This is a genomic window from Kluyvera huaxiensis, from assembly GCF_040149365.1.
Lineage (GTDB): Bacteria > Pseudomonadota > Gammaproteobacteria > Enterobacterales > Enterobacteriaceae > Kluyvera > Kluyvera intermedia_A.
This window is the reverse complement of the sequence record NZ_JBEFLV010000023.1, coordinates 1-57,671: the sequence shown is the minus strand read 5'-3', so window position 1 is coordinate 57,671 and position 57,671 is coordinate 1. Positions and strand designations below refer to the sequence as shown.

General features: G+C 55.0%; 52 protein-coding genes (1 of these 52 running past the window's edge). 23 read left to right on the top strand and 29 right to left on the bottom strand.

All coding sequences use genetic code 11. From position 1 onward, the window contains the following. The 4 genes in view from ABOC97_RS20015 to mdcA are tightly spaced (at most 9 nt apart) and all read right to left on the bottom strand, a layout consistent with a single transcriptional unit that may run on beyond the window. Positions 1-707: the 5' portion of a biotin-independent malonate decarboxylase subunit beta gene (locus ABOC97_RS20015; protein WP_349601160.1), read on the bottom strand. Its footprint begins 127 nt before the window's first position; the window shows 707 of its 834 coding nt (coding positions 1-707); it begins with the start codon at positions 705-707; the stop codon falls past the left edge of the window. Next, on the bottom strand, positions 700-999 hold the full coding sequence (gene mdcC / locus ABOC97_RS20010; protein WP_349601158.1) for a malonate decarboxylase acyl carrier protein: 300 nt from the start codon (positions 997-999) through the stop codon (positions 700-702). Before mdcC ends, ABOC97_RS20015 begins: the two co-directional genes overlap by 8 nt. A 9-nt stretch (positions 1,000-1,008) precedes the next feature. After that, on the bottom strand, positions 1,009-1,866 hold the full coding sequence (locus tag ABOC97_RS20005; RefSeq protein ID WP_349601156.1) for a triphosphoribosyl-dephospho-CoA synthase: 858 nt from the start codon (positions 1,864-1,866) through the stop codon (positions 1,009-1,011). After that, positions 1,866-3,521 (bottom strand): malonate decarboxylase subunit alpha, encoded by a 1,656-nt coding sequence (gene mdcA / locus ABOC97_RS20000; RefSeq protein WP_052282802.1) that lies wholly within the window; start codon positions 3,519-3,521, stop codon positions 1,866-1,868. Before mdcA ends, ABOC97_RS20005 begins: the two co-directional genes overlap by 1 nt. Positions 3,522-3,770: 249 nt before the next feature. On the opposite strand from mdcA, the gene ABOC97_RS19995 reads away from it, so the two are divergent. Genes ABOC97_RS19995 through ABOC97_RS19985 form a run of 3 tightly spaced genes read left to right on the top strand, consistent with a single transcriptional unit; the run spans position 3,771 to position 5,928 of the window. After that, the gene (locus ABOC97_RS19995) at positions 3,771-4,793 is read left to right on the top strand and encodes a hydrolase (protein WP_349601154.1); all 1,023 of its coding nucleotides are present in this window, start codon (positions 3,771-3,773) and stop codon (positions 4,791-4,793) included. Beyond that, the gene (locus ABOC97_RS19990; protein ID WP_166515476.1) at positions 4,790-5,008 is read left to right on the top strand and encodes a YheU family protein; all 219 of its coding nucleotides are present in this window, start codon (positions 4,790-4,792) and stop codon (positions 5,006-5,008) included. The genes ABOC97_RS19995 and ABOC97_RS19990 overlap by 4 nt, the downstream gene beginning before the upstream one ends. A gap of 56 nt (positions 5,009-5,064) precedes the next feature. Next, a complete protein-coding gene (locus ABOC97_RS19985) occupies positions 5,065-5,928 on the top strand; it encodes a phosphoribulokinase (RefSeq protein ID WP_349601151.1) in 864 nt (287 codons plus the stop codon). Between the two features lie 11 nt (positions 5,929-5,939). On the opposite strand, the gene ABOC97_RS19980 is transcribed toward ABOC97_RS19985, so the two are convergent. Continuing rightward, positions 5,940-6,344, bottom strand: coding sequence for an OsmC family protein (locus ABOC97_RS19980; RefSeq protein ID WP_052282806.1), 405 nt, complete (start codon positions 6,342-6,344; stop codon positions 5,940-5,942). 303 nt (positions 6,345-6,647) lie between these two features. Here ABOC97_RS19980 and crp point away from each other — a divergent pair, with 303 nt between their 5' ends. Both crp and ABOC97_RS19970 read left to right on the top strand, forming a co-directional pair. Next, complete coding sequence (gene crp, locus ABOC97_RS19975) at positions 6,648-7,280, top strand: cAMP-activated global transcriptional regulator CRP (RefSeq protein ID WP_039332728.1); 633 nt, start codon at positions 6,648-6,650, stop codon at positions 7,278-7,280. A 54-nt stretch (positions 7,281-7,334) separates the two neighbouring features. Further along, positions 7,335-9,410, top strand: a complete 2,076-nt coding sequence (locus ABOC97_RS19970) for a YccS/YhfK family putative transporter (protein WP_349601148.1) — start codon at positions 7,335-7,337, stop codon at positions 9,408-9,410. Here the strand turns inward: ABOC97_RS19970 and argD are convergent. The 3 genes from argD to ppiA form a co-directional block, all read right to left on the bottom strand. Then, complete coding sequence (gene argD, locus ABOC97_RS19965) at positions 9,403-10,620, bottom strand: bifunctional acetylornithine/succinyldiaminopimelate transaminase (RefSeq protein ID WP_349601146.1); 1,218 nt, start codon at positions 10,618-10,620, stop codon at positions 9,403-9,405. The two genes, ABOC97_RS19970 and argD, sit on opposite strands and share 8 nt — an antisense overlap. Positions 10,621-10,704: 84 nt before the next feature. Beyond that, positions 10,705-11,268, bottom strand: coding sequence for an aminodeoxychorismate synthase component 2 (gene pabA, locus ABOC97_RS19960; RefSeq protein WP_349601144.1), 564 nt, complete (start codon positions 11,266-11,268; stop codon positions 10,705-10,707). A gap of 95 nt (positions 11,269-11,363) precedes the next feature. Beyond that, positions 11,364-11,936 (bottom strand): peptidylprolyl isomerase A, encoded by a 573-nt coding sequence (gene ppiA / locus ABOC97_RS19955; RefSeq protein ID WP_349601142.1) that lies wholly within the window; start codon positions 11,934-11,936, stop codon positions 11,364-11,366. A gap of 278 nt (positions 11,937-12,214) precedes the next feature. Between ppiA and tsgA the strand changes: the two genes are divergently transcribed. The 4 genes from tsgA to cysG all read left to right on the top strand — a co-directional run bounded on the left by tsgA (position 12,215) and on the right by cysG (position 18,045). Beyond that, positions 12,215-13,396: an MFS transporter TsgA gene (gene tsgA / locus ABOC97_RS19950; RefSeq protein WP_349601140.1), complete on the top strand. Its 1,182-nt coding sequence runs from the start codon at positions 12,215-12,217 to the stop codon at positions 13,394-13,396. Between the two features lie 260 nt (positions 13,397-13,656). Further along, complete coding sequence (gene nirB / locus ABOC97_RS19945; RefSeq protein ID WP_349601138.1) at positions 13,657-16,200, top strand: nitrite reductase large subunit NirB; 2,544 nt, start codon at positions 13,657-13,659, stop codon at positions 16,198-16,200. After that, positions 16,197-16,523 carry a nitrite reductase small subunit NirD gene (gene nirD, locus ABOC97_RS19940; protein WP_349601136.1) on the top strand — a complete coding sequence of 109 codons (327 nt, stop codon included), beginning with the start codon at positions 16,197-16,199 and terminating at the stop codon, positions 16,521-16,523. The genes nirB and nirD overlap by 4 nt, the downstream gene beginning before the upstream one ends. A gap of 148 nt (positions 16,524-16,671) precedes the next feature. Next, positions 16,672-18,045 carry a siroheme synthase CysG gene (gene cysG / locus ABOC97_RS19935; protein ID WP_349601134.1) on the top strand — a complete coding sequence of 458 codons (1,374 nt, stop codon included), beginning with the start codon at positions 16,672-16,674 and terminating at the stop codon, positions 18,043-18,045. A gap of 77 nt (positions 18,046-18,122) precedes the next feature. Here the strand turns inward: cysG and trpS are convergent, their stop codons facing one another. From trpS to ABOC97_RS19875, 12 genes are all read right to left on the bottom strand, one after another. Then, the gene (gene trpS, locus ABOC97_RS19930; protein ID WP_349601132.1) at positions 18,123-19,127 is read right to left on the bottom strand and encodes a tryptophan--tRNA ligase; all 1,005 of its coding nucleotides are present in this window, start codon (positions 19,125-19,127) and stop codon (positions 18,123-18,125) included. After that, on the bottom strand, positions 19,120-19,881 hold the full coding sequence (gene gph / locus ABOC97_RS19925; protein ID WP_349601130.1) for a phosphoglycolate phosphatase: 762 nt from the start codon (positions 19,879-19,881) through the stop codon (positions 19,120-19,122). Before gph ends, trpS begins: the two co-directional genes overlap by 8 nt. Next, positions 19,874-20,551 (bottom strand): ribulose-phosphate 3-epimerase, encoded by a 678-nt coding sequence (rpe, locus tag ABOC97_RS19920; RefSeq protein WP_349601128.1) that lies wholly within the window; start codon positions 20,549-20,551, stop codon positions 19,874-19,876. The genes gph and rpe overlap by 8 nt, the downstream gene beginning before the upstream one ends. Positions 20,552-20,584: 33 nt before the next feature. After that, positions 20,585-21,418 carry an adenine-specific DNA-methyltransferase gene (gene dam / locus ABOC97_RS19915; protein WP_349601126.1) on the bottom strand — a complete coding sequence of 278 codons (834 nt, stop codon included), beginning with the start codon at positions 21,416-21,418 and terminating at the stop codon, positions 20,585-20,587. 124 nt (positions 21,419-21,542) lie between these two features. Further along, entirely contained in the window at positions 21,543-22,826 is a 1,284-nt protein-coding gene (damX, locus tag ABOC97_RS19910; protein WP_349601124.1) for a cell division protein DamX, read from the bottom strand. A gap of 83 nt (positions 22,827-22,909) precedes the next feature. Continuing rightward, positions 22,910-24,004, bottom strand: coding sequence for a 3-dehydroquinate synthase (aroB, locus tag ABOC97_RS19905; RefSeq protein WP_349601122.1), 1,095 nt, complete (start codon positions 24,002-24,004; stop codon positions 22,910-22,912). A 58-nt stretch (positions 24,005-24,062) separates the two neighbouring features. Further along, entirely contained in the window at positions 24,063-24,584 is a 522-nt protein-coding gene (gene aroK / locus ABOC97_RS19900; protein WP_035892101.1) for a shikimate kinase AroK, read from the bottom strand. 279 nt (positions 24,585-24,863) lie between these two features. After that, a complete protein-coding gene (gene hofQ, locus ABOC97_RS19895; RefSeq protein ID WP_349601119.1) occupies positions 24,864-26,096 on the bottom strand; it encodes a DNA uptake porin HofQ in 1,233 nt (410 codons plus the stop codon). Continuing rightward, positions 26,017-26,358, bottom strand: coding sequence for a HofP DNA utilization family protein (locus ABOC97_RS19890; protein ID WP_349601117.1), 342 nt, complete (start codon positions 26,356-26,358; stop codon positions 26,017-26,019). Before ABOC97_RS19890 ends, hofQ begins: the two co-directional genes overlap by 80 nt. 43 nt (positions 26,359-26,401) lie before the next feature. Then, positions 26,402-26,869 (bottom strand): HofO family protein, encoded by a 468-nt coding sequence (locus ABOC97_RS19885; protein WP_349601115.1) that lies wholly within the window; start codon positions 26,867-26,869, stop codon positions 26,402-26,404. Next, positions 26,853-27,245 (bottom strand): PilN domain-containing protein, encoded by a 393-nt coding sequence (locus ABOC97_RS19880; RefSeq protein ID WP_349601113.1) that lies wholly within the window; start codon positions 27,243-27,245, stop codon positions 26,853-26,855. The genes ABOC97_RS19885 and ABOC97_RS19880 overlap by 17 nt, the downstream gene beginning before the upstream one ends. Before the next feature lie 146 nt (positions 27,246-27,391). After that, on the bottom strand, positions 27,392-28,177 hold the full coding sequence (locus tag ABOC97_RS19875; RefSeq protein ID WP_349601111.1) for a pilus assembly protein: 786 nt from the start codon (positions 28,175-28,177) through the stop codon (positions 27,392-27,394). 120 nt (positions 28,178-28,297) lie between these two features. Between ABOC97_RS19875 and mrcA the strand changes: the two genes are divergently transcribed. Continuing rightward, positions 28,298-30,850: a peptidoglycan glycosyltransferase/peptidoglycan DD-transpeptidase MrcA gene (gene mrcA, locus ABOC97_RS19870; RefSeq protein WP_349601109.1), complete on the top strand. Its 2,553-nt coding sequence runs from the start codon at positions 28,298-28,300 to the stop codon at positions 30,848-30,850. Positions 30,851-30,962: 112 nt separating this feature from the next. Here the strand turns inward: mrcA and nudE are convergent, their stop codons facing one another. Further along, positions 30,963-31,523, bottom strand: a complete 561-nt coding sequence (gene nudE, locus ABOC97_RS19865; protein ID WP_349601107.1) for an ADP compounds hydrolase NudE — start codon at positions 31,521-31,523, stop codon at positions 30,963-30,965. A 307-nt stretch (positions 31,524-31,830) separates the two neighbouring features. On the opposite strand from nudE, the gene ABOC97_RS19860 reads away from it, so the two are divergent. The 4 genes from ABOC97_RS19860 (at position 31,831) to hslO (ending at position 36,028) form a co-directional block, all read left to right on the top strand. Further along, the gene (locus ABOC97_RS19860) at positions 31,831-33,978 is read left to right on the top strand and encodes an intracellular growth attenuator family protein (RefSeq protein ID WP_349601105.1); all 2,148 of its coding nucleotides are present in this window, start codon (positions 31,831-31,833) and stop codon (positions 33,976-33,978) included. A gap of 66 nt (positions 33,979-34,044) precedes the next feature. Continuing rightward, on the top strand, positions 34,045-34,722 hold the full coding sequence (gene yrfG, locus ABOC97_RS19855) for a GMP/IMP nucleotidase (protein ID WP_349601103.1): 678 nt from the start codon (positions 34,045-34,047) through the stop codon (positions 34,720-34,722). Positions 34,723-34,724: 2 nt separating this feature from the next. Continuing rightward, positions 34,725-35,126, top strand: a complete 402-nt coding sequence (gene hslR, locus ABOC97_RS19850; RefSeq protein WP_349601101.1) for a ribosome-associated heat shock protein Hsp15 — start codon at positions 34,725-34,727, stop codon at positions 35,124-35,126. Between the two features lie 23 nt (positions 35,127-35,149). Continuing rightward, complete coding sequence (gene hslO, locus ABOC97_RS19845; RefSeq protein WP_349601099.1) at positions 35,150-36,028, top strand: Hsp33 family molecular chaperone HslO; 879 nt, start codon at positions 35,150-35,152, stop codon at positions 36,026-36,028. 88 nt (positions 36,029-36,116) lie between these two features. On the opposite strand, the gene ABOC97_RS19840 is transcribed toward hslO, so the two are convergent. Further along, positions 36,117-37,832 (bottom strand): DUF4153 domain-containing protein, encoded by a 1,716-nt coding sequence (locus ABOC97_RS19840; protein ID WP_349601097.1) that lies wholly within the window; start codon positions 37,830-37,832, stop codon positions 36,117-36,119. Between the two features lie 368 nt (positions 37,833-38,200). Here ABOC97_RS19840 and pckA point away from each other — a divergent pair, with 368 nt between their 5' ends. Continuing rightward, positions 38,201-39,817, top strand: coding sequence for a phosphoenolpyruvate carboxykinase (ATP) (pckA, locus tag ABOC97_RS19835; RefSeq protein ID WP_349601095.1), 1,617 nt, complete (start codon positions 38,201-38,203; stop codon positions 39,815-39,817). A gap of 93 nt (positions 39,818-39,910) precedes the next feature. On the opposite strand, the gene envZ is transcribed toward pckA, so the two are convergent. Together envZ and ompR are read right to left on the bottom strand one after the other, a co-directional pair. Beyond that, a complete protein-coding gene (envZ, locus tag ABOC97_RS19830; RefSeq protein ID WP_349601093.1) occupies positions 39,911-41,263 on the bottom strand; it encodes a two-component system sensor histidine kinase EnvZ in 1,353 nt (450 codons plus the stop codon). Beyond that, on the bottom strand, positions 41,260-41,979 hold the full coding sequence (gene ompR, locus ABOC97_RS19825) for an osmolarity response regulator transcription factor OmpR (protein ID WP_001157751.1): 720 nt from the start codon (positions 41,977-41,979) through the stop codon (positions 41,260-41,262). The genes envZ and ompR overlap by 4 nt, the downstream gene beginning before the upstream one ends. A 231-nt stretch (positions 41,980-42,210) precedes the next feature. On the opposite strand from ompR, the gene greB reads away from it, so the two are divergent. The 5 genes from greB (at position 42,211) to feoC (ending at position 48,394) form a co-directional block, all read left to right on the top strand. Beyond that, on the top strand, positions 42,211-42,684 hold the full coding sequence (greB, locus tag ABOC97_RS19820) for a transcription elongation factor GreB (RefSeq protein ID WP_234502651.1): 474 nt from the start codon (positions 42,211-42,213) through the stop codon (positions 42,682-42,684). A gap of 98 nt (positions 42,685-42,782) precedes the next feature. Next, the gene (locus ABOC97_RS19815; RefSeq protein ID WP_349601090.1) at positions 42,783-45,116 is read left to right on the top strand and encodes a Tex family protein; all 2,334 of its coding nucleotides are present in this window, start codon (positions 42,783-42,785) and stop codon (positions 45,114-45,116) included. 458 nt (positions 45,117-45,574) lie between these two features. Next, the gene (feoA, locus tag ABOC97_RS19810) at positions 45,575-45,802 is read left to right on the top strand and encodes a ferrous iron transporter A (RefSeq protein ID WP_052282977.1); all 228 of its coding nucleotides are present in this window, start codon (positions 45,575-45,577) and stop codon (positions 45,800-45,802) included. A gap of 28 nt (positions 45,803-45,830) precedes the next feature. Then, the gene (feoB, locus tag ABOC97_RS19805) at positions 45,831-48,149 is read left to right on the top strand and encodes a Fe(2+) transporter permease subunit FeoB (RefSeq protein ID WP_349601088.1); all 2,319 of its coding nucleotides are present in this window, start codon (positions 45,831-45,833) and stop codon (positions 48,147-48,149) included. A gap of 8 nt (positions 48,150-48,157) precedes the next feature. Then, on the top strand, positions 48,158-48,394 hold the full coding sequence (gene feoC / locus ABOC97_RS19800) for a [Fe-S]-dependent transcriptional repressor FeoC (protein ID WP_052282836.1): 237 nt from the start codon (positions 48,158-48,160) through the stop codon (positions 48,392-48,394). Between the two features lie 48 nt (positions 48,395-48,442). Here the strand turns inward: feoC and ABOC97_RS19795 are convergent, their stop codons facing one another. Together ABOC97_RS19795 and bioH are read right to left on the bottom strand one after the other, a co-directional pair. Beyond that, a complete protein-coding gene (locus tag ABOC97_RS19795) occupies positions 48,443-48,712 on the bottom strand; it encodes a YdgH/BhsA/McbA-like domain containing protein (RefSeq protein WP_234502644.1) in 270 nt (89 codons plus the stop codon). Positions 48,713-48,827: 115 nt separating this feature from the next. After that, positions 48,828-49,604, bottom strand: a complete 777-nt coding sequence (gene bioH, locus ABOC97_RS19790; protein ID WP_349601085.1) for a pimeloyl-ACP methyl ester esterase BioH — start codon at positions 49,602-49,604, stop codon at positions 48,828-48,830. A gap of 38 nt (positions 49,605-49,642) precedes the next feature. On the opposite strand from bioH, the gene gntX reads away from it, so the two are divergent. The 3 genes from gntX (at position 49,643) to gntT (ending at position 52,681) form a co-directional block, all read left to right on the top strand. Continuing rightward, the gene (gene gntX, locus ABOC97_RS19785; RefSeq protein WP_349601083.1) at positions 49,643-50,317 is read left to right on the top strand and encodes a DNA utilization protein GntX; all 675 of its coding nucleotides are present in this window, start codon (positions 49,643-49,645) and stop codon (positions 50,315-50,317) included. Between the two features lie 58 nt (positions 50,318-50,375). Continuing rightward, complete coding sequence (nfuA, locus tag ABOC97_RS19780) at positions 50,376-50,951, top strand: Fe-S biogenesis protein NfuA (protein ID WP_234502639.1); 576 nt, start codon at positions 50,376-50,378, stop codon at positions 50,949-50,951. Between the two features lie 413 nt (positions 50,952-51,364). Then, positions 51,365-52,681: a gluconate transporter gene (gene gntT / locus ABOC97_RS19775; RefSeq protein WP_052282841.1), complete on the top strand. Its 1,317-nt coding sequence runs from the start codon at positions 51,365-51,367 to the stop codon at positions 52,679-52,681. A gap of 53 nt (positions 52,682-52,734) precedes the next feature. On the opposite strand, the gene malQ is transcribed toward gntT, so the two are convergent. The 3 genes from malQ to ABOC97_RS19760 all read right to left on the bottom strand — a co-directional run. Next, on the bottom strand, positions 52,735-54,819 hold the full coding sequence (gene malQ / locus ABOC97_RS19770) for a 4-alpha-glucanotransferase (protein ID WP_349601080.1): 2,085 nt from the start codon (positions 54,817-54,819) through the stop codon (positions 52,735-52,737). A 9-nt stretch (positions 54,820-54,828) separates the two neighbouring features. Then, entirely contained in the window at positions 54,829-57,219 is a 2,391-nt protein-coding gene (gene malP, locus ABOC97_RS19765; RefSeq protein ID WP_349601078.1) for a maltodextrin phosphorylase, read from the bottom strand. A gap of 373 nt (positions 57,220-57,592) precedes the next feature. Further along, positions 57,593-57,671: IS1 family transposase (locus ABOC97_RS19760; RefSeq protein ID WP_001401901.1), on the bottom strand; the 79-nt coding region annotated here is incomplete at its 5' end.

Genomic DNA, 57,671 nt, shown 5'->3' with positions numbered 1-57,671 from the left:
TTGGCTAGCGCGTCGTTCATCGCGGCTTTCACCGCATTCACGCCGTCACCTACCAGCGCTTCTACCAGCCCGCTTTGATAGCGAATTTCGCCACCGGTCATGCTCCAGATAAACGGACGGTCGCGGGAGTCATACTCTTCAATCCCAGCTTCCTGTTCGATTACCTGCGGGCCGTTCAGACCCAGACGCGCTTCACGGGTGACAATCAGGTAGCTACACAGCGCCGCCGCGATGGACATCCCACCGAAACAGCCGACGGTACCGGCAACGATGCCGACCACCGGGGTATAGCGACGCAGATCGACAATCGCCGCGTGAATATCGGCAATCGCCGCAAGGCCAAGGTTAGCCTCTTGTAAACGCACGCCACCGGTTTCCAGGCTCAGAACGGCCTGGGTTGGGATGCCGTTACGGTTATCTTCTGCCGCCAGCTCCAGCGCCGCCGCCATTTTGGCACCGGACACTTCGCCCATACTACCGCCCTGGAATGCGCCTTCAATCGCCACCACAACCGCGGGTTTGCCGTTGATGGTGCCTTTGGCGACAACCATGCCGTCATCGGCCTGCGGCACGATGCCCTGTGCGCCCAGCCACGGCGACATCACGCCTTCAAACGGGTCGAGCAGTTCGCGGTAGCTGCCTTCGTCAAGCAGCGCATGGGCGCGCTGACGCGCTTTTAATTCGATAAAACTGCGGTCATCACGCATAGCTCACCTCTTCAAAGACCTGTTCGATACGAATGCGTGCCACGCCGGGCGTCGCGCCGAAGTCGTGGATCGTCAGTTTCCCAGCCGGCAGACTGCTGACCGTTTGCAAACGGTTGAACAGCGCTTCCCAGCGGCTACGGCTGTTATCGACGGAAGTGGTGATATCAATGGTTAATGTCTGGCTCTGGTCGGCGGTGAATAACACCTCCATATCCCCGGAGCCCACAACGCCTGCCAGCGCTTTACCGCTTAAGGTGCGGCTGGCCGGTACGGTTAACGTAATGTGTTCCATAACATCCTCTTAATGCTTTAAATAAGGCGATTCGATGCGGTCGAGAAACAGGGTGGCGGCGAGTAAATCTGCCGCGCCGCCCGGCGAAGCGTTCAACGCCAGCATTTGCTCGTCGAGCATCGCCAGCGCCGCCTGACCGGCCGGATGAGCACATCCGCCTGCGCGGAGCACAGCGCGAGCACCATCCTGCATGGCATCAAGCCCTTCCAGCCCCGCGCGGGACAGCACGCAGGTATCGGTCAGCGAGGTCATGATCGCCATCAGCGCGTCGAGCCTCGCCTGCGTTTCGCTGCTGCCGTTCAATCGGCTTAATCGCAGCTGCGGTAACGCGCGCTGCATCACATGTGGAAACGCCTGCTGTGCCTCTTCGCGCGCGCCCGGCACCTGATAACGGTGGGTGGCGCGCAGCCCTTTACTGAAGACCCTGGGTGCCGCGGCATCCGGCAGCTTCGCCAGCTCTGCGGCGGTCGCCGCAACCTGCTGCGCGCTGCCCGTGCCGCCGTGCATCGCCACGGCGCTGACCAACAGCCCCAGCGCCCAAATGGCACCGCGGTGGGTATTCACGCCGTCGGTGGCGGTCATCATTTGTTTCTCGCCTTCACGGCCGAGTCGCCCTACGGTTTGTCTGAGCGCAATATCCGCTGGACGCTGCCAGCTTTGCTGCGCCAGCGCCTGAAACGTGGAGGTCAGGCTGTGCGCCGAGCGCTCCATGAGCGCCAGAGTAAGATCGTGGTGCGCGCCGTTCCCCCGACTGTCCACCAGACCCGGTTTTGGGCTTAATCGTGCTTCGTCAATCAGACATTGCGTGGCGGTTCGCGCCAGCCATTCGGCACCGCCTTCAACGTGAATCTGGGGCAGAAGTTTCATTACCAGCTCCGGAATTTCGCAGGTGGGTTGTAAAGACCGCCGGACCATTCAACCAGGTCAGACACGCTACCGGCCGCCAGCAGAGAACGGGTGGCGTCGGTACGACGGATGCCCATATCTTCTGGATAAACGACCTTGCCGCTCTGGCGCAGTGCGGCAACGCGTTTCGCGTCAACACCCAGACCGATGTCGGTAATCCCGGCAACCGCCGCGACCATCGCACGACGCTCTTCCAGACTTTCGGCACGATAGAGGTAAGCAATCCCCTCTTCGGTCAGCACATGGGTCACGTCGTCGCCGTAGATCATCACCGGAGCCAGAGGCATACCGGAGCTTTTCGCCACTTCAACCGCATCGAGTTTTTCTACAAACGTTGGTTTCACACCGGCCTGGAAGGTTTCAACCATCTGCACGACGAGTTTTTTACCGCGCTGCATCGGGTCTGGTTCGGTAATCATGTTGAGCCAGGCTGGCGTTGCATGGCGGCGACCGTGCGGGTCGTGGCCCATATTTGGCGCACCGCCGAAACCAGAAAGACGGCCGCGAGTTACCGTTGAGGAGTTGGCATAACCATCCACCTGGAGGGTAGAACCAATGAACATGTCGACCGCGTACTGACCTGCCAACTGGCAGAACGCGCGGTTAGAACGCATGGAACCATCGGCACCGGTGAAGAAGATGTCTGGACGAGCACGGATATACTCCTCCATCCCCAGTTCGCCGCCGAAGCAGTGCACGCTCTCAACCCAGCCGCTTTCAATCGCCGGAATCAGCGTCGGATGCGGGTTCAGGGTCCAGTGTTTACAGATTTTGCCTTTCAGGCCGAGCTGTTCGCCGTAGGTTGGCAGCAGCAGTTCAATCGCCGCGGTGTTAAAACCGATACCGTGGTTGAGCGACTGTACCTGGTGCTCCGCATAGATCCCTTTGATGGCCATCATCGCCATCAGGATATGTTCCTGTTTGATCAGGCGCGGATCGCGGGTAAACAGCGGTTCGATGAAGAACGGTTTGTCGGCCACAACCACATAGTCAATCCACGATCCCGGGATATCGACGCGCGGCAGATCGCACTCATCGTCCACCAGTTCGTTAACCTGGGCGATGACGATACCGTCATGGAACGCAGCGGCTTCCACCAGCGCGGGGGTATCTTCAGTACTTGCCCCGGTGTAGAGGTTGCCTTTACGGTCAGCTTTGAAACCGGCAATCAGCGCCACGTTTGGTGAGAGATCGACATACAGACGGGAATAAAGCTCGATGTAGGTGTGGATAGCACCGATTTCCAGCAGGCCATCTTCCAGCAGCTGTGAGATGCGCAGACTTTGCGTACCGGAGAAGGAGAAATCCAGCTTGCGGGCGATGCCTTTTTCAAAGATATCCAGATGCTCACTGCGCCCGACGCTTGGCATAATCATATGCAAATCATGCACGATCTGCGGGTTAACCTCAGCCAGCATGCGGGACAGGAAATCTGCCTGCTTTTGGTTATTGCCTTCTAATACCACGCGATCACCCGGCGCGATCAGTTTTTCCAGCATGGCGGTCAGGTCTGCGGTCGGCAGGACCTTGCCCTGCACCGGAATGGAAGCCAGACGCCGCTGTTTTTCAGTGCGACGTGTGTTCCAGACGCGTGCTGGTGTTTGCCCAGATAACATTATTAACCTCCTGATTCAGCTAATCATTTTGATTGCTTAACACTGGAAAGAGTGTGCACCCTGGTGAGAAAGTCATCAATTAAGCGTAGGCACCAATCATTAGCCTGAGAGTAATAATTGAAGTAACAATTTGTGATTAGGATCAGATTCAGCAGGGGCAAAAAAGGCTACTGATGCCTCATTTTCATAAACACAATGGCAAAGTGGCGGTATAGTAGGCGCCAGATTTTAAGTAAACATCGCCGAGTTATGACTGAAACAACCCACCACGACCTCAATATCGACACCTCAAGCAGCGCGGACTTTGTGCCGATGCGCGGCGTCAGCAATCGTCATCTCCAGACGATGTTGCCACGGCTTATCCGCCGCAAGCTGCAGTTCACGCCATGCTGGCAGCGCCTTGAACTGCCCGATGGCGATTTTGTCGATTTAGCGTGGAGCGAAGATCCCGAGGCCGCGCGGCATAAACCGCGGCTGGTGGTGTTTCATGGTCTGGAAGGCAGCCTGCATAGCCCTTACGCCCACGGCCTGATTAATGCCGCAAAACAGCAGGGTTGGCTGGGCGTGGTGATGCATTTTCGTGGCTGCAGCGGCGAACCTAACCGCCTGAACCGTATTTACCATTCCGGTGAAACGGAAGACGGTAGCTGGTTCTTACGCTGGCTGGCGCGTGAGTTTGGCCCCGCGCCAACCGCCGCAGTCGGTTATTCACTCGGCGGTAATATGCTGGCCTGCCTGCTAGCAAAAGAAGGTGATGAGGTCCCGATTGATGCGGCGGTGATCGTCTCCGCGCCGTTTATGCTCGAAGCCTGTAGCTACCATATGGATAAAGGCTTCTCGCGCGTCTATCAGCGCTATTTGCTGAACCTGCTCAAAGGCAATGCGGCACGTAAACTCAAAGCCTACCCTGGCTCGCTGCCGGTTGACTTGCGCCAGTTGAAGAGCATGCGTCGCATCCGTGAATTTGATGATTCGATCACCTCGAAGATCCACGGTTTCGCCGATGCTATCGACTATTACCGCCAGTGCAGCGCGATGCCGACGTTAAGCAAAATCACCAAGCCGACGCTTATCATCCATTCCAAAGACGATCCGTTTATGGATCACCACTCTATTCCCGCCCAGGAAGAGCTGCCGGATAACGTGGAGTACCAGTTAACCGAGCATGGCGGCCACGTCGGATTTATCGGCGGCACCCTTCGCCACCCGGAAATGTGGCTGGAGAAACGCATCCCCGCCTGGCTAATGGCCTGGCTTGGGACGAAAGCATGATGATTCCCTGGCAGGACCTCGACCCGGAAACGCTGGATAGATTGATTGAAAGCTTTGTCTTGCGCGAAGGCACTGATTATGGTGAATATGAGCGTTCACTTGCGCAAAAGGTCGCCGACGTAAAACACCAGCTACAAACAGGCGAAGCGGTGCTGGTGTGGTCTGAACTTCACGAGACCGTCAACATCATGCCCCGTAACCAATTTCGCGGTTAACTATACTTATCGGAAGCACGCCCCGCTTCCGATAGCCTGTTCAGGGAGTTATTCGCATGTCTGCCAAACATCCAGTTATCGCCGTCACCGGCTCCAGCGGAGCGGGAACCACCACCACCAGCCTGGCATTTCGTAAAATCTTCGCTCAACTCAATCTGCGAGCTGCAGAAGTTGAAGGGGATAGCTTCCACCGTTATACCCGTCCTGAAATGGATATGGCGATTCGTAAAGCCCGCGATCTGGGCCGCCATATCAGCTACTTCGGCCCGGACGCCAATGATTTCGGCCTGCTGGAACAAACCTTTCGCGACTACGGCGTGAACGGTAAGGGGCAATCACGCAAATACCTACACACTTACGATGAAGCGGTACCGTGGAATCAGGTGCCGGGGACATTTACCCCGTGGCAGCCGCTGCCGGAACCGACCGATGTGCTGTTTTATGAAGGGCTGCACGGCGGCGTCGTCACGCCGCAGCACGACGTCGCGCGCCATGTCGATCTGCTGGTGGGCGTAGTGCCTATCGTTAACCTAGAGTGGATCCAGAAAATGATCCGTGACACCAGCGAGCGCGGCCATTCCCGCGAGGCGGTGATGGACTCCGTCGTGCGCTCAATGGAAGATTACATCAACTTCATTACGCCGCAGTTTTCTCGCACCCATATCAACTTCCAGCGCGTACCCACGGTAGACACCTCAAACCCGTTCGCCGCGAAAAGTATTCCGTCGCTTGATGAGAGTTTTGTGGTGATTCATTTCCGCAATCTGGAAGGGATCGATTACCCATGGCTATTAGCCATGCTGCAGGGGTCATTCATCTCACATATGAACACGCTGGTGGTGCCCGGCGGGAAGATGGTGCTGGCGATGGAACTCATCATGACGCCGCTGGTGCAGCGTCTGATGGAAGGTCGAAATTAACGTCGAGGGGATTACCCCTCGATAACTTCGTAAGAGTGGGTGATATTGACCGCTTTCTCCAGCATCAGCGCCACGGAGCAGTACTTCTCGGCAGAGAGATCGACCGCACGCGATACCGCCGCGTCTTTGAGCTCTTTGCCAGTCACGATGAAGTGCAGATTGATATGGGTAAACAGGCGCGGAGCCTCTTCACGGCGTTCGGAAGTCAGCTTCACTTCACAGTCGGTCACGTTGTAGCGACCTTTTTGCAAAATAGAAACCACGTCAATGGCGCTACAGCCACCCGCGGCCATCAGCACCACTTCCATAGGGCTTGGCGCTTTATCACCAGAATTGCCGTCCATCAGAATTTGGTGTCCTGAAGCAGACTCACCGAGGAAGGTTAACCCCTCAACCCATTTCACACGTGCTTGCATAATTTTTAACTCCCAGGTTGCAATTTTCTTCTCAGATTACGCGCACATAACAATTCTCGCAACGGAAGGCGATCCCCGTCATGCTGAAGCGAGACACCAGGAGACACGCGGCTAAAGCTATGCTAAAACAGTCGGGATGCTACGGTAATACATAAACGTACTGCATGTATGCAGAGGACATCACATTACAGGCTGCGGCGCTATTCGACAGCCGACTTCCCAGGTAACGGGAAGGATACTATTGCAACCAGTGGCTGCAAGGTTTTGCCGCTGGGAAGAGCTTATAACAGAGGATAACCGCGCATGGTGCTTGGCAAACCGCAAACAGACCCGACTCTCGAATGGTTCTTGTCTCATTGCCATATTCATAAGTACCCATCGAAGAGCACGCTGATTCACCAGGGTGAAAAGGCAGAGACGCTGTATTACATCGTAAAAGGCTCAGTGGCTGTACTCATCAAGGATGAAGAAGGCAAAGAGATGATCCTCTCTTACCTCAACCAGGGCGATTTCATCGGTGAGTTAGGCCTGTTTGAAGAAGGCCAGGAACGCAGCGCATGGGTAAGAGCAAAAACCGCTTGTGAAGTTGCTGAAATCTCTTATAAAAAATTCCGTCAGCTGATTCAGGTTAACCCAGACATCCTGATGCGCCTGTCTTCGCAAATGGCACGTCGTCTGCAGATTACTTCTGAAAAAGTGGGTAACCTGGCATTCCTGGATGTGACCGGGCGTATCGCTCAGACTCTGCTGAATCTGGCCAAACAGCCTGACGCCATGACCCACCCAGACGGTATGCAGATCAAGATTACCCGTCAGGAAATCGGTCAGATCGTCGGTTGTTCCCGCGAAACCGTGGGCCGTATTCTGAAAATGCTGGAAGATCAAAACCTGATCTCCGCACACGGCAAGACCATTGTCGTTTACGGTACCCGCTGATCCCGCTAAAACGGCATATTGTCTAAACAATATGCCGTTTTTACTTATCCCCTTATGTGGCGCAGGCTGATTTACCATCCGGAAGTCAACTATGCACTGCGGCAAACGCTGGTGTTATGTTTGCCGGTTGCCATCGGCCTGATTCTCGGCCACCTTCAGCAAGGCCTCCTGTTTTCACTGGTTCCCGCCTGCTGCAATATCGCCGGTCTTGATACACCGCATAAACGTTTTTTTAAACGTCTGACTATCGGTGGCTGCCTGTTTGCCGGATGCAGTCTTGCCGTACAGTTGCTGTTGGAGCATGAAATCCCGCTGCCGTTAATACTGACCGGGCTTGCGCTGATTCTCGGCGTGACGGCGGAGATCAGCGCGCTGCACGGGCGTCTGCTGCCGGCATCGCTTATTGCCTCTATTTTCACCCTCAGCCTCGCCGGCAATATGCCTATCTGGCAGCCGTTGCTGCTCTACGCTCTGGGTACACTGTGGTTCGGTTTATTCAACTGGTGGTGGTTCTGGATGTGGCGGGAACAGCCGCTGCGCGAATCGCTAAGTCTGCTCTATCGTCAACTTGCCGACTATTGTGAAGCAAAGTACAGCCTGTTGACCCAGCATACCGATCCCAGCACCGCGCTGCCCCCGCTGTTAAACCGTCAGCAGAAGGTGGTGGATTTAATCTCCCAGTGCTACCAGCAGCTGCATATGCTGGCGGCCAATCAGCACAACGATTACAAGCGTCTGCTGCGGGCGTTTCAGGTTGGGCTGGATTTACAAGAGCACATTTCCGTTAGCCTGCATCAACCGGAAGAGGTGCAAAAACTGGTTGAACGTAGCCACGCCGAAGCCGTGATCCGCTGGAACGCCCAGACCGTCGCCGCCCGCCTGCGCGTACTGGCAGACGATATTCTCTACCATCGCTACCCCAGCCGCTTCACGATGGAAAAGCAGATTGGCGCGCTGGAAAAAATTGCCCACCAGCACCCGGATAACCCCGTTGGCCAATTCTGCGCCTGGCACTTTAGCCGCATCGCCAAAGTGCTGCGCGCGCAGCGCCCGCTGTATCCACGCAATCTGATGGCTGACAAAGAGCGCCGACTGCCATTTTTCCCGGCGCTGAAAAGCTATCTGTCGCTGAAATCCCCGGCGCTGCGTAACGCCGCGCGGCTAAGCGTGATGCTGAGTATTGCCAGCCTGATGGGCACAGCCCTGCATTTACCCAAGCCGTACTGGATCCTGATGACGGTACTGCTGGTGACGCAAAACGGCTATGGGGCAACTCGGGTACGTATCTTCCACCGAGCGGCGGGAACCCTGGCAGGCCTGGTGATCGCCGCCTTCGCCCTGCACTTCCATACGCCGCAGGGGCTGGCACTCTCCGGGATGCTGCTTATCACGCTTGGCAGCTATCTGATTATTCGCCGCAACTACGGCTGGGCGACGGTCGGGTTCACCGTCACCGCGGTATACACGCTGCAAATACTAACGCTCAACGGCGAGCAATTTATCGTTGCCCGCTTTATCGACACCATCATCGGCTGCCTGATTGCCTTCGGCGGCATGCTCTGGCTGTGGCCCCAGTGGCAAAGCGGCCAGCTACGGCAGAACGCTCAGGCCGCGCTGGAGGCCGATCAGGAAGCTATCCGCCTGATTTTAAGCCCCGATCCGCAGGCACCTAAACTGGCGTATCTGCGTATGCGCGTAAACCAGGCGCATAACACGCTGTTTAACACCCTCAATCAGGCGATGCAGGAACCGGGCTTTAACTCGCGCTATCTGGAAGATATGAAGCTGTGGGTCACCCACAGTCAGTTTATCGTCGAACATATCAACGCCATGACCACGCTGGCGCGCGAGCATGAGATGCTGACGCCTAATCTGGCGCAACAGTATCTGGAGTCGAGTGAAATTGCGCTCCAGCGCTGTCAGCAGCGTCTGGAATACGATGAAGCGGGAAGCAGCGGTGAGGTCAACATTATGGAGTCGCCGGATGCACTGTCCCATGGGCCATTGAGCACCATGGAACAGCATCTCCAGCGTATTCTGGGGCATCTGAACACCATGCACACCATCTCTTCGGTGGCCTGGCGACAGAGACCACGGCAAGGCGGCTGGTTAAAACGACGGACTAGCTAACGATCTTCGCCACGGCCTGGGCGAAACGCTGCATACCTTCGTCAATATCCACCTCTTCCACCACCAGCGACGGTGCAAAACGCATCACATCTGGGCCTGCATTCAGCACCATCACGCCAACGTCTGCCGCCGCGTAGAGGAAATCACGCGCCCGGCCTTTGTACTTCGCATTCAGCTCAGCGCCAATCAGCAAGCCCATACCGCGTACATCGCTGAAGACGTCGTACTTCGCGTTAATCTGCTGCAGGTGCTGCACGAAGCGTTCGCGTTTCGCGTTCACACCGTTCAGCACTTCCGGAGTGTTGATGATATCGAATGCCGCACCGGCCACCGCACAGGCCAGCGGGTTACCGCCATAGGTTGAACCGTGGGAACCGACGTGGAATGCGCTGGCGATATCCTCGGTCGTTAGCATCGCGCTCACCGGGAAACCGCCGCCCAGCGCTTTGGCGCTGGTCAGAATGTCCGGCGTCACGCCATAGTGCATATAGGCAAACAGTGAACCGGTACGGCCCATCCCACTCTGCACTTCATCAAATACCAGCAGCGCCTGATGTTTATCACACAGCGCACGCAGGCCCTGGAGGAATTCCGGCGTTGCCGCCAGCACGCCGCCTTCGCCCTGAATCGGCTCCACCACGATGGCGCAGGTGTGATCGTCCATCACCGCTTCGACCGCATGCAGATCGTTAAACGGGACGTGGATAATATCAGCCGGTTTTGGGCCAAAACCGTCGGAATATTTCGGCTGACCGCCCACGGAGACGGTAAACAACGAACGCCCGTGGAAAGCATTGTGGAAGGCAATAATCTTGGTTTTGTAAGGGCTATGACGGGTTGAAGCGTAGTAACGTGCCAGCTTGAAAGCGGTTTCGTTTGCTTCGGTGCCCGAGTTCATAAACACCACGCGCTCAGCGAAGGTAGCATCCACCAGCTTTTGGCCCAGGCGTAGCGCAGGCTCGTTGGTAAACACGTTGCTGGTATGCCACAGCATTTCACCCTGGCTTTTCAACGCCTCAACCAGCGCTGGGTGGCAGTGGCCCAGCGCCGTCACCGCAATACCACCCGCAAAATCGACGTACTCTTTGCCTTGCTGATCCCACACGCGGCTGCCTTTGCCCTTCACCGGAATAAATTCCGCCGGTGCATAGATTGGCAAAATGACCTGATCGAAGGTCGCGCGGGTAATTGCAGGTTGTTTGGTTACCATGTCATGCCCTTTTTCAAACGATGCAGCAATGATTGTGAAATTATATCCATAAAATATGCATAAAAAATCACACCATAGCAACTACTATCGATTGAGAAAATTGGCCAACAGTTGGTGTCCCTGCTCGCTAAGAATGCTCTCCGGGTGGAACTGTACGCCTTCCAGATCCCATTCACGATGGCGGATCCCCATGATTTCACCCGCTTCGCTGCGCGCGGTGACTTCAAAGCAGTCGGCCAGAGTATCCGGGTCAATCAACAATGAATGATAGCGGGTCACGGTCAGCGGATTATTCAGGCCGCGAAACACGCCCTGCTGCTGATGGGTAATTGGTGAGGTTTTGCCGTGCATGACTTTCTGCGCACGAACAATACGCGCCCCGAATGCCTGAGCAATAGCCTGGTGGCCTAAGCAGACGCCGAGCAGCGGTACTTTACCGGCATAGTGGAGAATCACATCGAGGGAGATACCGGCTTCATCCGGCGTGCAGGGGCCGGGTGAGATAACGATTTTGTCCGGCGCGAGCTGAGCTATTTCATCAAGGGTGATGTCGTCATTTCGCCTGACCGTTACGCTGGCTCCCAACTCACAGAAATACTGGTAGAGGTTCCAGGTAAAAGAATCGTAGTTATCAATCAGCAGAATCATGGCGGCTCCGGTCGTTTATCTGCCGCCATTCTACCGGGTGCTTACTGCTTTAGCGATAAGGGCGGCAGCCTCATGCCGATGCCGCCCCGTATCCTTTATGGCAGTACTTTTGCAGACAGGATGACGATAGGCTTGGATGGCACATTCTGGTACGGCCCAACGTTGTGGCTCGGCACCTGGGAGATTTTATCCGCCACATCCATACCCTTCACAACTTTGCCGAATACCGCATAACCAAAATCACGTTGGCCGTGATCCAGGAAAGCATTATCCGCTACGTTGATGAAGAACTGGCTGGTTGCGCTATCTTTATCAGCAGTACGCGCCATGGCGATAGTGCCACGGGTGTTACGCAGGCCGTTATCGGCTTCGTTTTTAATCGGTGGATTCGGCTGCTTCTGCTGCATCTGCTCGTTAAAGCCGCCGCCCTGAACCATAAAGCCCGGGATCACGCGGTGGAACGTGGTGTTATTGTAAAAACCGCTGTTGACGTATTTCAGGAAGTTTTCAACCGATACTGGCGCTTTCTGGCTATCCAGCTGCAGCTCGATGTTACCGGCCGAAGTGGTCAGCAGCACATGCGGATTGTTGGCCGCCGCTAACGCCGCAGGCGCCATGGAGGAAAGAGCAAACACAGCCGCCACGGCCGCCAGAGTTGATTTGAGCATGAGAATTCCTTTAACGAGTGCAGTAGAGAAAGCAAGTGGCTTGATTCTAAAGAGGCTTAGCCCCACAGGCCAGTGCTTTACCAAAGTTTACGCGGATGTAACGCTTATAATGATCAGGGTAAGAAATGGTGAATTGATTTTTGTGATCTTGATCACATTGAACCATGTAATACGTCATCGTTTGCGTAATAAAACTATGAATACATCACTGCAGTGAATAAAATCTGCACGCTCAGCGCAGAGTCAATGCGCTTTACACAACTATTCACAGGCCAGTCATGACTAACAGCAACCGTATCAAGCTCACATGGATCAGCTTCTTCTCCTACGCCCTCACCGGCGCGTTGGTGATCGTCACCGGGATGGTGATGGGAAATATTGCCGATTACTTTAATCTGCCCGTTTCCAGCATGAGTAACACTTTCACCTTTCTGAACGCAGGGATCCTGATCTCCATCTTCCTCAATGCCTGGCTGATGGAAATCGTGCCGCTGAAAACACAGCTGCGCTTTGGTTTTATTCTGATGCTACTGGCGGTTGCAGGGCTAATGACCAGCCATAGCCTGGCGCTGTTCTCCGCCGCGATGTTCGTTCTGGGCCTGGTCAGCGGGATTACCATGTCTATCGGTACTTTCCTTATCACCCACATGTACGAAGGTCGTCAGCGCGGTGCACGCCTGCTGTTTACCGACTCCTTCTTCAGCATGGCGGGGATGATCTTCCCGATGGTCGCCGCTGTTCTCCTGGCACGCAGCATTGAGTGGTACTGGGTATATGCCTGCATTGGTCTGGTTTACGTGGCGATCTTTATCCTGACCTTCGGCTGCGACTTCCCGGTTCTGGGCAAGAAAGCGCAGCAGGAAGATCAGCCGGTGGCGAAAGAAAAATGGGGCATCGGCGTACTGTTCCTGTCGATTGCTGCGCTGTGCTATATCCTCGGCCAATTGGGCTTCATCTCCTGGGTTCCGGAATACGCCAAAGGTCTGGGCATGAGCCTGAACGACGCCGGTAAACTGGTCAGCGATTTCTGGATGTCTTACATGCTCGGCATGTGGGCCTTCAGCTTCATCCTGCGCTTCTTCGACCTGCAGCGTATCCTGACCGTGCTGGCTGGCATTGCTACGGTAATGATGTACCTGTTCAACCACGGCGAGCCGCAGCATCTGGCGTGGTTTATTCTGACCCTGGGCTTCTTCTCCAGCGCCATCTACACCTCCATCATTACGCTGGGTTCCCTGCAGACCAAAGTTGCCTCCCCAAAACTGGTTAACTTTGTCCTGACCTGCGGCACCATCGGCACCATGCTGACCTTCGTTGTTACCGGCCCAATTGTGGCCAGCAGTGGCCCGCTAGCAGCGCTGACCACCGCTAACGCGCTGTATGCCGTAGTCTTCGTGATGTGTATTGTCCTCGGCTTCGTGAGCCGTCATCGCCAGCACGCGACGACAGCCTCTCACTAATCCGCCCCGCCCCTTTTCGCTAAGAAAAGGGGCGCTTCGATTTATCCCTCGCACCGTTCCCGCCCCTGCCGTTTATTTGCTCATTTTGTACAAAAAACAAACACAGAATAAAGTTGAGTATTTTCCGCAACTTACAAAACCACTTTAAAATCATCACCCTACTCATTAAGGAGTAGGTAAAGGCTAAATTGATTTGAATCAATAATCGCAATAGCTGAATCGTTAAGGTAGGCAGTATTAGAATAGAAATCGAGGCAAAAATGAGCAAAGTCAGACTCGCAATTATCGGTAATGGCATGGTCGGCCACCGTTTTATTGAGGATATTCTCGATAAAGCCGACGCAAGCCAGTTCGATATTACCGTCTTCTGTGAAGAACCCCGCATCGCCTACGACCGTGTCCACCTCTCGTCTTACTTCTCTCACCACACGGCAGAAGAGCTGTCGCTGGTACGCGAAGGCTTCTATGAGAAGCACGGTGTGAAGGTTCTGGTCGGCGAACGCGCTATCACCATCAACCGTAAAGAGAAGGTGATTCACTCCAGCGCAGGCCGTACCGTCTTTTATGACAAGCTGATTATGGCCACCGGTTCATATCCATGGATCCCGCCAATCAAAGGTTCTGAAACTCAGGATTGCTTCGTCTATCGTACGATTGAAGATCTGAATGCCATTGAGAACTGCGCGCGCCGAAGCAAACGCGGCGCGGTGGTCGGCGGCGGCCTGCTTGGCCTTGAAGCCGCCGGTGCGCTGAAAAACCTCGGCGTTGAAACCCACGTTATCGAATTTGCTCCAATGCTGATGGCTGAGCAGCTCGATCAGATGGGCGGCGAGCAGCTGAAGCGCAAAATCGAAAGCATGGGTGTGAAAGTTCACACCAATAAGAACACCAAAGAGATCGTTCAGGAAGGCGAGAACGCACGTAAAACCATGCGCTTTGCCGACGGCAGCCAGCTGGAAGTCGACTTTATCGTCTTCTCCACCGGTATCCGCCCACGCGACAAACTGGCGACCCAGTGCGGTCTCGAGGTCGCCCAACGCGGCGGCATCATGATTAACGACAGCTGCCAAACCTCTGACCCGGATATCTACGCCATCGGCGAATGCGCCAGCTGGAAAAACCGCGTATACGGCCTGGTTGCTCCGGGCTACAAAATGGCGCAGGTTGCCGTTGACCATATCCTCGGCAGCGAAAACAGCTTCCAGGGTGCAGACATGAGCGCCAAGCTGAAACTGCTGGGCGTCGATGTCGGTGGGATTGGCGATGCGCATGGCCGCACGCCGGGCGCACGCAGCTACGTTTACCTCGATGAAAATAAAGAGGTCTACAAACGCCTGATCGTCAGCCCAGATAACAAAACGCTGCTCGGTGCGGTACTGGTCGGCGACACCAGCGACTTCGGCAACCTGCTACAGTTGGCGCTGAACGCCATTGAACTGCCGGAAAATCCGGACTCGCTGATTCTGCCGGCGCATGCCAGCGGCGGTAAACCGTCTATCGGCGTCGACAAGCTGCCGGACAGCGCGCAGATCTGTTCTTGCTTCGACGTCACCAAAGGTGCGCTGATTTCCGCCATCAACAAAGGTTGCCACACCGTTGCAGCGCTGAAAGCGGAAACTAAAGCCGGTACCGGCTGCGGCGGCTGTATTCCACTGGTAACTCAAGTACTCAACGCCGAACTGGCGAAGCAGGGCATTGAGGTCAACCATAGCCTGTGTGAACACTTCGCCTTTACCCGTCAGGAGCTCTATCACCTGATTCGCGTCGAAGGCATCAAAACCTTTGATGAGCTGCTGGCGAAATACGGCAAAGGCTACGGCTGTGAAGTCTGTAAACCTACCGTCGGTTCCCTGCTGGCCTCCTGCTGGAATGAGTTCATCCTCAAACCACAGCACACGCCGCTGCAGGATACCAACGACAACTTCCTGGCTAATATCCAGAAAGACGGTACCTACTCCGTGATCCCGCGCTCCGCAGGCGGTGAAATCACGCCGGAAGGGCTGGTCGCTGTCGGTCAGATCGCCCGTGAGTTTAACCTGTACACCAAAATCACCGGTTCTCAGCGCATCGGCCTGTTCGGCGCGCAGAAAGATGACCTGCCGGAAATCTGGCGTCAGCTGATTGAAGCCGGCTTCGAAACCGGTCATGCCTATGCCAAAGCGCTGCGTATGGCGAAAACCTGCGTAGGCAGCACCTGGTGCCGTTACGGCGTGGGCGACAGCGTAGGCTTCGGCGTCGAGCTAGAAAACCGCTACAAGGGCATTCGTACCCCGCATAAGATGAAGTTCGGCGTCTCCGGCTGTACCCGTGAATGTGCGGAAGCACAGGGCAAGGACGTTGGGATTATCGCCACTGAAAAAGGCTGGAACCTCTATGTCTGCGGTAACGGCGGCATGAAACCACGTCACGCAGATCTGCTGGCGGCTGACCTCGACCGCGACACGCTGATTAAATACCTCGACCGCTTCATGATGTTCTACATCCGTACCGCCGATAAACTGACGCGTACCGCACCGTGGCTGGACAACATGGAGGGCGGTATCGACTACCTGCGTTCCGTGATCGTCGACGATAAACTGGGCCTGAACGAGCATCTGGAAGAAGAGATCGCCCGCCTGCGCGCCATGTTTGCCTGCGAATGGACTGAAACGGTTAACGATCCTGCCGCTCAGGTTCGTTTCAAACACTTTATCAACAGCGAACAGCGTGACCCGAATGTGCAGGTGGTTGCCGAGCGTGCACAGCACCGTCCGGCTACGCCTTACGAACGCATCCCGGTCACTCTGGTGGAGGAAAACGCATGAGCCAGTGGGTAAATATCTGCAAGATAGACGCTATCCTGCCAGCAACGGGCGTTTGTGCACTGCTGGGTGACAAACAGGTCGCCGTGTTCCGCCCTTACGCCGACAACCAGGTGTTCGCCATCAGCAACATCGACCCGTTCTTCGAGTCCAGCGTGCTCTCTCGTGGACTGATTGTTGAACATCAAGGTGAACTGTGGGTTGCCAGTCCATTGAAAAAACAGCGTTTCCGTCTGAGTGATGGCCTGTGTATGGAAGATGAAAACCATTCCATCGCCCACTATGAAGCACGCGTCAAAGACGGCCAGGTACAGCTAAAAGCCTGAGCGTTTTAAGCATAAGTAATAGCTAAAACTTATGACCTTAAAGGGGTAACAGCAGCAAAAATCGTGTATCCCATACGATGTCTGCTGTTATCCTTATCCGCATTATTCATCTCGTGTATTTCCTTTGCTAATTCCGTGAGGTTACCCCGTGGATCACTTACCCATCTTTTGCCAACTGCGCAATCGCGACTGCTTGCTGGTCGGCGGCGGTGATGTTGCTGAACGTAAAGCACGCTTGCTGCTCGACGCGGGCGCGCGTCTGACGGTAAATGCCCGGGATTACGTCCCACAGTTTCACGTCTGGGCCGACGCGGGAATGCTCACGCTGGCAACCGGCGACTTTCAGCCCGCTCTGCTGGATACCTGCTGGCTGGCGATTGCCGCCACCGACGATGACGCCGTCAATCAACAGGTGAGCGATGAAGCAGAAGCTCGCCGCATCTTCTGCAACGTGGTGGATGCGCCGAAAGCGGCAAGCTTCATTATGCCTTCGATTATCGACCGCTCGCCGCTGATGGTCGCCGTCTCCTCTGGCGGTACTTCGCCGGTACTGGCACGTCTGCTGCGCGAGAAGCTGGAAGCCATCCTGCCGCAGCATCTGGGCCAGGTTGCGCTTTACGCCGGACAGCTGCGCGCACGCGTGAAGCAACAGTTTGCCACCATGGGCGAGCGCCGCCGCTTCTGGGAAAAGCTGTTTATGAATGACCGCCTGGCACAGTCGTTGGCGAATCAGGATAAACAGGCAATTGCTGATACCACCGAGCATCTGCTCAATACGCCGCTGGATCATCGTGGCGAAGTGGTACTGGTCGGCGCGGGCCCAGGCGATGCCGGTTTGCTGACGCTGAAAGGGCTACAACAAATTCAACAGGCGGACGTGGTGGTCTACGACCGTCTGGTTTCCGACGATATTATGGATCTGGTGCGTCGCGACGCCGACCGCATCTTTGTCGGCAAACGCGCGGGCTATCACTGCGTACCGCAGGACGAAATTAACCAGATCCTGCTGCGTGAAGCGCAACAAGGGAAACGGGTGGTACGTCTGAAAGGCGGCGACCCGTTCATCTTCGGGCGCGGCGGCGAAGAGCTGGAAACACTGTGTGACGCCGGAATCCCCTTCTCGGTGGTTCCAGGCATTACCGCTGCCTCTGGCTGCTCCGCCTATTCCGGTATTCCGCTAACCCATCGTGACTACGCGCAGAGCGTACGTCTCGTTACCGGGCACCTGAAGACCGGTGGCGAGCTGGATTGGGAAAACCTCGCGGCAGAAAAGCAAACGCTGGTGTTTTATATGGGGCTTAACCAGGCTGCCACTATCCAGCAGAAACTGATTGAACACGGTATGCAGGCCGATATGCCGGTAGCTATCGTCGAGAACGGCACCGCGATTACCCAGCGCGTGATTGACGGCCAACTGACACAGCTGGGCGAACTGGCACAGCAAATGGCCAGCCCGGCGTTGATTATCGTCGGCCGCGTGGTGGGACTTCGCGACAAACTCAACTGGTTCTCTAACCACTAGAGACAAAAAAACCGGGATAATCCCGGTTTTTTTATTCGCTGCTAATCTGGCCAGCAAGGCCAGATTAGGCATTCGGCTTATGGCTTGGCCACAAAGCCAATCGCTTCGTATACCGCTTTCAGCGTCTGCGCTGCACGTGCACTCGCTTTATCCGATCCGTCTTTCATCACCTTCTGTAGGAAGGCTTCGTCGTTACGGTAACGGTGATAGCGTTCCTGCAGCTCGGTCAGCATGCCGGAAACCGCTTCGGCCACTTCACCCTTCAGGTGACCATACATTTTCCCTTCGAAGTGCTGCTCAAGCTCAGAAATACTCTGGCCGGTAACGCCGGAGAGAATGTCCAGCAGGTTAGAAACGCCCGCTTTGTTCTGCACGTCGTAGCGCACAACTGGCGGCTCATCGCCGTCGGTCATTGCACGTTTGATCTTCTTGACCACCGATTTCGGATCTTCCAGCAGACCAATCACGTTATTGCGGTTGTCATCCGACTTCGACATTTTCTTGGTCGGCTCCAGCAGGGACATCACGCGCGCACCGGACTTAGGAATGAACGGCTCAGGAACTTTGAACACATCACCATAAATCGCGTTGAAGCGCTGGGCGATATCGCGGCTCAGCTCCAGGTGCTGTTTCTGGTCTTCACCAACCGGAACCTGGTTAGTCTGGTACAGCAGGATATCGGCCGCCATCAGTACCGGGTAGTCAAACAGACCGGCGTTGATGTTTTCCGCGTAGCGCGCAGATTTATCTTTGAACTGGGTCATACGGCTCAGTTCGCCGAAATAGGTGTAGCAGTTCAACGCCCAACCCAGCTGTGCGTGCTCCGGTACGTGTGACTGCACGAAGATGGTGCTCTTTTCCGGGTCAATACCGCAGGCCAGATACAGCGCCAGGGTGTCGAGCGTCGCTTTACGCAGCGCCTGAGGGTCCTGACGAACGGTGATGGCGTGCTGGTCAACGATGCAATAGATGCAGTGGTAGTCATCCTGCATGTTAACCCACTGACGCAGCGCACCCATGTAGTTACCGATGGTCAGTTCACCTGACGGCTGTGCGCCGCTAAATACGATGGGCTTAGTCATGTTCTGATTCCTGAGGTTCAAGATTAGGCAGCCCGAGAGCGGGCAAAAGTTCATTGAAATGGTCGAAGATAACATCCGGTTCGCTGTGCGCGATGGCTTCGCCATAGTTATAGCCGTAGGTCAGGCCGACGGATGGGCAACCTGCCGCTTTGGCAGCCTGAATATCGTTACGGGAATCGCCAACAAACAGTAGCGCTTCCGCCGCCAGCCCCAGCTTCTCCGCTACTTTCAGCAGCGGCTCTGGATGCGGCTTTTTGTTCTTTACGTCGTCGCCGCCAATCACCACCGTGAAATAGCGGGCGATACCCAGCGTTTCCAGAATCGGTGCCACAAACGGCGTCGGCTTATTGGTGACGAGCGCCAGCGGCAGGCCGCTGTCATGCAACGCTGCCAGAGTCTGCTCAACGTGCGGGAACAGGAAGCTGCCCTCTTCGGCAAATTCCGCATAGTAGCGGTCGAACAGCCGACGCAGCACACGAAGCTGCTCATCCTGCGGGATATCGTGGCTATCGACGGAAGGTTTGCCCTGCGAGGCGCGCAGCGTTGCACGCTCCTGGCGAGCCCAGTTCAGCGCCCGCTCCATCAGCACATCGGCACCGTTGCCGATCCAGGTGATAACTCGTTCTTCGCCAGCGACCGGCAGTTCAAGCGCGTACAGCGCGCTATCTACCGCCGCAGCTAATCCCGGCGCGCTGTCAACCAGCGTGCCGTCGAGGTCAAACGCGACGCCGCGAATGGTCTGTAATTTATCCATGACTTACCTTTGCCAGTTCACTGCGCATTTCATCAATGACTTTTTTGTAGTCTGGTTGGTCGAAAATCGCCGAACCGGCGACAAACATGTCGGCACCGGCAGCGGCGATTTCACTAATATTGTTGACCTTCACGCCGCCATCCACTTCCAGGCGAATGTCGTAGCCGGATTCATCAATGCGGCGACGCACTTCACGCAGCTTTTCCAGGGTGTGAGGAATGAAAGATTGGCCGCCAAAGCCGGGGTTTACCGACATCAGCAAAATCACGTCCAGCTTATCCATCACGTAGTCGAGATAGCTCAGCGGGGTTGCTGGGTTAAACACCAGGCCCGCCTTACAGCCATTCTCTTTGATAAGCTGCAAAGTACGGTCAATGTGTTCGGAAGCTTCCGGATGGAAGGTGATGATACTGGCGCCAGCGGCGGCAAAGTCAGGAACCAGGCGGTCGACTGGCTTCACCATCAGGTGCACGTCAATAGGTGCGGTGATGCCGTAATTACGGAGCGATTTGAGCACCATCGGTCCGATGGTCAGGTTCGGCACGTAATGGTTATCCATAACATCGAAATGAACCACATCTGCCCCGGCGGCCAGCACACGGGCAGTGTCCTCCCCCAAACGGGCAAAATCAGCCGACAAAATTGAAGGGGCAATAAGGTACTGTTTCATCCGCATCTCCTCAAAGCCTATCCCATTAGGCTATTAACGTTGTTTTTTGCCAGGTGGCCGGTAGAGCGCGAGCAGCTCTTCCACCTTTTTACGCGTGCCGCCATTGCGGCTGATACTGCGTCGAACTTTTACGGTATGGGTATCCGTCGCGTTTTTGTACCAGTCCAGCGTCAGCGGCGTTCGGTGATTGGAAATCAACACCGGGATCCGCTTTGCCATCAGTTCCTCAGCCTTCTTTGCCAGAATTTCTTGCTGCTCGAGGCTGAAGCTGTTGGTGTGATAGGCGGTAAAATTCGCCGTCGCCGAGAGCGGCGCATACGGTGGATCGCAATAAACGACCGCATCCTTCCCAGCTCGCTTCATGCACTCTTCATAAGATTCGCAGTAAAACTCAGCATTTTGGGCTTTCTCGGCAAAGTGACGCAGTTCGGCTTCCGGGAAGTAAGGTTTTTTATAACGCCCAAACGGGACGTTAAACTCACCGCGCAGGTTATAGCGGCACAGGCCGTTGTAGCCATGACGGTTGAGGTATAAAAACAGCACCGCGCGACGGAACAGATCGGTGCTACGGTTAAACTCTTCGCGCAGTTGGTAATAGCATTCGGCATCGTTGGTTTCAGGCACAAACAGAGCCTGCGCCTGCGTAATGTACTCATCGGCACGTGTTTTAACGATTTTGTAGAGCTCGATAAGGTCGCTGTTGATATCAGCCAGAATATAACGCGAAAAATCGGTATTCAAGAATACCGATCCAGCACCAACGAAGGGTTCAACCAGACAATCGCCAGTCGGCAGATGATGTCTTATATCGTCGAGTAGAGGGTACTTGCCCCCCGCCCATTTAAGAAAAGCGCGATTTTTTTTCATGCGGCCTGACTAATTACACTTTCTCCGGCTGTGGAGAAAGGCTCCGACAGCATCCTGCGCTTCTACGTTCCTTCATGTGCCGTAAGGGCCACACGAAGGAACGGTGTCGATATTAAAACGACGCTTATTTCAGGTCGGTCTGAACCTGACGCAGCGGTTTCGCCCACGGGTTCTTCGCCTGAACATCGGCAGGCAGCGTGGTTACAGCATTTTTTGCATCATCCTTAGACGCATAAATACCGCTCACCAGCACATACCACGGCTGGCCGTTACGGGAGGTTTCATACACAACGTAGTTTTTCAGATTCTCTTTCTTCGCCCAACCGTTCAGGTTGTCGTAGTTGGAAGAGGAGCTGAGCTGCAGGGTGTAATGCGAACCCGAAGCGGACTTCAGCGCGTTAACGTCACCCGCAGATTTACCGGTTGCCGCTGCGGCAGGCGCCGTAGTGGCAGCCGTTGCAGTTGCCGCTGGTGCGGTGGTCGCTGCTGGTTTAGCCGTTTCAGTCGTCGTTGCTGGCGCTTTCACCGGTGTGGTGGTCGTTGCCGTCGCCTTAGGCGCGGTAGTCACCGGCTTCGCTTCGACAACAGGCTTGCTTTGCGCAGGCGTGGTCGACGTTTTCGCCGTGGCCACTGGCTGAGGTTTCGCTTCGATAACCGCATGTTTACGCTCAGGACGCGGCGTTACTGCCGTGGTCTGGCGCGGGGTTTCCGGAGCAGTCACCGCTGGACGCGCGCCGTTACGAATCGGTGCAACGGTAGCAGGTTCAGTCGGCAGCGTAGAGTTCACGACAGCGTTATCAATCTGGCCCTGCTGTTGGGTCAGCGCATTGTTCAGATCGCCCTGCACTTCCACACGCTGCTGACCATCTGGCGCAGTCGCTTCCTGGCCCTGAGTCGGCGTGGAGGAAATTGGCGGCAGAGAAACATCCTGCTGCGGGTTAGTTTCCTGAGCAGATGGCGTAGTCGTTGCCGCAGTTTGCGAGGCACTATCACCGGAAAGAGAGACGCTCTTTTCAGTTGATGCGCTTTGATCGCTGGACGATGAAGGTGCTTTCAATGCCGAACCGATGCCAACAATCAGCACCAGCAGCACGACAATACCCAGACCCATCATAATGTACTGACGGGAAGCCGGTTTATGCGGTGCCGCATTTTTACGTTTCCGCGGACGACGCTCTACCGCTTCATCTGCGCTATCTTCATCATCAGATTCATCGTATTCGTCTTCCGGCTCAGCTTCTTCACGTGCTTTGCGGCTACGGGACGGACGACGCTCGTCGGCATCGAGTTCCACATCATCAAAATTGATCTGTGGCTCGCTGTCACGATCGGAAGACTGACGAGAGCGACCAGTACGACGATCGCTGGGATCGGGTTTCAGCTCGTCTTCTGGTTTAAATTCATCCATTTCACACCCCACTAAAAGGCTTATGCTACGACTCTTGCATATCGCCTGAAGTTAAAACACCGCAAAACGCGGCTAGACCTTTCTTATATTTGCGCCCGCTGAGTATCAGCGATAGCGCCAAGAACCACATCGTGGGATACGCCACCGCGTACCTCACTCTTCCCGATGGCCAGCGGCAACACTAACCGCATCTCGCCCGCCAGGACTTTTTTATCTCGCATCATATGAGGCAGATAGGCCTCTGCTGACATTTCCTGAGGCCCGGCAATCGGCAGACCCGCACGCTTAAGCAGAGTGATAATGCGCTGCGTATCTTTGGCAGCAAATTGCCCCAGACGTTCGGAGGCATGCGCCGCCATCACCATACCGGCAGCAACCGCTTCACCGTGCAGCCAATTACCGTAACCCATCTCAGCTTCGATCGCATGACCGAATGTATGTCCAAGATTGAGTAAAGCACGTAACCCGGTTTCGCGCTCGTCGGCAGCGACAACATCGGCTTTCAGCTCACAGCAACGGCGAATACAGTACGCCATCGCTTTTTCATCGAGCACCATCAGCGCATCGATATTCTCTTCCAGCCAGTCGAAGAACGGTGCATCAAGAATGATGCCGTATTTAATCACTTCAGCAAGGCCGGATGATAACTCACGTTTCGGCAACGTTTTCAGGCAATTAAGGTCAACCACGACGGACGCTGGCTGCCAGAATGCACCGATCATATTTTTACCGAGAGGATGGTTGACCGCGGTTTTGCCGCCAACCGAAGAATCCACCTGCGACAGCAAGGTGGTAGGTACCTGGATAAAGCGTACGCCGCGCTGATAGCTCGCCGCAGCAAAACCGGTTAAGTCGCCAATCACACCGCCGCCTAATGCGACGAGTGTGGTGTCACGACCGTGCGGTTTTTGCAAAAGCGCGCTAAAGACGGTATCCATGACCGACAGACTTTTATACTGTTCGCCGTCCGGCAGAATGACGCTATCAACTTTCACGCCAATCTGCTCCAGCACGGAACGAACCTGGTCCAGGTAGAGAGGTGCCAGCGTTTCGTTGGTGACCAGCATAACCTGATCGCCAGACTTGAGCGGTAAGAAGGAAGCTGGCTCGTTAAACAAACCAGCCGCGATGGTTATCGGGTAACTACGTTCCCCGAGAGTTACAGTAAGCCTCTCCATAACGCGACGTCCACCTTAGTGACTTAGATTCGCTGGCGTTCTACCTTGCGGGCCAGTATTAGTTGCTTTCCAGCATATGGATAATCTGGTTGGCGACAACTTTTGCGCTCTGATCGTCGGTGCGAATGGTGACGTCAGCAATCTCTTCATACAGCGGATTACGTTCATCAGCCAGCGCCTCGAGCACCTCGCGTGGCGGTGTTTCAACCTGCAGCAGCGGGCGTTTTTTATCACGCTGAGTACGTGCTAGCTGTTTTTCAATGGTCGTTTCCAGATAAACGACGACACCACGAGCGGAGAGACGATTGCGCGTTTCACGTGATTTTACAGAGCCGCCGCCTGTTGCCAGAACGATGCCCTGCTTTTCCGTTAACTCATTGATGATTTTTTCTTCGCGGTCACGGAAACCTTCTTCGCCTTCGACATCAAAGACCCAGCCCACGTCAGCGCCTGTTCGTTTCTCAATCTCTTGATCAGAATCGTAAAATTCCATATTGAGCTGTTGAGCCAGCTGGCGCCCAATAGTGCTTTTGCCGGCACCCATGGGCCCAACCAGAAAGATATTGCGTTTCTCTGCCATTTTTTTGGTACTACTAAGACTATTCGTTAATGATAAATCCGCGCCGCAGTCGATCGCGCGTCGCAGGACATGAACTGAAACCTCTTATGCAATAGAGCGAGAGTCAGACTGAAAATTATCTCAATACTACGACTGGTTTGGCAACAGATTAAATCAGCAGACTGCATGAGACGAGATGGTATCAGTGACACTCAAATCGGTACTCCTTGTATGCTAAATCTGGTCCCACGTCAAACCCGGGGCACTCCTTCCCCCCTAAATAGTCCTGTTTATCGGCTGCTATTGTGCAGAAATAATACGCGGGGTAATAAACACCACCAATTCACGCCGTTCATTATCTTTGCCGTCGTGGCGAAAAAGATGGCCTAACAGAGGGATATCACCCAGCAGCGGAATGCTATCGCTGGCATTTTTATGCTTCTGTGAGAAGACACCGCCCAGCGCCAACGTCTCGCCGCTGACCACTTCGACCTGTGTTTCAATTTCCTGCTTATCAATAGTCATAATTTCGCCATCGGCTTGTTGCAGCACCTGCCCCGGCATATTTTCACTGATCCGCAGCTTCAGGCGCACACGATTGTTTTGCAAAACCGTCGGCGTGACCTCCATACCCAGCACCGCTTCTTTAAACTCCACCGAGGTGGCACCGCTTTCGCCACTCGATACCTGATAAGGGATTTCACTACCCTGTTTGATGCTTGCAGGCTGCAAATGCGACGCCAGCAGCCGTGGGCTGGCGATAATATCGACCTTCTGCTTTTGCTCCAGAGCGGAAAGCTCAAGCTCCAGCAGCCTTCCGTTAATACGGCCAATATTAAAACCGACACGCGTGGTGGCATCGGCGACCGAGAGATTGCTGCTTAATGTGGTTATTTTTCCCGCTCCAGTTGCTCCTTCGGCATCCGCAAGGCTCCATTTGATCCCCAACTCCCGCAGGCTCGTCTCATTAATCGTCACAATATGCGCCGCCAACTCCACCTGACCGACAGGAATATCCATCTCGTGAGCCCATGCGGCAAAGGCCGCAAGATGCTCACCATCATCGCGCACGAGCAGCCGGTTAGTCCGCTTATCCACGGTCAGGCTTCCCCGTTTGCCGAGAAGTTTCATTCCGGACTTCGCCAATTCATCAGCATCGGCATAGTTCAGCACGACGCTGCTATTACTAAGCGGCAACGCTGACTGACGCCGCTCTTTCTCCGCTTCCGCCCGCGCTCTCTCCTCTTCACGCCAGCCTTTCGCGTGTACATACAAAACACCGTTCTCCTGGCTCTGCACCAGCCCTGCGCTGGTGATTACCGTTTGTAATGCCTGCTTCCAGGGGAGATTACGCAACTGCAGCGAGACAACGCCCTGAACGTCCGGGGCTATCACCAGGTTTTTCTGTTCCAGATCCGCCAGGCTCTGAAGCACCTGTGCTACCGGTACATCGTCAACCACCAGCGTGACGTTTTTCGCCGGACTCAACGGCGGCGCGGCCAGAAGCATCAGTAGACTTATCCTTTTTATCATTACGATCTCCTTGTCTTTTCCATTGTCCATATCGTGGCTCGCAGCCTTCTCCAGCATCGACGGTCAGGTTGTCATACGTTATTTCACTGACCCGCCAACCCGTATTGAGCCGCTTTCCCTGCTCAATGCGCTGCCATTTGCCTTCACCGTTTTGCACAATGCCAATCAACCGCTCCGCTGATTGCGTTACACCGCGGTAGTGCCATAGGGGAAATTGAGCCGTCTGACACGTATCGACAACCGGTGCAAAAGGATCGCGCATACCGCAAATCAGCGGGACGATGAGGCATAAAAACCACCGGCGGCTAGGGTTCATCATCTCGTACCAACTGGAGGTTGAAGTTCAGTGCACCGTTTCCGGGACTCAGGGAGAAGGCGATAACCTGCATACCGCGCTCGGCCAGCATTGAAAACGTAGCGGGGACTTGCTGCCAGTCGGCTTCCAGCGACATTTCCCCTCCTACAGCTGAAGGCACCCAGCTCACCAGCCGGACGCCCTCACGCTGTAAATCCACCGGAGAGAATGGAATCAGCGGCGCATCGCCCAGCTCTGTTTCGCGCTGCGCTGCGGCCTTTATTTGCATCATCCGACGCCAGCTCTCCGCGTTGTGTACCCGTCCGGTTTGCCATGACTGGTGACTTTTTGACACCCGCTGATATGCCTGATGCCCAACCGCATAAGCGGCATAAACACCGAGCAGAATGGCAACGCATGCCCCTCCAGCGATGAGCGTCGTCGATGAAATCCTCAACCAACTATCTGGGAGCTGCATACGTCGCCTCCTCCGGTAGCTGATATTGGAACTGCCAATACCCCTCACTATTGCGCTGAATCTTTCCGGCTTTACCGGGTAAAAAACCTGAAATACTCTGGAGCTGGCGGTCCACCCTCGTCAGTGCGGAAAACGGTGTCAGCACTCCCGAAATTGACAGCGCGCCACGCTGGTAGGTCAATTCATTAAGCCAGGCCTGCGGCGGAAGATGTTCCGCTAGCGACTCAAACCGCGATGACCAGGCCTGAGTCGCTTGCCTGGCGGCCCGACGTTTTTGAGCCTGCGCTCTTTGCTGTGCATCCACGTTAAGCCGTTGCTCCCAGCGCGACATCTGCTGACGAATTTGTCGCTCAGCCGATACGTGAAGCTCGTTCATTCGCTGCTCCACCTGCCAGTTCAGGATGGCGTAAAACGTCAGGCAGCCACACACCAGCCAGCTACTGCAAACCCGTAGCCCCCAGATCCGTAGGCCTCGGTAAAATTGGATGCGCCGCCAGGGCAGAAAATTTACGCTTGCCGTCATCACCATGACACTCTCATCGCCAGCGCAATGGCCACCGCGAAATCATCACCACAGGCGGGAAGTGGCGGCTGTTTCTGGGTGACGGCCTCCCAAGGGTCGAAACCGTGGATATCACCAGCTTGCGCCATGCAGTGCACCAGCCGTTGTGGTTCAACGCCGAGCCGTTCGCCGAGCGACAGCGGTGATGCGGCGTGGTCCTGTGGCTCATACCCCCAACCTTCCCGGCTGGCCCATAGCCACTGCGCCTGGTCGCGCCAGACCAATACCGCGTCGCCCATCTCCAGGTACGGCAGAAATGCCTGTAACGCGCAGGCGTCCGGAGTGATAGCCGCAATCTGGAGACGTAGAATCTTCGCCAGTCGCTGAAGACGTAAAACATCCTGCTGCTGGGCGGCAGTTACGTTCCAGTGCCCTTGCTCATCCGCCGAATGGTAATCAAAGCAGAAAGAAGCGGGTGACATCTCCAGTTGCTGTGACATTGCGCTGGCAATCCATGCAGACTGTTCGCTTTCCCGCAGCGTCATCGCCGCACGCGGTAGGGTTTTCTGCAATGTTCGATGCGCGGGAAACGCGATGCTAACCGCATGCTGCCAGGGCAGTTCGCGCCGCCAGGAAGAGAGAACCACCAGCAGCGCATCATCCGCCTGTTGTGAAGAGGTGGTTGGCGGCAGCGGCAGTTGCCACCAGCGCTTCAGCGACCATCTATTTCGACTATGCTGAAGTGCAACGATGAAGACATTCTCTTGCTGGAGATGAATACCCACTTGCCAATATTTGAAAGCCATTTCACGATTATCCTTACGCCGCCATGATAATGACGGCTATATCAATGATTCAGGCTTGCCTTTATACTACCGCGCGTTTGTTTATAAACTGCCCAAATGACACTCAATGGGAAATCTCCGGTGAAGTTCGTAAAGTATTTATTCATCCTTGCAGTCTGTTGCATTCTGCTGGGAGCAGGCTCGATCTATGGCCTCTACAAATATATTGAGCCGCAGCTGCCAGACGTAGCTACGCTCAAAGACGTGCGCCTGCAGGTGCCAATGCAGGTCTATAGCGCGGACGGCGAACTGATCGCGCAATATGGCGAGAAACGTCGTATCCCAATGACCCTTGACCAGATCCCGCCGGTGATGGTGAAGGCGTTTATTGCGACCGAAGATAGCCGCTTCTACGAGCACCACGGGATTGATCCAATTGGGATCTTCCGTGCTGCAAGCGTAGCGCTGGTCAACGGCCATGCGTCACAGGGTGCCAGTACCATTACCCAACAGCTCGCCCGTAACTTCTTCCTCAGCCCTGAAAAAACGCTGATGCGTAAAATAAAGGAAGTGTTCCTTGCTATCCGCATTGAGCAGTTGCTGAGTAAAGATGAAATTCTTGAACTGTATCTGAACAAGATTTACCTCGGCTACCGCGCTTATGGCGTGGGGGCGGCCTCGCAGGTTTACTTTGGTAAACCCGCCGACCAGCTTTCGCTAAGCGAGATAGCGGTGATCGCCGGTCTGCCAAAAGCACCATCGACGTTCAACCCGCTGTACTCGATGGACCGTGCTACCGCGCGTCGTAATGTCGTGCTGTCGCGCATGCTGAGCGAAGGCTATATCAGCCAGCAGCAGTACGACCAGGCGCGTAGCGAAGCGATTGATGCCAATTATCACGCGCCGGAAATCGCCTTCTCCTCGCCGTATCTCACCGAAATGGTACGTCAGGATATGGTGAAGCAGTACGGTGAACAGGCCTACGAAGACGGTTATCGCGTTTACACCACCATCACCCGGAAGAACCAGCAGGCGGCCCAACAGGCGCTGCGCAATAACGTGATGGATTACGACATGCGTCACGGCTACCGCGGCCCGTCCAACGTGCTGTGGAAAACTGGCGAACCCGCTTGGGATAGCGCGAAAATCCGCGCCTCGCTCAGACCACTGCCGTCTTATGGCCCGATGCAAGCAGCGGTTGTGACAGCGGCCAATCCGCAAGAAGCCACCGCTAAACTAGCCGATGGCACGTCAGTATCGTTAACCATGGAAGGCATGCGCTGGGCGCGTCCTTATCGTTCCGATACGGCGCAAGGCCCGACGCCGCGCAAAGTCACGGATGTGGTTCAGGCAGGACAACAAATTTGGGTGCGTCAAAACGGTGACAGCTGGTGGCTGGGGCAGATTCCTGACGTCAACTCCGCGCTGGTATCGATTAACCCAAAAAACGGCGCCATTATTGCGCTGGTCGGTGGTTTCGATTTCAACCAAAGCAAGTTTAACCGTGCCACGCAGGCGATGCGCCAGGTCGGTTCCAATATCAAACCATTCCTCTACACCGCCGCCATGGACAAGGGGTTAACCCTCGCCAGCATGCTGAACGATGTCCCTATCTCCCGTTGGGATGCCGGCGCCGGTTCTGACTGGCAGCCGAAGAACTCCCCACCGCAGTATGCCGGGCCGATTCGTCTGCGTCAGGGTCTGGGGCAATCGAAGAACGTGGTGATGGTTCGCGCGATGCGCGCCATGGGCGTCGACTACGCGGCTGAGTATCTGCAGCGCTTTGGTTTCCCGGCAAGTAACATCGTGCATACCGAGTCGCTAGCGCTCGGCTCTGCATCGTTTACCCCACTACAGGTCGCTCGCGGCTATGCGGTAATGGCGAACGGCGGTTTCCTGGTTGACCCTTACTACATCAGTAAGATTGAGAACGATCAGGATGGCGTGCTGTTTGAGGCGAAGCCAAAAATTGCCTGCGCCGAATGCAATCTGCCGGTCATTTACGGCGATACACCAAAGTCTAACGTCCTGGAAAACAATGACGTTGAAGACGTTGCCGTCTCCCAGGAACCACGTAACTCAGTGGTGCCAATGCCAGCGCTTGAGCAAGCTAATCAGCAGCTGGTCGCACAAAACAACGCCCAGGAATACGCTCCGCACGTGATCAATACGCCGCTGTCGTTCCTGATTAAGAGCGCGCTGAACACCAACATCTTTGGTGAACCGGGCTGGCAGGGCACCGGCTGGCGTGCTGGCCGTGACCTGCAGCGTCAGGATATCGGCGGCAAAACCGGCACCACCAACAGTTCGAAAGATGCCTGGTTCTCCGGTTATGGTCCGGGTGTGGTGACGTCGGTATGGATTGGCTTTGACGATCACCGCCGCGATCTGGGTCGTACCAGCGCATCCGGGGCGATTAAAGATCAGATCTCCGGCTACGAAGGCGGCGCGAAGAGCGCACAACCCGCATGGGATGCCTTTATGAAGCAGGTTCTGGCCGGCGTTCCCGTTGAGCCGCTGACCCCGCCACCGGGTATCATCACGGTCAATATTGACCGCAACACCGGGCAGTTAGCCAACGGTGGCAGCAGCCGTCAGGAGTACTTTATTGAGGGAACGCAGCCAACGCAGCAGGCGGTTCATGAAGTGGGTACTGAGGTTATTGATAACGGGGAAACCCACGAGCTGTTCTAGTCAAACCTGGAGGGCTGCCAGTTTATGTGGCAGTTCCAGTTCCACCCGAGCGAGGTTTGCTCTGGTGACAAAAAAGGCGCCCTCGGCGCCTTTTTTATTGTGGATACGTGCCTTAAAAACGCCCCTGCGCCTGCAGCCACTCGCGCAGCAGAAACAGCGCACTGACGTTACGCGCCTCGCTGAAATCAGGGTCATCCAGCAGCGCCATCAGATTGGCGAGCGGCCAGCGCACCTGCGGCAGAGGTTCCGGTTCATCGCCAGGCAGCGATTCTGGGTAGAGATTTTCCGCCACCACAATATTCATTTTGCTGGAGAAATAGGACGGTGCCATGCTCAATTTTTTGAGAAACACCATCTGATGGGCGCCAAAACCCACTTCCTCTTTCAGCTCGCGGTTGGCCGCTTCCATCACCGTTTCACCAGGATCGATAAGTCCTTTCGGGAAGCCGAGCTCATAGGATTCAGTGCCCACCGCATACTCACGGATCAAGATGATGTGATCGTCGACAATGGGCATGATCATCACCGCTTCGCGCGAGGACGGCTTCATACGTTCATAAACGCGACGTACGCCATTGCTGAACTCTAAATCAACGCTTTCCACATTAAAAAGACGAGACTGCGCGACGGTTTCAACATGAAGAATGGTGGGTTTCTGTAATGATTTGCTCATTGGGCCGGGATCTTTGCTGTAGGGACTTTTATCATTGTGCGATAGGTATGCGGTTCCAGCAATGCATAAAGCGCTTTATTTACATTGTTGCAACCTTTTACTTCTCATCGCTCATTTATGGATAAATGTCAAGAGGTTGAATTACAATTGGGAATTAACTGATACTCGACGCGCTATGGGTTTGTTATGCTTACGTGTTGCGGGAGTCTATAAGCTCTCAATTGATAACCTCTGCAATACGTGCCAATGGTTTATACAAAAAGCAGGCAACTAAAGAGACCTCTAATATAAGTATGATGGGAAAAGCATGGGCACACTGATGATCTTTACCATAGCGATACTGATCTGCGCCGTGCTGGTCGGTTGGCTGTTTCGTAAAAGGACTAAACGTCTGCAACTTCCGTGGCTGCACCTGTTCCCAGGCGCAACGACACGTAAATTGACCGATGAAGAACGTCAGGGCGTTGAAAACTACCTCGGCGATCTCAACCGTGACAGACAGGTACCGGCTTCTGGAGCAACCATCGCGCCTGCTGCGCTGACGCTCAGCGCCCAAAGCCACACCGTTTTCCGGTTGACCCGCGCCATTACGCGCTACGGCATCACCACTGACGACCCTAATAAATGGCGCTATTTCCTCGACTCCGTGGAAGTTCACCTGCCGCCGTTCTGGGAGCAGCACATCACCGATGAAAACAGCATTGAGCTTATCGTTACTGACGATATGCCACTGGTGATTACGCTGAATGGCCACTCGCTCAAAGCCTACTCTCAGGAAAACAGACAGTTCGTACTCGAGTCCTCATCCTCAACTCAGGCTTCCATCCGCGGCGAAGAAAGCGAGCAGATAGAGCTGCTAAATATTCGTCAGGAAACCCACGAAGAGCACGCGCTCAGCCGCCCGGACGGTCTGCGAGAAGCCCTGCTAATTGCGGCCGCCTTCTTGCTCTTTTACTGTAGCTTGATTTCACCTGTCGTATTTAGCCCATGGATTTTATGCGGAGCCGTGCTCATGCTATGCGGTGGGCTATGGGGACTGTTTGCACCGCCGACCAAATCATCACTGCGCGAGATCCACTGCCTGCGCGGCACACCAAAGCGCTGGGGGCTGTTTGGTGAAAACGATCAAGAGCAGATCAACAATATTTCCCTGGGCATAATCGACCTCATCTATCCGCGTCACTGGCAGCCGTTTGTTGCTCAGGATCTGGGGCAGAAAACCGATATCGATATCTACCTGGACAGGCACGTTGTGCGTCAGGGACGTTTTCTCTCCCTGCACGATGAAGTTAAAAATTTCCCGCTTCAGCACTGGCTTCGCAGCATGGTTATCGGCTGCGGCGCGCTACTGGTAGTGGTGATGATGTGGGTCAGCGTGCCGCTGAATATGCCATTCAAATTTACTCTCTCCTGGCTCAAAGGTGCGCAAACCATTGAAGCCAGCGACGTACGCCAGCTGGCGCAAGCGGGAATTCGCGTCGGTGATACGCTGCACATCCGCGGCACCGGGATGTGTAACATTCATTCCCCGGGGACCTGGACTGCCCAGGAAAACTCGCCGTTCCTGCCGTTTGACTGCTCGCAGATAATCTGGAACGACGCGCCTCGTCTGCCGCTTCCGGAATCGGAAACCGTCAATAAAGCCACCGCGCTGGTCCAGGCCGTCAGTCGACAACTGCACCCAACGCCGGATGATGATTCTCGCGTCAGCCCGGCCCTGCGCTCAGCCATCCAAAAATCAGGGATGGTGCTGCTCGACGACTTCGCCGATATCGTGCTGAAGACCAAAGATCTGTGCGCAGCCGCCGACGACTGTGTGCGGCTGAAAAATGCGTTGGTGAACCTCGGCAATACCCGCGATTGGGATGCGCTGGTCAAGCGCGCCAACTCCGGCAAGCTCGACGGCGTGAACGTCCTGCTACGCCCGGTCAGCGCAGAGTCTCTGGATAATCTGGTTGATACCTCCACGGCTCCGTTCATCCTGCGCGAAACCGCACGCGCGGCGCAGTCGTTGAACAGCCCGGCTCCCGGCGGTTTTCTGATTACCAGCGATGAAGGCAGTGATTTGGTCAGCCAGCCGTACCCTTCTACCAGCCTGTATGATTATCCTGCGCGTGAGCAATGGGATGAATTCCAGCGGCTGGCTGGCATGCTGATGCATACTCCATTCCGCGCCGAAGGGATTGTCACCAATGTCTTCACCGATGCCAACGGCACGCAGCACGTGAACCTGCACCGGATGCCGGACAGCAGCGGGCTGTGGCACTACATCGAAACCACGCTGCTGATGCTGGCGATGATTGTGTGCGCAATTTACAACGGAGTGCAGGCGCTTCGCCGCTATCAGCGCCATCGGGAACGTCTGGCGGATATTCAGAAATACTACGAAAGCTGCATCAATCCCGTCCTGCTCCCAGCCGCGGATAACTTTAAGTCGGACTTCCCGACGAACTAAGCCCCATCACACCGCGCGACAGGTTGTGCTACTCTGTCGCGCAATTCTTCCGTCTGGAGACTCACCATGCATTTTGATATCGCCTGGCAAGAGGTGGATACCGTTCTTCTGGACATGGATGGCACCCTTCTTGACCTCGCATTCGATAACTATTTCTGGCAGAAACTGGTGCCGGAAACTTACGGTGCGAAGCTGGGTATCAGCCCTCAGGCAGCTCAGGTGGCCATCAGTCAGGAGTATCATGCGGTGCAACATACGCTAAACTGGTACTGCCTGGACTACTGGAGCGAGCGCCTGGGTTTGGATATTTGTGCCATGACCAGCCAGCAGGGTCCACGCGCGGCGCTGCGTGATGATACCGTCCCCTTCCTTGATGCCCTCAAGGCCAGCGGCAAGCGGCGTATTCTGCTGACCAACGCTCACCCGCACAATCTGGCGGTAAAACTTGAGCACACCGGGTTGGACTCGCACCTTGATTTATTACTTTCCACCCATACATTTGGTTATCCGAAAGAGGATCAGCGGTTATGGCAGGCAGTCACGGAACATACGGGTCTGGAAGCCGGACGCACGTTGTTTATCGACGATAGCGAGCCGATTCTGGACGCTGCCGCCCACTTTGGGATCCGCTATTGCCTCGGTGTCTCCAATCCCGACTCGGGTCTGGCGGAAAAGCAGTACCTGCGTCATCCCGCGCTTAACGATTATCGTCGTTTGATCCCCTCACTTAACGTGAAGGAGTAACCGTGAAAGAGAAGTCCATCGAAGGCGTCAGGCTGGATAAATGGCTCTGGGCCGCGCGTTTTTATAAAACCCGCGCCATTGCACGAGAGATGATTGAAGGCGGTAAAGTCCACTACAACGGGCAGCGCAGCAAGCCCAGCAAAGTGGTCGAACTCAACGCCCAGCTCACGCTTCGTCAAGGAAATGATGAACGCACCGTGGTGATAAAAGCCATCACGGAACAGCGACGCCCGGCGACAGAAGCCGTAGTGTTGTATGAAGAGACGGCGGAAAGTATCGAGAAGCGCGAAAAAGTCGCGCTCGCGCGCAAGCTCAATGCGCTGACGATGCCGCATCCGGACAGACGACCGGATAAAAAGGAGCGGCGCGACCTGATGAGATTTAAATACGGCGACAGTGAATAACTGCCACCCCAAGAGAGAAAATTATGACTCAACACGATCAATTACATCGCTATCTGTTTGAAAACTATGCCGTGCGTGGCGAACTGGTCACCGTATCCGAAACGCTCGAACAGATCCTGGCTGGCCACAACTACCCGCAGCCGGTGAAAAACGTGCTGTCAGAGCTGCTGGTCGCCACCAGCCTGCTGACCGCTACGCTGAAATTCGAAGGCGATATTACCGTTCAGCTTCAGGGCGATGGCCCGATGACGCTGGCGGTGATTAACGGCAACAATCACCAGCAGCTGCGCGGCGTTGCGCGCGTGCAGGGCGATATTCCAGCAGATGCTGACCTGAAAACGCTGATTGGCAACGGCTATCTGGTTATCACCATTTCCCCGGCGGAAGGTGAGCGTTATCAGGGCGTGGTGGGTCTGGAAGGCGATACGCTGGCGGCGTGCCTGGAAGATTACTTCCAGCGTTCCGAACAGCTGCCAACGCGTCTGATCATCCGTACCGGTGAGTCAGAAGGCAAACCTGCTGCGGGCGGTATGCTGCTGCAGGTCATGCCAGCGCAAAACGCGCAGCCGGAAGATTTCGAACACCTGGCGGCACTGACCGACACCATCAAAGCCGAAGAGCTGTTTACGCTGCCGGCCAACGATGTGCTGTGGCGTCTGTACCACGAAGAAGAAGTCACGCTGTACGATCCACAGGGCGTTGAATTCAAGTGTACTTGTTCACGCGAACGCTGTGCCGACGCGCTGAGAACGCTGCCGGATGAAGAAATTAATAGCATCCTGGCAGAAGAAGGCGAGATCGACATGCACTGTGATTACTGCGGCAGCCACTACGTGTTCAATTCCATGAACATTGCGGAGATCCGTCACAACGCTTCTCCGGCCGATCCGCAGGTTCATTAAGTTCGTCCCCACTCCGGCGGGCGTTGCTTCGTCGGACGATAAAAAAGGCGCCATTGGCGCCTTTTTCTATTGTGGCGGGTCGCCCACACTACCGCCGGTACTCTAGCACCACCGTCTCATCTCCCAGCGTCATGTCGCGCCAGGCTTTTGGCTTGGCCCCTACGCGGCCCTCTTTCACCGCCTCCAGCAACGTCGCTTTGGTTATCCCTGCGGGCAACGATGCGCTGGCCTTAAACTCCCAGCCTTTCTCCCCGCGGCCAAATACCAGCACCGTGCGATCGCCAAAGGCATACAGAACCTGCTCCGGTTGGCCATCACCGTTCAAATCCTGACTCACCAGCACGCAGCTATCCATATCGTTGCATGATTCAACCTGATAGCGCCGCTCTATCACCGCGGCCCATAGCGCGTCATCCGCTGACAAGCTGCCCTTTGCCACCAGCACATTTTTCGCCAGCGTCGCTGCCGTCAGTGTTTCTACCGGACTGAGATCGCCCTTTATCAAGCGCGTAAGCAGCCGTGCTCGCTTGGCATCTTTGGTAAATTCAGTATCGTTTTGTAATTCAAGAAGCGCCTTGCGCCCTGGTTTACCGCTACGTGAAAGCATATACAGGCTGACCTGGTCCGCAGTGATTTTTCCGCTGTGATAACGCGCCATATGGCTGTTCACGCTGATGCGCCAGCTATCAAGCACTGGCGTATAGAGCGACACCAGCAGAACCAGGCCTAACAGCGATACGGCCAAATGCACCTTGCCCATCGACGCAGAAGGATCTCCGCGATAGCGTAACAGGCTCACCAGATAACCTACCGACCACACTAGCAGCACCACTACCACCAGCGCGCCATACAGCCGATCCGTCGTCCAGCCATATTGTCCAATACGCTGCCACAGTGCCCAGCCCGCAATCAGTGCGTAGACCGGCATTAACGCAATTGCCGCAAGGATCAGATAGCGAAGCGCCTGCGGGTAGGGAAGCTGAGATTTTTGCGGCTCCCAGACCATTGCCGTCAACAGGAGCTGAATCAGCGCGAGCGCCGAGAGCAGCCCGGCGGCTGAAACTCGTTGAGAAATCACCGCCAACCCGCTAAACGGCAGCGTGGCCAGAAACAGCAATGCCAGCAGCGATACCAGCGGTAGCAAGCCGGTAGCGACAAGCGCCAGCAGCTTATGAATGGCGGTAATCAGTCGCGTTTGCTGGCGCGCAAGAATCACCGTCAGCGCAGTAACCAGCCCCACGACCAGGTAAACAAACCATTGAGTTTCAAAGAACAGCCGCGAAAAGAAGGTAATATTCGCCAGCTCAAACAGCCCGCTCCACAACAGCAAAATTAGCCAGACCAGTCCATTCGCCACGGCAATCAGCAGTAAGGTCAGCGTGTTTTGCCACTGTTGCGTATAGAAGTGCGCGTAGCGCGTTGTTCCAGGTTGGGGTTGAAGGCGATACTGCATCCACGGCAGCACCAGTAACGTCATCAGCAGCAGACACCAGTCGTAATTCCACATGGCGCTGTACTGCCGCCAGGTCTCGCCGCTGAGACTGCTCTTCAGCCATCCCCCCATTCCCAGCACCACCACAAGGATCAGCGCCAGCCAACCCCACAACGCCCGCTGTTTGAAGGAGACAACGGTAAATAGCAGTACAGAAGATAATGCCAGGCTTCCCGGCAGGCCGTAATACATCCACCCGATCTCTTTCGGAATCAGGTAGACCGTGAGCAGATAACACAATAGCCCTTGTACTACGCCCGTTATCACCATGCCCCAACGCGTCGGTGATGAAAGAGGAGTCACAGCATCCATATCGATAATCTCGTTCCTGAAGTAAAGAATAAGGCCATTTTAGGTATCCGTTAGAATCAAAAAGACGGATTTCGCTCAGCGAGGTGAATCGATTTTATTCATGAAAGCATTACGTAATTTTCTTTCATAAATGCGATTAATTTCACATTTATGCCGTCAGTTAAACCATTTATTAACCATTTAAGAACATTCACGCCAAATACTCGGGTTTTCCTGTCATAATCCCTGTCGCTTCGTGACAGGAGTCACAACGTTTTCGTAAGTAAGACGTTTGTCGGGATACGTAAATCTATGAGCCTGGTCGCGGTCAACACCCCTGAAATACCCATAGAATTTATGGTAGTACAAATTGGCTAAGGAGCAGTGAAATGCGCAACGGTATAACCCCGCAGGACCTCAAGGCTTATGGTATCAACGACGTACAGAATATCGTCTATAACCCAGACTACGATACATTGTATCAAGAAGAGCTCGATCCTAACCTGGAAGGTTACGAACGCGGTGTGCTAACAAGTCTGGGCGCAATTTCTGTCGACACCGGTATTTTTACCGGCCGCTCCCCAAAGGACAAATATATCGTTCGCGATGAGACAACTCGCGATACGGTATGGTGGTCTGATAAGGGTAACGGGAAAAATGACAACAAACCGTTGTCACCTGAAATCTGGCAACATCTTAAAGGCCTGGTCTCTACACAGCTGTCCGGCAAACGCCTGTTCATTATTGATGCCTTCTGTGGCGCCAACGAAGACACCCGTCTGTCGGTCCGTTTTATCACCGAAGTGGCCTGGCAGGCACACTTCGTCAAGAACATGTTTATTCGCCCCACCGATGAAGAACTGGAGACGTTCAAACCAGACTTTATCGTGATGAACGGTGCGAAATGCACTAACCCACAGTGGAAAGAGCAGGGTCTGAATTCAGAAAACTTTGTCGCGTTTAATCTGACAGAGCGCGTCCAGCTTATCGGCGGGACCTGGTACGGCGGCGAGATGAAAAAAGGGATGTTCTCTATCATGAACTACCTGCTGCCGCTGCAGGGCATTGCCTCCATGCACTGCTCGGCGAACGTTGGCGAGAAAGGCGATGTGGCAGTTTTCTTTGGTCTTTCCGGAACCGGTAAAACCACTCTCTCTACCGACCCGAAACGTCGTCTGATTGGTGATGATGAACACGGCTGGGACGACGACGGCGTGTTTAACTTCGAAGGCGGCTGCTACGCGAAGACTATCAAACTCTCCGAAGCTGCAGAGCCGGATATCTATCACGCTATCCGCCGCGACGCGCTGCTAGAGAACGTGGTAGTGCGCGAAGATGGCACCATTGATTTCGACGACGGTTCCAAAACTGAAAACACCCGCGTTTCGTACCCTATTTACCACATCGACAATATCGTTAAGCCGGTGTCGAAAGCGGGCCATGCCACCAAAGTTATCTTCCTGACCGCAGATGCGTTTGGGGTTCTGCCTCCGGTATCGCGCCTCACCGCCGACCAGACGCAGTATCACTTCCTCTCCGGCTTTACTGCCAAACTGGCAGGAACTGAACGCGGCGTGACCGAACCAACCCCAACCTTCTCCGCCTGCTTCGGCGCAGCGTTCTTATCACTGCACCCAACGCAGTACGCAGAAGTGCTGGTGAAACGCATGCAGGCCGCAGGTGCCCAGGCGTATCTGGTCAACACCGGCTGGAACGGTACCGGCAAACGTATTTCGATTAAAAATACGCGTGCCATCATCGATGCGATTCTCGACGGTTCTCTGGATAATGCAGAAACCTTCACCCTGCCAATGTTCGACCTGCAAATCCCAACCGCACTGCCAGGCGTCGATAGCCATATCCTCGACCCGCGCAGCACCTACGGTTCGCCAGAGCAGTGGCAAGAGAAAGCCGAGAAGCTGGCTACGCTGTTTACGGAAAACTTTGAAAAGTACACCGATACGCCTGCAGGCGCCGCGCTGGTGAGCGCAGGGCCAAAGCTGTAGTGGAATAAACGCTAAGCGTCACCGCGATGGCCGAATAAAGCCAACGCAGATGCAATATGAAAAAACCGCCGGGGTCTCCCCCAGCGGTTTTTTTTAACTCTCTTTCATCGGCCCCTGTACGCGGCTTGCCGGTACCGGTAGCCAGGCGCGAATCAACAGTCCACCCCGTTCGCTGGTATCCAGTTCCAGCAGCCCGTTATGGTTATCGATAATACGCTGCACAATCGCCAGCCCCAGCCCTGTTCCGCTGATGGTACGGGCACTGTCGCCGCGCACAAACGGTTGGAACAAATGCTTACGCTGCTCGGGCTTTATGCCCGGGCCGTCATCTTCCACCTGGAACCAGGCGCGATGCGCTTCACGACCGCTGCTGACTTTAATCCAGCCGTTACCGTAACGCGCAGCGTTCACCACCATATTGGCCAGCGCGCGCTTGATGGAAAGCGGATGCACACGTACCGGAATTTCATCAGTGAACAGATCCGTATCGATCTCTCGTTCGTAACCACTTTCTGCCGCAATCACCTCGCCGAGCACGGCGTTGAGATCGATAAACTCCAGCGGCATCTCCTGACCGGTACGCAGATAGTCAATAAACTGCTCGATGATGGCGTTGCACTCTTCGATATCTTTGTTGATCGATTCTGCAAGATAGCCATCCTGCTCGCTCATCATCTCGGTGGCGAGACGAATACGCGTCAGCGGAGTGCGCAGATCGTGGCTAACCCCGGCCATCAGCAGCGTACGGTCGTCAGAAAGCTGTTTCACCCCCGCCGCCATATGATTAAAGGCGCGCGTCACCGAACGCACCTCCGATGCACCGTATTCACGCAGCGGCGGTGGAATAATCCCCTTCCCGACCTGTAGCGCCGCATGCTCCAGATCGACCAGCGGTCGGTTCTGGATGCGGATAAACAGCCATGCGCCGCCTATCGCTAACAGCATTATCGCGAGGGTATAACGGAAGAGCGGAGAGAAGTCTCCCTGATGGATTTCGGTGAGTGGCACGCGCACCCAAATATTGGGCGACAGCCAGGTCTTCAACCAGACCACCGGGGAGCTCTTGTTGACTTCAACGCGAACTTCGGTCGGCCCACCAAGCTGCTGGGCCATCTGTTGGCTCAAAAACTCATAGTGCTGCGCCCAACGAAGCCCCGCTTCCTCTGCGGCTTCGTCGGAATAGAGTGAGATACCAAGCTCACGATAAATCTCGCGGCGAAATGCCGGCGGCACGACAAGCTGCGTCCCGTCTTCCAACTGCAGTTTATCGGTCATCAGCATACGGACTTCGTAGGCTAAGACTTTATTAAACTGCTGCAGGCTTGGCAGAATCGCGAAGTTCAGCACCACCAGATAGGTTGTCACCAGGCTGACAAAAAGCAGGGTGACAATCAGCAACAGCGTGCGGGCAAACGAACTTCGTGGCGAGAAGCGCAATCGCCTCATGCTTTAGAACCGTCCGGGACGAAGACGTAGCCCAGACCCCAAACGGTCTGAATATAACGAGGATGCGCGGGATCTTCTTCCACCATGCGGCGCAGACGAGAAATCTGTACATCGATAGAACGCTCCATCGCGGAGTATTCACGGCCACGCGCCAGGTTCATCAGTTTATCGCGGGACAGCGGTTCACGTGGATGGCTCACCAGCGCTTTCAGAACCGCAAACTCACCGCTGGTCAGCGGCATAGGTTCATCTTCACGGAACATTTCGCGGGTGCCGAGGTTCAGCTTGAACTTACCAAAGGCAATCACCGCCTCTTCCTGGGACGGCGCACCCGGCAGTTCGTTCGCCTGACGACGCAGCACCGCACGGATACGGGCCAGCAGTTCACGCGGGTTGAACGGTTTCGGAATGTAATCGTCGGCGCCAATTTCCAGCCCTACGATACGGTCAACTTCTTCCCCTTTTGCCGTTACCATGATTATCGGCATCGGGTTGCTCTGGCTACGCAGACGGCGGCAGATAGACAAACCGTCTTCGCCAGGCAGCATTAAATCGAGCACCATCAGATGGAAGGATTCGCGGGTCAGCAATCGGTCCATCTGTTCGGCGTTAGCGACACTTCGAACCTGGAAACCCTGCTCGGTCAGATAACGTTCAAGCAGCGCACGCAGGCGCATATCGTCATCCACAACCAGAATCTTATAATTCTCTTGCATTGTTTTTACTCCCAAAGGTTCGCAACAATTATTCAGTACGTATTCTCAAAAAAGCCGACACGAACGACCAGCTAAATCTGGTATATATTCCAGGCTAAATTGTTACAAAGCATATTTAACAGCGAGTTAAGTATACAATGGATCTTAGTACACATTATTTATTCTGTCGGTATGCTGACGTAATACGTATTGTGCGCAATGATGACCCGGTAGCCAGGTAAACACTCAAAGATGAAAACACCGTTGATCACCCGTGAAGGGTACGAAAAGCTCAAAAAAGAGATGGATTATCTCTGGCGCGAAGAGCGCCCGGAAGTCACCAAAAAAGTAACCTGGGCGGCAAGCCTTGGCGATCGCAGTGAAAATGCTGACTATCAATATAATAAAAAGCGGCTAAGAGAAATCGATCGCCGCGTCCGTTATTTAACGAAATGCCTCGAATACTTAAAGATAGTTGATTACTCACCGCAGCAGGAAGGCAAAGTCTTCTTCGGCGCCTGGGTCGAAATAGAAAACGACGACGGCGCGACGAAGCGCTTTCGCATCGTCGGCTATGATGAAATCTTTGGCCGTAACGACTACATTTCCATCGACTCTCCGATGGCCCGCGCGCTGCTGAAAAAAGAGGTGGGCGACCTGGCGGTGGTCAACACCCCTGCCGGTGAAGCCAGCTGGTACGTTAACGAGATTGAATACGTTAAATGAGCCGGAACAATCCGAAGACCCTGCTGATGGCTGGCATTTTTGCCAGTCAATCCGTATAACTGTCCCCTGATTTTATGACCTAACAGTGAAACCAAGCCATGTTGAATGATTCGCTCTGCCGCATTATTGCGGGTGAACTTCAGGCCAGAGCAGAACAGGTGGAATCCGCCGTTCGCCTGCTTGATGAAGGGAACACCGTGCCGTTTATCGCACGTTATCGTAAGGAAGTCACCGGCGGTCTGGATGATACGCAATTGCGTAATCTGGAAACCCGACTGGGATATTTACGTGAGCTGGAAGACCGCCGTCAGACCATCCTGAAATCCATTTCTGAGCAGGGAAAGCTGACCGATGAACTGGCGAAAGCCATCAACGGCACGCTGAACAAAACCGAGCTCGAAGACCTCTACCTGCCTTACAAACAAAAACGCCGTACGCGCGGACAGATAGCCATTGAAGCCGGTCTGGAACCGCTGGCGGATCTGCTGTGGAGCGATCCATCCCACGATCCGGAAACGGAAGCCGCCAAATTTATCGATGCCGATAAAGGTATCGCTGACAGTAAGGCAGCCCTCGATGGCGCACGCTATATCCTGATGGAGCGTTTCGCTGAAGACGCCGGGCTGCTGGCAAAAGTGCGTGACTACCTGTGGAAAAATGCCCATCTGGTCGCCACCGTGGTCAGCGGTAAGGAAGAGGAAGGCGCTAAATTCCGCGACTACTTCGACCACCACGAACCGATTTCAACCACCCCTTCCCACCGCGCGCTAGCGATGTTCCGCGGGCGTAACGAAGGTGTGTTGCAGCTGGCGCTGAATGCCGACCCGCAGTTCGATGAGCCGCCAAAAGAGAGCTACTGCGAGCAAATTATTATTGACCACCTCGGCCTGCGTCTAAACAACGCTCCAGCAGACAGCTGGCGTAAAGCCGTCATTAGCTGGACATGGCGAATTAAGGTGCTGATGCACCTCGAAACCGAGCTGATGGGTACCGTACGCGAGCGCGCGGAAGATGAAGCTATCAACGTCTTCGCCCGTAACCTGCACGATCTGCTGATGGCCGCGCCCGCTGGCCTGCGCGCCACCATGGGCCTCGATCCAGGCCTGCGTACCGGGGTTAAAGTCGCCGTGGTTGATGGTACCGGCAAGCTGGTCGCCACCGACACTATTTACCCACATACCGGGCAAGCCGCGAAAGCCGCAGTCGCCGTCGCAGCACTGTGTGAAAAGCACAACGTTGAACTGGTGGCTATCGGTAACGGTACCGCCTCACGTGAAACTGAACGCTTCTTCCTCGATGTGCAGCAGCAGTTCCCGAAAGTCACTGCCCAGAAGGTGATTGTCAGCGAAGCGGGCGCATCGGTTTATTCCGCCTCCGAGCTGGCTGCACTCGAGTTCCCGGATCTTGATGTTTCCCTGCGCGGCGCGGTCTCTATCGCCCGTCGTTTACAGGATCCGCTGGCAGAGCTGGTAAAAATCGACCCGAAATCCATCGGCGTGGGCCAGTACCAGCACGACGTTAGCCAGACGCAACTGGCGCGTAAACTGGATGCGGTAGTGGAAGACTGCGTAAACGCCGTTGGCGTAGACCTGAATACGGCTTCCGTACCGCTGCTGACTCGCGTGGCTGGTTTAACGCGCATGATGGCGCAGAACATCGTCGCCTGGCGCGATGAAAACGGTCAGTTCCAGAACCGCCAGCAGTTGCTCAAGGTGAGCCGTCTGGGGCCGAAAGCGTTCGAGCAGTGCGCGGGCTTCCTGCGTATCAACCACGGCGATAACCCGCTGGATGCCTCCACCGTTCACCCGGAAGCGTATCCTATCGTTGAACGCATTCTGGCAGCGACCCAGCAGGCACTTAAAGACCTGATGGGTAACAGCAGCGAACTGCGCGACCTGAAAGCTAGCGACTTCACCGATGAGCAATTTGGTGTGCCAACCGTTACCGACATCATCAAAGAACTGGAAAAACCGGGTCGCGATCCGCGCCCTGAGTTTAAAACCGCGAAGTTCGCCGACGGTGTGGAAACCATGAACGACCTGTTGCCGGGGATGATCCTCGAAGGTGCAGTGACCAACGTCACCAACTTTGGCGCCTTTGTCGATATTGGCGTGCATCAGGATGGTCTGGTACACATCTCTTCGCTGGCGGATAAGTTCGTCGAAGACCCACATACCGTGGTGAAAGCGGGCGATATTGTCAAAGTGAAGGTGATGGAAGTGGACCTGCAGCGTAAGCGTATTGCGCTGACTATGCGTCTGGACGAGCAGCCAGGGGAAACTAACGCCCGCCGCAGTTCAGGCAACGATCGTAGCCAGGGCAACAACCGCCCGGCGGCGAAAGCGGCTAAACCACGTGCTCGCGAAGCTCAGCCTGCGGGTAACAGCGCCATGATGGATGCCCTCGCAGCCGCCATGGGTAAAAAACGCTAATCGGTCGTTCTTTTAGCCCGGTCGAGCGCTGCGACGCCGGGCTACATAATCCCTCACAGGGCCAATCAGATGTTCACGCCATCATCCGGCAATACCCGAAATCGAGCGCAATAATTCCGGAACCTCTCTCCAACGTTATATTATTTTCCATTTGTAATAATACGCTTCAGCCGTTTTTATTTTATTAACCAATGAAACCTTAATTAAACATTAAGTGAAGTAAAGAATATTTAATTCATTTACCGCTACACGGCGTTGCTTGCGTCATATCAAAAAAAGTGCAAATTTCCGCCGAAATTTCTTTCAATCGCATGTTATGTATTGATGATAAAAACCATTCTCATTATCATTATATCCAGTAAGCCTTTACTCTTCATTTGTTGACGATATCCCTGCCGCTGCTCACAGCGCGCGGCGGTATCTCCGCTGTTCAGCTAGCTGATACACAAGTAGGTTATATGCAATTTACACCTGATACTGCGTGGAAGATTGTCGGTTTCTCCCGCGAAATTAGCCCAGCTTATCGTCAGAAACTGCTGTCTCTGGGGATGCTTCCGGGTTCATCATTTAACGTAGTTCGCGTGGCTCCGCTCGGCGATCCTATTCATATCGAAACCCGTCGCGTTAGCCTGGTGCTGCGTAAGAAAGATCTCGCGCTCATTGAATTAGAAGCCGTTGCACAATAACTCCAGCCTGGTACTAAGAGTCTGAAATATGAAAAAATTAACCATTGGTTTAATTGGCAATCCTAATTCCGGCAAAACAACGTTATTCAATCAGTTAACCGGGGCGCGCCAGCGCGTGGGGAACTGGGCCGGGGTCACGGTTGAGCGTAAAGAAGGGGCATTTGCCACCACCGACAATCAGGTCACGCTGGTCGACTTACCGGGTACCTATTCACTCACCACCATCTCGTCGCAGACCTCGCTGGATGAACAGATCGCCTGTCACTATATCCTCAGCGGCGATGCGGACCTGTTGATTAACGTCGTCGACGCCTCCAACCTCGAGCGTAACCTCTACCTGACGCTGCAGCTGCTGGAGCTAGGCATTCCCTGCGTGGTCGCACTGAACATGCTGGATATTGCCGAGAAGCAACAAATTCGCATTGACGTTGACGCCCTCGCCGCTCGCCTCGGCTGTCCGGTTGTACCACTGGTTTCAACCCGTGGTCGCGGTATTGAAGCGTTGAAGATGGCCATCGACCGCCACCAGGCGAATAAGCCGCTGGAGCTGGTGCACTACCCGCAACCGCTGCTGCGCGAAGCGGATAATCTGGCCCGCGAAATGGCGCAGGATATCCCAGAGCGTCAGCGCCAATGGCTGGGCATGCAAATGCTCGAAGGCGATATTTATAGCCGCGCCTATGCCGGCGACGCCGCGCACAAGCTGGATATTTCGCTCGCCAATCTGAGCGGAGAGATGGATGACCCGGCGCTGTATATCGCCGATGCGCGTTACCAGAGCATCGCCGCAATCTGCGACGCCGTCAGCAATACCTTAACCGCAGAACCGAGCCGTTTCACCACTGCACTCGACAAAATCATCCTTAACCGGGTGCTGGGATTACCGATTTTCCTGTTCGTCATGTATCTGATGTTTTTACTGGCGATCAACATCGGCGGCGCGCTACAGCCTATTTTTGACGGCGGTTCGGTCGCTATCTTTATCCACGGCATTCAGTGGATTGGCTACACGCTGCACTTCCCTGACTGGCTCACCGTGTTCCTGGCACAAGGTATCGGCGGCGGTATCAACACCGTCCTGCCGTTAGTGCCGCAAATCGGCATGATGTATCTGTTCCTCTCCTTCCTTGAGGATTCCGGTTACATGGCCCGCGCCGCGTTCGTGATGGACCGTCTAATGCAGGCTTTAGGTCTGCCGGGTAAATCCTTCGTGCCGCTGATCGTCGGCTTCGGCTGTAACGTGCCGTCGGTGATGGGTGCGCGTACGCTGGATGCGCCTCGCGAACGTCTGATGACTATCATGATGGCGCCGTTTATGTCCTGCGGCGCGCGTCTGGCGATTTTTGCCGTCTTCGCCGCGGCCTTCTTCGGTCAGGGCGGCGCGCTGGTCGTCTTCTCGCTATACGTACTGGGTATCGCTATCGCCATCCTGACCGGCCTGATGCTCAAATACACCATCATGCGTGGTGAAGCATCGCCGTTCGTGATGGAGCTTCCGGTGTATCACGTACCGCACGTGAAGAGCCTGATTATCCAGACCTGGCAACGTCTGAAAGGCTTCGTGCTGCGCGCCGGTAAGGTTATCGTTATCGTCAGCATCTTCCTCAGCGCGCTGAACAGCTTCTCGTTCAGCGGTAAGATTGTCGATAACATCAACGATTCTGCTCTGGCATCCGTTAGCCGAGTCATCACGCCGGTATTTAAACCGATTGGTGTCCACGAAGATAACTGGCAGGCCACCGTCGGTCTGTTCACTGGTGCCATGGCCAAAGAGGTGGTTGTCGGTACGCTGAACACCCTCTACACCGCGGAAAACATTCAGAACGAAGAGTTTAACCCGCAGGAATTCCACCTTGGAAATGAACTGCTGGCCGCCGCGGATGAAACCTGGCAGGGCCTGAAAGACACCTTCAGCCTGAGCGTACTGGCAAACCCAATTGAAGCCAGTAAAGGCGATGGTGAAATGGAAACCGGCGCGATGGGCGTGATGAGCAGCAAGTTTGGCAGCGCGGCGGCAGCCTACAGCTACCTGATTTTCGTTCTGCTCTACATTCCATGCATCTCGGTAATGGGGGCGGTTGCCCGCGAATCGAGCCGTGGCTGGATGACCTTCTCTATCCTGTGGGGTCTGAACATCGCCTACTCGCTTTCCACGCTGTACTACCAGACCGTCAGCTTTAGCCAGCATCCGCGCTACAGCCTGGTGTGCATTCTGGCGGTGATTCTGTTCAACGTAGTGCTAATGGGGCTACTGCGCCGTGCCCGTAGCCGCGTAGAAGTTTCGCTGCTGGCAACGCGCAAAACGCCAGCGTCATGCTGCTCCAGCCCGGCTGGCGATTGCCACTAGGAATCAAAATGGCATCATTGATCGAAGTACGCGATATGTTGGCACTGCAAGGACGCATGGAAGCTGCACAGCTTAGCGCCCAACTGCATACACCACAGGCGCTGGTCGATGCCATGCTGGGCCGCCTGGAGGCCATGGGAAAAGTCGTGAAGATTAGCGAAGATCCTGATGGCTGCCTTTCCGGCAGCTGCAAAAGCTGCCCGGAAGGGAAAGCCTGCTTACGAGAATGGTGGGCACTGCGTTGATACCCTGTTCCCGGCGTTAACCTGACGCCGGGAACAGAAGGTTAGAAGCTATTTGTAGACGTCCGCATTACCGTGAACGGTTTTTTCGTTTTTCCCACCCGCAATGATCACGTAGTACTTCCCGCCCAGCTCATCCGCCTTTTTAGACAGATCGCGCTTAGCGTCCATTGGTGACGTGGTTCGTGAGGTGGTGATGTTGCCGATTTTGGTCAACTTCATCTTGGCGACATCATCTTTTTGGATCTCTTTAGCAGCAAACGCACCGAACGACAGGGAGCCAATTACCAGAGATGCAACAATACCTGTAATAAGTTTCATAGCCTCTACTCTCCATAAGGGTTGTTTTTGCGCCACGACGTTCGGATGAAATAATCACCTGTCGTAACAGCTTAAGTATTGCTATGAATATCTTTTTTACCACGTCCCACAAGAATTAATTCGCTAACTGCTTTTTCAGCGCCACCAGCGGTTCGCAGAACGCCTGCGGATGAGAGATAAACGGTGCGTGCGCTGCCTTATCAAACATCACCGATTCACTCGCTGGCCACAACGCATCGAGCAGCGGGATGATTTTACGCGGAACCAACCCATCCAGCCGCCCGTACATACGCAAAAATGGCACACTCAGTTCCACCAGCGACTGACGCAGGTCGGCAGTTTTTAGAATCTCCAACCCACCGTTAAGGACCTCTGATGACGGCATAGGCAAAGACAGTACCGTCTGCTTCAGCGCTCTGGCATCCTGACGGGCACTCTCGGTGCCCATGGTTTGCAGCGCCAGGAAACGTTCGACGGTACGCTGAAAATCATCGCTGAGCTGCTGCTGAAAACCGCTCAATACCTCGGGTTTGATGCCCGGCCACTCATCATGCGCAGCAAAGCATGGCGATGACGCAACGGTCACCAGAGCCTGTGCGCGTTCAGGATGACGTAATGCAATTTGGCTGGCGACCAATCCTCCCAGGCTCCAGCCAAGCCAGACGGCCTGCGCTGGCGCTTTCTCCAGCACCTTCTCGGTCATCTCTTCGAGCGATAAAGCGCCAAAACCGACGCTGCGTCCGTAGCCCGGTAAATCGACCAGATGCAATGTGAAATGCGCGCCTAATTCCGCCGTGATGCAATCCCAGACCTGTGCATTCAGTCCCCATCCGTGCAGCAGCACAAGATGACAATTTCCTTCGCCCGTGGTTTGCCACCAGATGTCGTTCATCAGCTATTGTTCTCATTTCTTCGCTTCAAGGGGGGATTATGCTAACAGTCCACGGCTTATGCTGGCTATGCAAAATGCCGCTGGCGCTGCCCGCATGGGGCGTTTGTTCACGCTGTGCCAGAACGTTATTTAGCGAGATGTGCGGTTGTCCGCAGTGTGGATTACCATCAGCCAGCGTGAATACACCGTGTGGCCGCTGCCTGCAAAAGCCGCCACCGTGGCAACGATTAGTGGCGGTGAATGACTACCAGCCGCCGCTCAACCAGATGGTGCATCGCTTCAAGTTCAGCGGCCAGGCCGAACTGGCATCCACGTTGGCGCGCTTGCTGCTTTTAGCCGTTCGCCAGCACTCTGGACTGCCTGCCCCCGAGCAACTTATCAGCGTGCCGCTATGGCAGCGACGGCACTGGCGGCGCGGCTTTAATCAAAGTGAACTGCTGTGTAAGGCGCTCAGCGCATGGTTGCCCTGCGAATATGACCCACGAACGCTTGCCCGCATCCGCCCCACCGCTACGCAACATCAACTCAGCGCCAGGCTGCGTCGGCACAACCTGAAAAATGCTTTCCAGCTTGAATTACCGGTACAGGGTCGCCATATGGTTATTGTGGATGATGTTGTTACGACGGGCAGCACCGTGGCCGAGATTTCCCGCCTGCTTTTGCGAAATGGCGCGGCGAGCGTTCAGGTATGGTGTCTGTGTCGCACCTTGTAGACCCCCAGCGATGGGCGTATTATAACCAACTAAAGTAGTCAACTATTAGGTCAAAGCTATGATCCGTATTTCCGATACTGCGCAAGCGCACTTTGCCAAACTTCTGCAAAATCAGGAAGAAGGGACACAGATCCGTGTATTCGTGATCAACCCTGGTACGCCTAACGCAGAATGCGGCGTTTCTTATTGCCCGCCGGATGCGGTGGAAGCAAGTGACACAGCACTGAAATTTGAACAGATCACCGCCTATGTCGATGAACTGAGCGCTCCGTATCTGGAAGATGCGGAAATTGATTTCGTCACCGACCAGTTGGGTTCCCAACTGACGCTGAAGGCGCCGAACGCCAAAATGCGTAAAGTGACCGACGACGCACCGCTGATGGAGCGCGTTGAGTACATGCTGCAATCACAGATTAACCCACAGCTGGCAGGCCACGGCGGCCGCGTTACGCTGATGGAAATCACCGACGACGGCCTGGCCATCCTACAGTTTGGCGGCGGTTGTAACGGTTGTTCCATGGTCGACGTGACCCTGAAAGAAGGCATCGAGAAACAGCTGCTGGTTGAGTTCCCTGAGCTGAAAGGCGTACGCGATCTCACCGAACACCAGCGCGGCGAGCACTCTTACTACTAAGTATTCGAGTGTTTTCCCACGACCCGGGCAAGGCGTTTTGCCGACCCCGGGTTAGTATCAGTATTCCCTGGATGGCGCTTCACCCGTCCGGAAGATACCCCCTCATTTCCCATGTTACCGCGCAACATTTCTCTCATTTTGCTATCCGCAACGCTGCAAAAACCCAGTCAATAGTTTGACTGGAGTCGCATATTTCACATTTCCACCCTCTGGCATATTCTCAAGCGCACTATGTTACCCGTATCATCCAGCCATACGCCGTCGTGTTAAATAATAGCCAGCTATTCTCTGTCTGAGTCATACAACATTGCGGTGGCGTGAAGTAGTCAGTACCTATTCCCTCTGTAGGGACAATTGGAAGTTGTCGCAGCAACAATGACGTTACCCATAACATATTAAAGGCTGGAAAAATTATGCCATTAATCATCGTAGCAATCGGGGTTATCCTCTTATTACTGTTGATGATCCGCTTCAAAATGAACGGATTCATCGCACTGGTTCTGGTGGCACTTGCCGTCGGATTAATGCAGGGCATGCCCCTGGACAAAGTGATCGTCTCCATTAAAAACGGCGTAGGCGGCACCCTCGGTGGTCTGGCGCTGATTATGGGCTTTGGTGCCATGCTCGGTAAGATGCTGGCCGACTGCGGTGGCGCACAGCGTATCGCCACTACCCTTATCGATAAATTTGGTCGCAAACACATCCAGTGGGCCGTTGTACTGACCGGCTTCACCGTGGGCTTCGCGCTGTTCTATGAAGTCGGCTTCGTACTGCTGCTGCCGCTGGTGTTCACCATCGCCGCTTCCGCGCGTATTCCTCTGCTGTACGTCGGTGTGCCAATGGCTGCGGCTCTGTCCGTTACCCACGGCTTCCTGCCACCGCACCCGGGTCCAACGGCTATCGCCACCATCTTCCATGCGGATATGGGTAAAACGCTGCTGTACGGTACGCTGCTGGCAATCCCTACCGTTATTCTGGCAGGCCCGGTTTACGCTCGCTGCCTGAAAGGCATCGACAAGCCAATTCCAGAAGGTCTGCACAACCCGAAAACCTTCACCGATGCAGAAATGCCGTCCTTCGGTGTCAGCGTTTGGACTTCTCTGGTTCCGGTTATTCTGATGGCACTGCGTGCCGTTGCTGAAATGGTGCTGCCGAAAGGCCACGCCCTGTTGCCTGCCGCTGAGTTCTTCGGCGACCCGGTGATGGCAACGCTGATTGCAGTCCTGATTGCTATCTTCACTTTCGGTCTGAACCGTGGCCGTTCGATGGACGAAATCAACGATACGCTGATCTCCTCCATCAAAATCATCGCCATGATGCTGCTGATCATCGGCGGTGGCGGTGCGTTCAAACAGGTTCTGGTCGACAGCGGCGTGGATAAATACATCGCCTCTATCATGCACGAATCCAACGTATCTCCGCTGTTTATGGCGTGGTCTATCGCTGCCGTTCTGCGTATTGCACTGGGTTCAGCGACCGTTGCGGCCATTACCGCAGGCGGCATCGCGGCACCACTGATTGCCACCACCGGCGTCAGCCCAGAGCTGATGGTTATCGCGGTCGGTTCCGGTTCCGTCATCTTCTCTCACGTGAACGATCCAGGTTTCTGGCTGTTCAAAGAGTACTTCAACCTGACTATCGGCGAGACCATCAAGTCCTGGTCGATGCTGGAAACCATTATCTCGGTTTGCGGTCTGGTAGGTTGTCTGCTGCTGGGGATGGTGGTTTAACACCACAAATGACAGATAAAAAAACGCCGGGGCTTGCCCCGGCGTTTTTGTTTTTACTTCTTCTTACTCGCCGCTTTCCGGCGCTTGTCCAAATCTTTAATCAGCTTGTTCACACCGTCGTCGGCAAACATCGCTTCCAGCGAGGTGGAGAGCTTACGCCGCCAGTTCGGGTATTCGGTGCTGGTTCCCGGAATATTCACCGGCGAGGACATCTGCAACCAGTCTTCCGGTTGCAGCCCCAACAGCGCACTGTTGCTATCTGCAATATAGCGCTGCATACCGCGACTTAAGGTGGCGGTCATCGACATCAGCGACGCCTTGTGACCCGCACGTTTCGGCAGCGCGCCGTACTTGTGCAGGGCATCCAGCAGCCCTTGTTTCGCCAGTTCGCGATCCTGATACAGCCCGCGCAGAACGTCCGCGTCAGGGTAAAGTCCCAGCTCATTGCCCAGCGTCAGATCTCCTCTCTCCCAATAGCCGCGCAGCGTTGGCAGGTCATGGGTGGTGGCCACGGCCATCGACTGTTCCGGATACGCTTTTGGCGAGCGGAACGTCTTCTCGTGGTCATTCTCAAAATAGAGCACTTTGTAGGAGTAAACACCGCTCTTACGCAGCTTACTGACGATTTCAACCGGCACCGTTCCTAAGTCTTCGCCAATCACCATACAGTTGTGACGCTTACTTTCCAGCGCCAAAATCGACAGTAGCGCATCCACCGGATACTGTACGTAGGCACCATGATCGGCGGTTTCACCGTACGGGATCCACCACAGGCGCAGCACCGACATAACGTGGTCGATACGCAGCGCGCCGCAGTTCTTCATGTTAGCGCGCAGCAGTTCGATAAATGGCTCATAGGCACGGGCCGCGATGATATGCGGATCCATCGGCGGCAGCCCCCAGTTTTGCCCCAGCGGCCCGAGGATATCCGGCGGCGCACCGACGGATGCCTTCAGACAGTAAAGCTCGCGGTCGCACCAGGTTTCCGCACCGCCTTCTGCCACGCCCACCGCCAGGTCGCGGTAGAGGCCAATTGGCATGTCATCGCGCTGACTGGTTTCCCAGCAGTCGGCAAACTGGCTATACGCCAGCCATTGCAGCCACAGGTAGAAATCCACCTCGTCGGCATACTTTTTACAAAATGCGTGTACTTCCGGGCTATCGGTGGTGCGATACGCTTCAGGCCAAACCGGCCAGCCCCAGCGCATCGGGTCTTCTTTCACCTGGTTGGCGTGCAGCGCATCAAACGCCGCCTGCCAGTACAGGCTCTCACCTTCTTTGTCGACAAAGTAGCGGAAGGCCGTCATCTGCTCATCATTGCGTTTAGCAAAGCGCTTCCACGCCATACGCAGCGCGGTCATTTTCAGCTCAGTAACCGCCGTGTAGTCCACCTGCGCCACTTCACGCGCTGCTTTCAGCTTCTTCTGCGTCGCCGGTAGTTTCCACCACGCCTGTGCTTCATCACTTTTAGCAAAGTCTTCTACCGCGTTGACGTCGATGTAGATAACGTTCATCCAACGGCGTGAAGAAGGACTGTAAGGGCTAGCGCTTTCCGGGTTCGCCGGGTAGAGCGCGTGGATTGGGTTGAGGCCAATAAACGCGCCGCCGCGTTTGGCCACTTCCGGCAGCATCGCCTTCAGGTCGCCAAAATCGCCAATCCCCCAGTTTTTCTCTGAGCGCAGGGTGTAAAGCTGCACGCAGGCACCCCACAGCTTTTTCGCTTCCTTCAGCGGCTTCGGTTCATAGCAGCGCTCAGGGGCAACAATCACCCGGCAGTGCCAGCGTTCATCGCTCTGCGTCAAAGTCAGTGAATGATACCCTTCCGACAAGCGGGTCGGCAGGCTGAGGGTTTTCCCCCCAGCCACCTGCCCCTGGTACTGCTTGCCCTCTTCAGTGGTGAGGATCCAGCTAAACTCGCCTTTTCCCTCCACCGGCAGCGCCATTTTCTTGCCGTATGTCCAGACCATCACATTCGGTACCGGCGTGGCTGCCACTTCGGCAGCAGCACCGTGGTGCATCGCGTCAAGCAAACGCCGTTTGGTGTCGGCACCGATAGACTGCGGCTTACCGTGGGCATTGATGTAGTTTGGGCTAATCCCCGCCGCCAGCGCGGCATTATCGAGGCGTTTGCTTTCCATTGCCTGTCCTTAGCGTTTTGCCTGCCAGATACGTTTTTGATAATCGCGGATAGAGCGATCGGAGCTAAACATGCCGCAGCGCGCGGTATTCAGGATTGCGGCACGCGTCCAGGCTTCCTGGTCACGGTACAGCACATCAACCTGCTTCTGCGCTTCTACATAGGCTGCGAAGTCGGCCATGACCAGATACGGGTCGCCGCCCTGCTTGCCGATGCTATGTAACATCTGGTCAAACGCATGTTTGTCGCCGTCGCTGTATTTGCCGCTCTCCAGCTCTTTTAACACCGCATCCAGCTGCTTGTCAGCTTTACGCCATTTCAGCGGATCGTAGCCTTTCGCCTTCAGCTCTTTCACCTGCTCGACGGTATGACCGAAGATAAAGATGTTTTCCTCACCCACCTGCTCGGCGATTTCAACGTTCGCACCGTCCAGGGTACCGACGGTCAGCGCGCCGTTCAGCGCCAGCTTCATGTTGCCGGTACCGGAGGCCTCTTTGCCCGCTGTGGAGATCTGTTCGGAAACGTCTGCCGCCGGGATCAGCATCTCAGCCGCCGACACGCAGTAATCCGGCAGGAACACCACTTTCAGCTTATCGCCCACTTTCGGGTCGTTGTTCACCGCTTCGGCAACCTTGTTGATAGCCAGGATGATGTTTTTCGCCAGGTAGTAGCCCGGAGCCGCTTTTGCGCCGAACAGGAACACGCGCGGTACACGGTCTGCCTGCGGATTTTCACGAATCTCTTGATACAGCGCCAGAATGTGCAGCAGGTTCAGGTGCTGACGTTTGTACTCGTGCAGGCGTTTGATCTGAATATCAAAAATGGCGTTAGTGGTAATCTCGATACCGGTACGCGCTTTGATAAATTTCACCAGACGCTGTTTATTCGCCAGCTTGATCTCGCGGTACTGTTGGCGGAATTTCGCATCGTCGGCGTATTTTTCCAGATTGATCAGCTGATCAAGATCGTTAGCCCACTCTTTCTTCAGCGATTTATCCAGCAGCGCGGCCAGCGCCGGGTTGCACTGTTTGATCCAGCGGCGCGGCGTGATGCCGTTGGTGACGTTATGGAATTTGTTCGGCCACAGCTGGTGATATTCCGGGAACAGATCCTTCACCACCAGATCCGAGTGCAGTGCAGCCACGCCGTTGACCGCAAAGCCGCTAACGACGCACATGTTCGCCATGCGAACCTGCTTGTTATGCACCACGGCGAGCTTCGCCCAAACTGCCTCATCGCCCGGCCAGGTTTTGTCGACCAGCACTTTAAAGCGCTTATTGATCTCGTTGATAATCTGCATGTGACGCGGCAGCAGCGCTTTAATCAGTTTTTCATCCCAGCACTCCAGCGCTTCCGGCATCAACGTGTGGTTGGTGTAGGCGAAAGTTTTGCTGGTGATGGCCCAGGCGTCGTCCCAGCTCAGCTGATGCTCATCAATCAGTACGCGCAGCAGTTCTGGAATGGCGATCGTTGGGTGGGTGTCATTAAGCTGAATCACTTCGAAATCGGCCAGTTCGTGCAGCTTACGGCCCGCCAGATGGTGACGACGCAGAATATCGGCTACCGAGCAGGCACACTGGAAGTACTGCTGCATCAAGCGCAGCTTTTTACCAGCGGTATGGTTGTCGTTCGGGTAAAGCACTTTGGTCAGCTTTTCGGCGTCGATGCCCTGCTGTTCTGCACGCAGGAAATCGCCGTCGTTGAATTTGGTCAGGTTAAACGGGTGCGCGTGGGTGGCCTGCCACAGACGCAGCGGCTGCGCCACGCCGTTACGGTAGCCCAGCACCGGCAGATCCCAGGCTTCACCGGTGATGGTAAATGCCGGCTGCCATTCTCCTTTCACCACTTTACCGCCGATACCTACCTGAACGTCCAGCGCCGCATTATGGCGGAACCACGGGTAACTGCCGCGCTTCCAGTCATCTGGCGCTTCCATCTGATGGCCGTCGTCAAAGGACTGACGGAACAGGCCGTACTGGTAGTTCAGGCCGTAGCCGGTCGCCGACTGGCCAACGGTGGCCATGGAGTCGAGGAAGCATGCTGCCAGACGCCCCAGCCCACCGTTGCCAAGAGCCGGATCGGTCTCTTCTTCCAGCAGGTCAGTCAGGTTGATGTTGTAGCCTTTCAGCGCCTCGCTGACGCCTTCGTACCAGCCGAGGTTGAGCAGATTGTTGCCGGTCAGACGGCCAATCAGAAACTCCATGGAGATGTAGTTCACATGACGCTGATTTTTTGCCGGCTTAGCTACCGGCTGTGCGGAAAGCTGCTCCGCCAGCGCGCCGCTCACAGCCTGCCACCACTGGTGAGACGTCATTTCGGAAGCGGCCTGTAGGCCAAAGCGCTGCCACTGACGCGTCAGGGCAGCCTGGAATGAATCGTGATTAAAGGTAGGCTGTGACATAGCGAATTAGAATCCTTTTTACATAAACATTAGCGCTAGTGTGCCGGGCTGATTGCGCGACTTCCTCATCCTGTCCTGGATTAGCCAGGGAGGAGTCGCAGGGATGAGCGAAAAGTGTGATCGCTGCCACTATAACGTTAGCTGTCGGCGGCCAAATCGTACATTTTTAAGTCAGCTTAAACGCCATCATATCCCTATATAGGGTCAGGGATTAAACCAAAGAGGTTTTCGCCTTAGCTCATAGAGTGAAATGGTGTTTTGTAATGAATATGCAAATAAGGAAACTATTTCTCAACGAAAATACGCAACAATTTAATACCTATTGTTTCTACGGAAAATTACCTGGTATGAAACATCTGGTAATGACTCCAACTTACTGATAGTGTTTTATGTTCAGATAATGCCCGATGACCTTGTCATGCAGCTCCACCGATTTTGAGAACGACAGTGAC

Coding starts and splice junctions, on each gene's coding strand:
- ppiA (WP_349601142.1), bottom strand. CDS start 11,936: ATGCTCAAATCAACTCTGGCGGCCGTGGCGGCTGTGTTTGCTCTTTCC.
- ABOC97_RS19990 (WP_166515476.1), top strand. CDS start 4,790: ATGATGATTCCCTGGCAGGACCTCGACCCGGAAACGCTGGATAGATTG.
- aroK (WP_035892101.1), bottom strand. CDS start 24,584: ATGGCAGAGAAACGCAATATCTTTCTGGTTGGGCCCATGGGTGCCGGC.
- mdcC (WP_349601158.1), bottom strand. CDS start 999: ATGGAACACATTACGTTAACCGTACCGGCCAGCCGCACCTTAAGCGGT.
- damX (WP_349601124.1), bottom strand. CDS start 22,826: ATGGATGAATTTAAACCAGAAGACGAGCTGAAACCCGATCCCAGCGAT.
- ABOC97_RS19795 (WP_234502644.1), bottom strand. CDS start 48,712: ATGAAACTTATTACAGGTATTGTTGCATCTCTGGTAATTGGCTCCCTG.
- nirD (WP_349601136.1), top strand. CDS start 16,197: ATGAGCCAGTGGGTAAATATCTGCAAGATAGACGCTATCCTGCCAGCA.
- tsgA (WP_349601140.1), top strand. CDS start 12,215: ATGACTAACAGCAACCGTATCAAGCTCACATGGATCAGCTTCTTCTCC.
- dam (WP_349601126.1), bottom strand. CDS start 21,418: ATGAAAAAAAATCGCGCTTTTCTTAAATGGGCGGGGGGCAAGTACCCT.
- malQ (WP_349601080.1), bottom strand. CDS start 54,819: ATGGAAAGCAAACGCCTCGATAATGCCGCGCTGGCGGCGGGGATTAGC.
- trpS (WP_349601132.1), bottom strand. CDS start 19,127: ATGACTAAGCCCATCGTATTTAGCGGCGCACAGCCGTCAGGTGAACTG.
- ABOC97_RS19995 (WP_349601154.1), top strand. CDS start 3,771: ATGACTGAAACAACCCACCACGACCTCAATATCGACACCTCAAGCAGC.
- ABOC97_RS19980 (WP_052282806.1), bottom strand. CDS start 6,344: ATGCAAGCACGTGTGAAATGGGTTGAGGGGTTAACCTTCCTCGGTGAG.
- envZ (WP_349601093.1), bottom strand. CDS start 41,263: ATGAGGCGATTGCGCTTCTCGCCACGAAGTTCGTTTGCCCGCACGCTG.
- feoA (WP_052282977.1), top strand. CDS start 45,575: ATGCAATTTACACCTGATACTGCGTGGAAGATTGTCGGTTTCTCCCGC.
- malP (WP_349601078.1), bottom strand. CDS start 57,219: ATGTCACAGCCTACCTTTAATCACGATTCATTCCAGGCTGCCCTGACG.
- pabA (WP_349601144.1), bottom strand. CDS start 11,268: ATGATTCTGCTGATTGATAACTACGATTCTTTTACCTGGAACCTCTAC.
- ABOC97_RS19970 (WP_349601148.1), top strand. CDS start 7,335: ATGTGGCGCAGGCTGATTTACCATCCGGAAGTCAACTATGCACTGCGG.
- ompR (WP_001157751.1), bottom strand. CDS start 41,979: ATGCAAGAGAATTATAAGATTCTGGTTGTGGATGACGATATGCGCCTG.
- gph (WP_349601130.1), bottom strand. CDS start 19,881: ATGGATAAATTACAGACCATTCGCGGCGTCGCGTTTGACCTCGACGGC.
- hslO (WP_349601099.1), top strand. CDS start 35,150: ATGACTCAACACGATCAATTACATCGCTATCTGTTTGAAAACTATGCC.
- ABOC97_RS19815 (WP_349601090.1), top strand. CDS start 42,783: ATGTTGAATGATTCGCTCTGCCGCATTATTGCGGGTGAACTTCAGGCC.
- rpe (WP_349601128.1), bottom strand. CDS start 20,551: ATGAAACAGTACCTTATTGCCCCTTCAATTTTGTCGGCTGATTTTGCC.
- ABOC97_RS19985 (WP_349601151.1), top strand. CDS start 5,065: ATGTCTGCCAAACATCCAGTTATCGCCGTCACCGGCTCCAGCGGAGCG.
- ABOC97_RS19840 (WP_349601097.1), bottom strand. CDS start 37,832: ATGGATGCTGTGACTCCTCTTTCATCACCGACGCGTTGGGGCATGGTG.
- mdcA (WP_052282802.1), bottom strand. CDS start 3,521: ATGTTATCTGGGCAAACACCAGCACGCGTCTGGAACACACGTCGCACT.
- yrfG (WP_349601103.1), top strand. CDS start 34,045: ATGCATTTTGATATCGCCTGGCAAGAGGTGGATACCGTTCTTCTGGAC.
- nudE (WP_349601107.1), bottom strand. CDS start 31,523: ATGAGCAAATCATTACAGAAACCCACCATTCTTCATGTTGAAACCGTC.
- nirB (WP_349601138.1), top strand. CDS start 13,657: ATGAGCAAAGTCAGACTCGCAATTATCGGTAATGGCATGGTCGGCCAC.
- ABOC97_RS19860 (WP_349601105.1), top strand. CDS start 31,831: ATGGGCACACTGATGATCTTTACCATAGCGATACTGATCTGCGCCGTG.
- gntT (WP_052282841.1), top strand. CDS start 51,365: ATGCCATTAATCATCGTAGCAATCGGGGTTATCCTCTTATTACTGTTG.
- aroB (WP_349601122.1), bottom strand. CDS start 24,004: ATGGAGAGGCTTACTGTAACTCTCGGGGAACGTAGTTACCCGATAACC.
- ABOC97_RS19880 (WP_349601113.1), bottom strand. CDS start 27,245: ATGAACGAGCTTCACGTATCGGCTGAGCGACAAATTCGTCAGCAGATG.
- gntX (WP_349601083.1), top strand. CDS start 49,643: ATGCTAACAGTCCACGGCTTATGCTGGCTATGCAAAATGCCGCTGGCG.
- ABOC97_RS19885 (WP_349601115.1), bottom strand. CDS start 26,869: ATGCAGCTCCCAGATAGTTGGTTGAGGATTTCATCGACGACGCTCATC.
- ABOC97_RS20005 (WP_349601156.1), bottom strand. CDS start 1,866: ATGAAACTTCTGCCCCAGATTCACGTTGAAGGCGGTGCCGAATGGCTG.
- pckA (WP_349601095.1), top strand. CDS start 38,201: ATGCGCAACGGTATAACCCCGCAGGACCTCAAGGCTTATGGTATCAAC.
- ABOC97_RS19890 (WP_349601117.1), bottom strand. CDS start 26,358: ATGCGCGATCCTTTTGCACCGGTTGTCGATACGTGTCAGACGGCTCAA.
- feoC (WP_052282836.1), top strand. CDS start 48,158: ATGGCATCATTGATCGAAGTACGCGATATGTTGGCACTGCAAGGACGC.
- argD (WP_349601146.1), bottom strand. CDS start 10,620: ATGGTAACCAAACAACCTGCAATTACCCGCGCGACCTTCGATCAGGTC.
- crp (WP_039332728.1), top strand. CDS start 6,648: ATGGTGCTTGGCAAACCGCAAACAGACCCGACTCTCGAATGGTTCTTG.
- ABOC97_RS19875 (WP_349601111.1), bottom strand. CDS start 28,177: ATGGCTTTCAAATATTGGCAAGTGGGTATTCATCTCCAGCAAGAGAAT.
- greB (WP_234502651.1), top strand. CDS start 42,211: ATGAAAACACCGTTGATCACCCGTGAAGGGTACGAAAAGCTCAAAAAA.
- bioH (WP_349601085.1), bottom strand. CDS start 49,604: ATGAACGACATCTGGTGGCAAACCACGGGCGAAGGAAATTGTCATCTT.
- feoB (WP_349601088.1), top strand. CDS start 45,831: ATGAAAAAATTAACCATTGGTTTAATTGGCAATCCTAATTCCGGCAAA.
- nfuA (WP_234502639.1), top strand. CDS start 50,376: ATGATCCGTATTTCCGATACTGCGCAAGCGCACTTTGCCAAACTTCTG.
- hofQ (WP_349601119.1), bottom strand. CDS start 26,096: ATGATAAAAAGGATAAGTCTACTGATGCTTCTGGCCGCGCCGCCGTTG.